Genomic DNA, 47926 nt, shown 5'->3' on the forward strand with positions numbered 1-47926 from the left:
TTTGGATGGCTCAATTTCAGACGCCGACTGGCTAAGGATTATGAGAAAACCGTAGAATCTTCTGAGGCCATGATACAAATCGCTTTTGCAACCATATTCCTAAATAGAATGCCAAATTAGTTTCCAAAACATAATCTAAGAGGTTTACCGTATTTTTACGGTACCATCCGGGTGTTATCTATGGGTAAATTTGAGGCATGAAAGAGGAAAATCTTCCGTACGAACCCTATAGAAAAGCCAGATTGGGAAAAGGTGTACCGGGTTCGGAAACATCCGAAGAAGATTTTCTGTCGCGCTTTCTTACCGAGATAAGTACCGCTGCCCTACCACCACCCGCACACCGACGCATCATAGTTATTGGAAAGCATAAGTACTATGATCTGTTTACAGCCCAGCTGATGGATACCCAGGTGGGGCCTTCGGGCGAGTTAAAATCTCCATTTTTAACGGTTAATCCCATTGACCTGATTTGGAAGACCAGAGAAGCAGAAGATATTCAGTTTTACGCCGCTATCGTCAAATTTCAGGCATTTTATGAAAAGTCTTTGGCCGACAGTGAAGGCTTAAAAGCCTTAATTCGTAACCCATTCAATTATCCCTGTTTTTTTCACGATAGCAGTATTACCGAAAAAGCCAGTCCTCGCTCCCTTAGCCCGGTCTCCCTGAGTACACCACCCATTGACTTTAAAGTCCGGATTAGTCTGGGCGAAAAACTGTACCATATCCAGGGTGACTTATATATCAATAAGGTCTATGTTTCTATCAACCAGATCAGCGTACGATTTGAGCAATTCCTGACGGTTAACGATAATTGGTACCTGTGCCCGGATACAAATCTTGTACAAGCAATTGCTTATTTCAAACGGCATGGTAATGTGATCCGGCTATCCTACGATGAATTTTTGAGGTTTCAGACGGAGGTACTTTCCGAAATGGAAACGCACGTACAGATCAACCATTCTTATCTGAAACCAGCCTCTAAGATCCAGCTGAAAAAGGCCGGATTTGACCAGGCACCCGAAAAGCTGATTTACCTGTCGGACCTGGGCGATTATGTACTTATTAATCCGGTTTTAAAATACGGTGATGTCGAGATTCCGGTCCTCTCCCGGCGTCAGATATACGCTCAGGACCACAAAGGAAGCCTTTCAACGGTAGAACGCAATAGCATCGCCGAAGATCAATTAGTAGGTTTACTCCTGAAACAACATCCTGATTTTCTGGAACAGCTAGAGAACCCCCTCCTGTACTTTTACCTGCACAAGTCCCGTTTTCTGGATGAAACCTGGTTTCTGGATGTTTTTGAGGAGTGGTCTGCGGAAAATATTACCGTGTTGGGCTTTCAGCAGCTAAAAGGAAACAACCTGAGCCCACATAAGGGGAAGCTCTCCATCCAGATAGCCAGTGGTCTGAATTGGTTCAACGCGCTGGTGGAGGTTAAGTACGGCCGCAAAAAGGCTTCCCTGAAACAACTACAGAAATCAGTCCGGAATAAAACTAAGTTCGTACAGCTGGATGACGGTACCCTCGGCATACTCCCCGAAGAATGGCTCCAAAAGCTGGAAGCTTATTTTTCGGCCGGTGAAGTAGAGGAAGCGGCAATCCGGATTCCAAAAAACAACTTTACCGTGCTGGACCAGCTCTTCGAAACCCGTATGCTGGACCAGGAAGTACGGGAAGAGGTACTGCGGTACCGTTCAAAATTAACGGATTGGAAAGCCATTGAACCGGCCCCCGTTCCGGCGGGACTACGGGGTACCCTGCGCCCTTACCAGCGACAGGGGCTAAGCTGGCTCAATTTCCTGGACGATTTTGGCTTTGGCGGATGTCTGGCTGATGATATGGGTTTGGGAAAGTCCATCCAAATCATTGCCTTTATTCTTCTGCTGAGGGAAAAGTCGGAAACAAATACGAATTTGCTGGTAGTACCTACATCCTTACTACACAACTGGGAAAATGAAATCAGTAAATTTGCCCCCACCCTTCGGGTATATACCCTCCACGGATCGGGTAGAGTCAGAAGCACGAAGGCATTTGGCGAATACGAAGTGGTACTTACTTCCTACGGTACCCTGATTTCGGATATCAGCTTTCTGAAATCCTTCGAATTTAATTACATTTTTCTGGATGAATCACAGAACATAAAGAATATCTCCTCCCAGCGGTATAAAGCGGCCCGCCTGCTAAAATCCCGAAACCGGATAGCCATTTCGGGTACTCCCATTGAAAACAATACCTTTGATTTGTACGCTCAGCTTTCGTTTGCCTGTCCGGGTTTACTGGGTACCCGACTGTACTTTAAAAATACCTTTGCCATTCCCATTGACCGTTTCAAGGAGAAAAGAAGCGCTCTGGCCCTGCAGGAGCGAATTGCCTCTTTTATACTAAGGCGAACAAAGCAGGAAGTAGCCGGAGAACTGCCCGAAAAAACGGAAATCGTTTTGTATTGTGAAATGGGGGCCGAGCAACGCAAAGTCTATGATCAGTACGAAAGGGAGTTCCGGGAGTACCTGACCCTAAACCCGGAAGAAGTATTGGCCCAAAACCCCATGCACGTGTTGAAAGGAATTACCCGGTTGCGCCAGATCTGCAACTCTCCGCTGCTTATTGGCGATGAAAAACTGTACGGAGATTCGTCCGTCAAAATTGAAATGCTGATGGATCAGATCAGGAGTGTGACCGGTAGGCATAAAATACTGGTCTTCTCCCAGTTCGTATCCATGCTGGACCTTATCCGGAAGGAAGTAGTGAAGGAAGGAATCGGGCACTGCTACCTGACCGGAAGTACCCGCAACCGGGAGGAGGTAATTCAGCAATTTCAGCAGGATGAAACGAAACGGGTATTCCTGATAAGTTTGAAAGCAGGAGGGACCGGTCTGAATTTAACGGCCGCGGATTATGTGTTTATCGTGGATCCCTGGTGGAACCCGGCCGTGGAAAACCAGGCCATTGACCGTAGCTACCGCATTGGTCAGAAGAAAAATGTCATTGCCGTCCGCCTGCTTTGCCCCGATACGGTGGAAGAAAAAATACTCCAGATGCAGCAAAACAAAACCAAGCTAACTTCGGACCTGATTTCCACCGGTGACACCTTTTTTAAGTCGCTGACAAAGTCAGATCTGTTGCATTTAACAAGCCCCTCCGGATCGGAACCTCTTTCATGAAATAAGACTCTCGACGATTATTCTTCAAATCATCACACCTTAACAGGAAATTCAAAAGTTGCTTTTTTCTATACTCTCTTTGTAAACCAGAGGGTACTGCCATTCAGCCCTTGGCTGTTACTTTTCTTAGGCCGGTTAATAGACTGGATCGAGGCTGACCTAGGGAAGAAATAGTATCTAACATATTGTTAAACAGATACTTACTATAAACGTATATCTAAATGGGTATTGTACCGGCTCAACGGAGATGGGTAGGGTAGAGGTGCGTATTCTCCCGGCTCATCCAACGGGAATAGTTGCTCGGCCTAAGGAAGTCCAGCACCCAGTTCAGAGAATGGCCGTAGACATATTTCTTTGATTTTGGTTAAACAATACCTGGCAAAAGATGGAGCCGGGGTTGGGTAAAATTTTTGTTAAACCACTAAATGAAGAGTTACTATGGAATCCACAGCCGAAAACAATCAGAATACACCACAGGATCCCCAACAAAAGCACCCGCAGCCTCCCTATCCGGAGCAGAAGCAGGAGGTACCAGGTACCGAGTCAGAGTTGCAGCCTAAAGCCGACCACGGAGAAAAAAGTTACCGCGGGTCGGGTAAGCTTACCGGCCGGAAAGCCATCATTACCGGTGGCGACTCGGGCATTGGCCGGGCCGTGGCCATTGCCTTTGCCCGCGAGGGAGCCGATGTACTTATTTCCTATCTGAATGAGCACGAAGATGCCCGCGAAACCGCTAAGTACATTGAGGAAGCCGGGCAGAAAGCCGTGCTGGTGCCGGGAGATGTAAGCGAGGAAGCACATTGCAAAACAATTATTCAGCGGGCGGTGGAAGAGTTCGGGCAGATTGATATTCTGGTGAACAATGCGGCCTTTCAAATGGCCCGGGAGTCACTGGAAGAAATCCCGAGTGAGGAGTGGGACTATACGTTCCGTACTAATATCTACGCCATGTTTCACCTGTGTAAAGCGGCCAAACCCCACATGAGGCCGGGAAGTACTATTATTAATACTACTTCGGTCAATGCTTACCGGCCCAAACCAATCCTGGTCGCCTACGCGGCAACCAAAGGCGCCATACAGAACTTTACCGCGAGTCTGGGGCAACTGCTGGCCGAAGACGGCATCCGGGTAAATTGCGTGGCACCCGGACCAATCTGGACTCCACTGATTCCATCCACTATGCCGGAGGAAGATGTACAGACGTTTGGTAAAAATACTCCCATGAAGCGGGCTGGTCAACCGGCCGAACTGGCAGCTGTTTATGTCCTGCTGGCATCGGAAGATTCCAGCTACATGACGGCCTCTACGGTGCAGGTAACGGGCGGTACCCCAACCATCTAAAGTACGTGGAGCCATTTGTACCAGGCGAATTGCCCCGTACTAAAGGCTCCACTGCTATTGGTTTTTCACAGCGGTACCTTTCTGTGCTAAACGGATTCGTCTTAGCTGGATTTTGGTACGGGAAGCAAGTTACGGTAGGTTTTAGTGAAGGTAGTTTAACCGCCAGCCGGTAGGGGAGGAGGGGGCAGAATCAAAGCCTTACCTGGTCAGGACAGACATCAGGTTAAGCCGGTAAGCCTCACTTACAGGTACCCGGTGCCCCTGGAGCGTCACCTGATGCCTTTCCACCTTTTCCAATTGTGTCAAAGAAACCAGATAGGAGCGGTGGACCCGGACAAATTTATCGGTTGGAAGCATGGCGATGGCCTCGCTAAACGTACTTCGGGATAGTATCTTTTTGTCCTTCAGCACAAAGTTAACGTAGTTACCCGTGGCTTCCAGGTACAGAATATCATTGTAGTTTACTTTTAGCTGTTCATAGCCGGTCTTTACAAAAATATGGTCAGCCGTTTCGGGCGCATTTCGCGACGCGTACAGTTCCAAAGCTTTATTGCAGCCCTTCATAAAGCGGGACAGCGAAAAAGGCTTCAGCAGGTAGTCCACCGCATCCAGTTCATAGCCGGTAACGGCATGGTCCGAATAGGCCGTTGTAAATATCAGGAGAGGCTTTTTGCTCAAACTGGTAAAAAACTCAATCCCCGAAATATCCGGCATCTTTATGTCCAGGAAGATCAGATCCACGCTTTCAACCTGCAGGTACTCGAGAGCCTTGAACGCATCCGTGAACTCCGCCCTCAGATCCAGAAAGGGTACCCTGGAGGCGTGAGATTTAACAATCTCCAGAGCAATGGGTTCATCATCAATAGCAATGGCCTTCATCATACGCGCTGCGGACCGGGTCGTTAAAGTTGAATCTTAAGATGCACAAAAAATTCCTTACCCGTCTCCCGAATCATCAGTTCGTGGCGCTGGGGGTACAGCAGTTGTAGCCGTTGCCTCACGTTGGCAAGGCCAATGCCGTTGCTGTTTCGTTCAGGATCTATTCCAGACTTGAGGTGCCTGCTGTTATGGACATCAAAGTACAGCGTTTTTTCCTGTACTTCCAGCGAAATGACAATATGGGACGGCTCCCGCAGACTAATCCCGTGTTTGAAGGCATTTTCTACGAAGGGAATCAGCAGCATGGGGGCTATTTGTACGGGTTCAAGGGGCGGCTCGATTTCGGTTTGAACCCGAATGCCCGGATTTGGATCTGTCCTTAGTTGCTGCAGACTTATGTAGTTGTCAAGGTATTCTATCTCCCGGGCCAGTGGAATTTTTTCCTGCATGTTTTCCTGGAGCATGAACCGCATCATATCACCTAGTTTCTCAATACCCTCGCTGGTCCGCTCAGCCTTTTCCTGAATAGCCGTACCATAAATGGTATTTAGGGCATTGAACAAAAAGTGGGGGTTGATCTGCGACCGGAGAAAATCAAAATTGGCATGGGTTTGTCCCAGCTCCTTTTGGAGTACAAATAGTTCTTGGTTTCCTTTGGTATACCGCTTGAAGAGTACCCAGGAGAGCGGAACGGTAATGAAAAGATGACAGGCGACGATAAAAAATGCCGTCCCGGAAGACGCCTCTGGATCATCGCCAATGAGGGTCAGGGTAATGAAAAGGGTGGGTATCAGCAGTACCAGGGCAGGAACAATCCGGAGCAGGTACGACAGAAAAGGCCTTGTTTTACCCAAAGAAGCCGGGATGAACCGAAAAAATGCTAAACAGTAGACGATAAGTCCTGAAGGGATCAGCGCGCCCCACGCCAGAATAAGAAACCCTTCTGCTTCCACAATAAGCAGCAGAAAGATGCTGATAAACCATACCACCATGGAACCAAGACTATCCTTGGTGACGGTGCGGTACTTGGGAGGAATGGTGTCTGTATCATTGAGCAGCAACAACCCCAGGTACTTGAGAAATGAGTATATCCCGACCATAAAGACAAAAAATAAAGCAATACCATAGCTGTCCCGGAAAACGATACTGTATACTTCCTCATCTGTGGAATAGGTGCCATACAGGTAGTACCGGGTGTAGGTGCCGGCAACGCCCAGAATAAAGCCGGTGACTATAAAAATCAGAAATACAAAGAAGGCCTGGTGAAGTACCTCTTCCCTTTGAAATATCCGGGGTACTATCCAGAAATTCAGCACGAAAAAGGACAGGTACAAGGTGGTATAGCTAATAATTTTCGGGAAGAAGTAGTGCTCGTAGTAGTCGAAAGGCAGGCCGGCCTCCTTAAAAAGAGGCTGAAGTGTATCCCGTGCCGTATCTGCGGTGAATACAGTAGCCAGGAGGGATACGTATACAAAAGTGGAAATCCAGAATTCAATTATCCTGATAGTATCAGGTCTCTTAAGGGCAGCTATCATAATCGGGTTACAATATTAGTACTCAAAGCAGGGGTTAGCTGCTTACTCCTTTACTTTTTTAGTTTGAAATTCCAGAAAAGCCAGTCCAAGAAAAAAAACGGCATAACCAACCGAGACCCAGATTAGGGTGGAAAGGCTGGGCGCATGCTTGGGAAATACCACCAGCATCGGGATAACGTTGGGAAAGTACTTGGCATAGGGCCAGTGGAGTTCCGCGACCATCAGAGCCGAAAGAATCCATAAGCCGATTCCTACCCCAATGGGCAACAGGAAGCTTTTAGAGCGGAGCCCCAGCCAGAACTGGAGTCCAAGGGAAGACAAGATGGACATATAACTTATAGCGTTTAATTTTAATAACTCCGGCCAGTTAGGGCTATGCTTAAAAAGATCAATAACAGGGTAGAATAGATATTTGGTTGTCAGCGAGGCGGCCATAAACAGATTGTAGGCCAGCATGAACAACAAGACTAACAGCTGAACAATCAATAGCTTGGAGAAAAAGATATAACTGGTGGGCTGGGGAGACGTGAGTACTTGTTTCCAGGTGTTGTTTTTGTACTCAATCTGGGGTAGGAGCGTAGTAATCAGGACAATATACATGGGCAGGAACATGATGTTCAGCGCCTGTTGTCCCTGCTGGAAGTACAGGTTCCAGGGGTCCGTTTTCAGTTCATTCAGGCCATCGCCGGGTTCGTAATCAAAGAACATAAAGAATGGTACCAGGAAGGCTGCGGTAAAGCACAGGTACCAGAGCGAGGTTCGACGGGTCTTGAGGAGTTCGGCCCGAAAGGAAATCAGCAGGTTCATGCGTGGCTGGGGGTTAGGGTAGGGGTGGTGGTTAGATCAATGAAAAGCTGCTCCAGGTCGTGAACTTTGGGTTGCAGCAGGTAAACGTCCAGGTCTTGCTGAAACAGCATACGGCCGATTTCGGCGGTTTCCCGGAGGTCCTTTATAGCAATGGAAAGGGTATCTCCCATCCGCATCGGCCGGTAGTGGTACAGGGCCCGAAAGGCAGCCTCATTGTCGGACGTGTGGACCAGGAGCCGGGAACTGTGCTGCTGCACCTTATAGAGTTCCTGGATGGGCCCCTGAAACTGCATCTTTCCCTGAAAGATAATCCCCAGGTGCGTCACCATCTTTTCCACTTCCGAAAGAATGTGGCTGGACACCAGAATCGTCAGACCTTCCTCCCGGTTCAGCTGCCGGATCAACTCCCGGAGTTCGATAATCCCGCTGGGGTCCAGGCCATTGGTGGGTTCGTCCAGGATAAGCAGATCCGGTCGGGGCATGAGGGCCAGAGCAACCGCCAGGCGCTGTTTCATACCCAGGGAAAACTGCTTAAAGGTTTTTCGCCCGGTTTGGGCCAGCCCAACTAATTTCAGTACTTCCTCCAGGCGCTCCCTTGACGTCCCGTACAAGGGTCGGTACACCTCCAGGTTTTCCCTGGCCGTCAGGTGACCATACAACGAAGGAGCCTCAATCAGGGAACCTATCCTTTTCAGGATGTTCTGCCGGTTTGTCTGCAACTCCTGGCCGAAGACCTCAATGCGGCCCCGCTGGGGTTTGAGCAGACCAAGCAGGAGCCGTAGGGTTGTGGTTTTGCCGGAACCATTAGGTCCCAGAAATCCATAAATATGGCCCTGATTCACTTTCAGATTTATATCCGCCAATGCCTTTGCTTCTTTTGAATAGCTATACTCTAAGGCGTGTGTTTCTATTACCGATGCGTTTCTCATGGCTGGTAAAGGTTTTGTATATAAGGAATAATAGTTTGATTGATCGGACTTTCTAACCTATTATGATTGAGAGGGGAAGTTTTTCTAATCCATGGCAAGAAGTGTACTAGCCTGCCTGGAAGCGGGACGTAATTTTGAAAAATTTTCATGGCTAATGATGCAAATGGTATAACTGATCTTTCGGGGAGCAAGATTAAGCAGCAGCTGGCTGGCGAGAAAAAACCTGGGATGAATACCGAGAAAAATGGGACGAATGACCCGTAATCCATCCGGATTAAGATATATAGCTTACCTTGCATAGTGCCGCTGGTCGCAGATCTAAACCGTTCATAAAAATATATTTTACAAAATTTGGATACTAAACAGCGTTTAGTACATTTGTCCTGTTAACAAAATAGTACCATGGGAATTGCCGAAAGAAAAGAGCGGGAGAAAGAAGAGATGCGGGAGTTAATCCTACGGGCTGCCAGTAAGATATTTTTGGAAGATGGGTATGAAAAAACCAGTATCCGGAAAATAGCGGATGCTATTGAGTACAGTCCGGCTACGATCTATCTGTATTATAGGGATAAAAATGAGTTGCTGCACGGCCTGCACGTGGAAGCCTTCCAGAAAATGATGCAGGAGTTTGCTCAGATAGTTCCTATCAGCGATCCGTTTGCCCGACTGGTCGAAATGGGACACCAGTACATCAAGTTTGGTACGCAGAATCCAGAGCTGTACAATCTGATGTTCCTGATGGATGCACCCATGGAATCTCTGGCTTGTCGCAACGAAATATGGGACGATGGGTTACGGACCTTTGATGCCCTACAGGCCGTAGTGGCCGACTGTATCAAGGCAGGGTACTTCAAGGAAACCAATGTGGAGAATATATCCCTCACCATCTGGAGTTATATGCACGGATTGGTAACGATTTACCTGAAGGGGCGAATGAAGATGTTTGAAGACAACCGCGAATTGGAAAGGGTACAGCAATCATTCACCCTTTTTGTTAAAATGATAAAAACTAGCTTATAACCGCCCACAGTACCGGAACAAACACTATTAGCCATGGATAAACTACTAAAAACGGAAGAAGCGGCCCAGTGGGCCCTGTCTATTTTTCTGTTCAGCCAACTCCCCTACGCCTGGTGGTGGTACCCGGCCCTGATCCTGCTGCCCGACCTAAGTATGGCCGGCTACGCCTTCAATACCCGCGTTGGAGCCATTCTGTATAACTTTTTTCATCATAAAGCCTTAGGCATCGCTGTGGGGGTACTTGGATTTGGCACCGGCAACGCTTTACTAATGCTAACGGGTATCATCCTTTTCGGGCACTCCGCCATGGATCGCATGCTGGGCTACGGCCTTAAGTACCCCGATCACTTTAAAAATACGCATATGGGCCGCCTGGGTACCTGATCTATATTTTTTGCCTTTCTACTAAACACTGTTCACTATATAAACTACTATTATGTTTAAAAAATACTTCATTCTGCTGTGTTTGCTCCCGGTTGGAGCAGTCAGCGCCCAAAGCTCCCAGGTACTGGAGGCCTACATGCAGGAAGGATTGCAGAATAACCTGTCACTGCGGCAGGAGACGCTCGAAATCGCCAAAGCCACCGAAAATATTCGTCAGGCCAAAGCGCTGTTCTACCCCCGTGTCACTTTTGCGCCGACCTACTCGCTGGCGGCGGGCGGCCGTCGGCTGCAGTTCCCGGTAGGGGATTTGCTGAACCCGGTTTACGCTACGCTCAATGCCCTTACCGACAGCCGCAATTTTCCCCAGATTGAAAACGTGGATGAGCAACTGGCTCCCAACAACTTCCACGATACTAAGGTATCGGTGCAGTATTCGATTTATAATCCGGAAATCCAGTACAACTACCTCATTCAGCAGAATCTGCTCTCGGCGCAGGAGGCCCGCCGGAAAGTGGTTGAAAACGAGCTGCGTCACGCCATTGAAACGGCTTACTACCAGTACCTGCAGACGCTCGACGCCCTGCGCATTTTCGAAAACAGCCGGATGGTACTTCTTGAGCTGGTGCGACTGAACCAGAAGCTGGTGAGCAATCAGGTTCAGACGAAAGAAGTGGTGTTTGCGGCGGAGTACGAGCTAAGTAAGCTGGAACAGCAACGCGCCGAAGCCCGTAAGAACCACGAAGTTGCCAAAGCTTACTTCAACTTCCTGCTGAACCGGGACCTGCGGGTAGACATACAAGTAGACGAAGCCCTGAACCAGCAGGTACTTCAGACCGTCGAAACCCTGCAAACCCTGTCAGAAGGGGCGGTAACCCGGCGTCAGGAGCTGAAACAGTTAGGAAGTTCCATTGAAGCCGCTCAGAATGCGGTACGTCTGAACGAAAATGCCGCCGTTCGTCCCACCGTATTTGTGGGAGGCAACGCCGGATTTCAGGGCTTCGGTTATGAGTTCAAGGGCCAGGGCTACGCGCTGGGACAGGTAGGACTGCAGTGGGACCTGTTCAAAGGCTACGAACGGAAGTCCAAAATCCAGCAGGCCCGCATTCAGACGGACCTGCTCCGTACCAGGCAACAGGAGGTAGCCAGGCAGATTGAAATGCAGGTAACCCAGGCGTACTATGATCTGCAGACCACCCACGAAAGTCTGCGTGCCGCTACCAGCGCCCGGCACAGTGCCGAGCAGTACTTCAGGGTAATAGACAGCCGCTACCGAAACGGAAACGTCCTGCTCATCGAGTACGTAAAAGTCCAGAACGACGTCCTGACCGCCCAGCTCCAGCAGTCGCTTAGCCGCTACGACCTGCTCATCAAAAAAGCGATGCTGGACAAGGTAACGGCCGTGCCCTAATGGGAGAATTTTACAAAGAACTCAGTCAATCACTCTAAATAGTACTACTTATGAAAACTACCCTATACCTGTCCCTGCTGGCGCTTTTGTTGATTATTACCAGCTGCGGCAACGGAGACGCCCCCAAAGAAACCGCCCTGCCCGAAGAAGGTACCATACCCGTACAACTGGCCACGGTGGAAACCGCCGTCCGGACGGAACCCATTTTCGTATCCGGTACGCTGGCCTCGGAAGAAGAAGCCCGTTTGTCTTTCAAGATTGGCGGCATCGTGAGCCGTATCTACGTCAGGGAAGGACAAGCCGTCAGAAAAGGCCAGTTGCTGGCCGTGCTGGACCTGACCGAAATTAACGCGCAGGTTAGCCAGGCGCAGTACGCCACCGAAAAAGCAGAGCGGGACATGAAGCGGGTCCAGAACATGCTGCGCGATACGGCCGCTACGCTCGAACAGATGCAGAACTCCGTAACTGGCTACGACCTGGCGCAGCAAAACCTTAAAATTGCCAGGTTCAATCAGGCCTACGCTCAGATTATCTCCCCGCTGGACGGTACCGTTACCCGGAAACTCATGAACGAAGGCGAACTGGCCTCCGCCGGAGCGTCGGCGCTGCTGGTCTCTTCCAACCGCCGCAACGACTGGGTAGTGCGGGTAGGGGTATCGGACCGGGACTGGGCCCGCCTGAATACCGGCGACCGCGCAACGGTGCGCCTGGACGCCTACCCCGACGATGCCTTCAAAGGTACCGTCACCAAACTTGCTCAGGCTGCCGACCCGCTGAATAAACTCTACGAAATAGAAGTACGCATTGACCCCGCCGGCAAGCGCTTCGCCACCGGCCTTTTCGCCAAAGTAGAACTGACCTCTTCCCAGAGCCGCAGCTACGCGGTAGTACCCGTTGAGGCCCTGGTAGAAGGCAACGGCCGGGAAGGGTACGTGTACGTCAATCAAAAAGGTAAAGCCCAACGGGTTCCCGTCACTATTGGGTACCTGGAAGGCGACAAGGTACTGATCACCAACGGCCTGGAAGGTATCCGGGAAGTCATCACCGCCGGCAGCGCTTTCCTGACGGCGAACAGCAGTGTATTAATTAAGAATTAATAATGAAAAATGTATAATTGAAAATGTAATACGCTAACCAATATGACGATGAAAAGCGAAGTACCCAAGCCTAACATTGTTTTAGAAAAGTCATTTGCATTTTCAATTCGCATTGTAAAGGTTAATCAGTACCTCTACAAAAACCACAAGGAGATTCTCCCGCTGATTACCCAACTGCTGAAAAGTGGTACCTCTATCGGCGCAAACGTGGAGGAAGCGGTGAGTGGCTACTCTAAAAAAGATTTTTCTTCCAAGATGGGAATCTCCCTGAAAGAAGCCAGGGAAACCCGCTACTGGATACGGCTGCTCAACGAAACCGGGTACCTGGATAAGCGTCAGTACCAAAGCCTGCTGCAGGACGTAGAGGAACTGATCAGGTTACTAACATCCATTCTGAAAACATCCAGAGCAGAGTAATTATACATTATTCATTCTCTATTATTAATTAAAACAACTATGCACATTGCTGATTTTTCCGTTAAGAACTGGCAGTTTATGCTGGTGATGTTTATTGGGGTGGTGGCCCTGGGGCTCAACTCCCTCTTTAACATGCCGCGGGGCGAGGACCCCGAATTTGTGGCCCCAAACTTTGCCGTAGTCTACGTGTACCCCGGTACCGATGCCCTCGATATGGAGGAACTGGTGGTGGATAAGGTAGAAGAGCGCTTCAGCGCTTTGGATAATATAAAAAGTATCAAAACCAGCATTGACGACGGTCTGGCGGTGGTGGTGGTCGAATACGAATACAAAGAAGACCCCGAGGAGAAGTACCAGGAGATGGTGCGGGAGGTAGGCGCGCTGCAAAAAGAGCTGCCGCAGGATATTTTCCGGACCGAAATCCGTCGTTTTTCGCCCACGGATGTGAACATTGTCCAGGTAGCGCTCATTTCCGAAACCGCTTCCGACAAAGATTTGGGCGACCAGGCCGACCGGCTCAAAAAAGAGTTGACCAAGGTAAAGAGTCTGAAAAACGTGGAAGACTGGGGGTACCCGGCCAATCAGGTGCGGGTGTCGCTGAACGTGGAGAAAATGGCGCAGGAAGGGGTACCTGTAAATAGAGTACTGGGTGCGCTGCAGGCCGAGAATACCACCATTCCCGGGGGGAGCATTCAGGCCGGAGCCCGCAAGTTCAACATCAAAACTGCCGGTGACTACGGCTCACTGGACGAAATCCGGAATACCATCGTGGGCGGTACCTCGCAGAAGATCATCTACCTGCGCGACGTGGCCGATGTGGCTTTTAACTACGAAGAATCCACCCATATTACCCGCCTGAACGGGCACCGGTGCGTGCTGGTAACGGCTGCCCAGAAAGAAGGACAAAATATTGAGCAGGTAGGGGCGGCCCTCAACCCGGTCATAGATCAGTTCTCTCAGACGCTCCCGGCAAACGTGAAACTCGTGAAGAATTTTGACCAGTCCGAAAGCGTCAGCAAGCGGCTGGGCCGGTTTGCCAAAGACTTCGGCATCGCTATCTTCCTGGTGTCGTTGACGCTGTTGCCGCTGGGCTTCCGGGCGGCGCTGGTGGTGATGATTTCCATTCCGCTCTCGCTGGCGATTGGTCTGGCTACCATTGACTACCTGGGTTTTAGTATCAATCAGTTGAGCATTGTGGGGCTTATCGTGGCATTGGGAATTCTGGTGGATGATTCCATTGTGGTCGTTGAAAATATCGAGCGCTGGATGCGGGATGGTACGCCCCGCCGCGAGGCCGCCGTAAAGGCAACCAAACAGATCACGCTGGCCGTCATTGGTTGTACCGTGACGCTGATCCTGGCGTTTCTGCCGCTCAACTTCCTGCCCGAAGCTTCCGGCGACTTCATCCGCAGCCTCCCTATCGCGGTCACCATGACCATTCTGGCTTCCATGGTAGTGTCCCTGACGATAGTACCCTTCCTGAGTAGCCGTCTGTTGAAGGCCGACCATAATCCCGAAGGCAACCTGTTCCTGCGGGCCCTAAAGAAAGTTATCAGCGGCTCCTACAGCCGTTTGCTGCATTGGTCGTTGCGGCACCCGGTACCTACGTTGCTGGTCGCCTTCGGACTGTTTGCCGCTTCCCTGGGACTAACCAAAGTAATCGGCTTCGCGCTTTTCCCCAAATCCGAAAAGCCCATGTTCCTGATTACGGTCGAAACACCCGACGGTACCGCCCTGACCGAAACCGACCGCATAGCGCGGTACATAGAAGCCGAGCTTAAAAAAGTACCGGAAGTAAAGTTCACCACCACCAACGTCGGTAAAGGCAACCCGCGTATATATTACAACGTTATTCAGAAATCAGAGGCTTCCAACTTCGCGGAATTCTTTGTGCAGCTGCAGGAGGTGAGTCCGGTCGAGAAAGGCCAAGTGATAGACCGGCTTCGGGAGCGTTTTTCACAGGTAACTAACGCCAGGGTAGAGGTCAAAGATTTTGAGCAGGGCCCGGATACCGAAGCGCCGGTGGCCATCCGGATTTTCGGGGAAGATCTGGATAAAATGCGCGCCGTGGCCGCCGACGTGGAGGCCACCCTGCGCAGTACACCCGGTACCATTTACGTTAAGAACCCGCTCGCTAATCGTAAAACGGACCTGCGGGTAAAGGTGAATAAAGAGAAGGCAGGTATGCTGGGTATCCCCAGCGCCGACATCAACCGGACCATCCGTCTGGCGGTGGCGGGTCTTAACGTGGGTACCTTTACCGATACCAACGGCGACGACTACACCATCAGCGTCACACTGCCCAAAGGTAAAGTACCCGATCAGGAGGCGCTGAGTAAGCTGTACGTCAATACTATGAGCGGCGCTTCGGTGCCCCTGCGGCAGATTGCCGACCTTCAGTTTGAGAGCGCGACCAACCAGATTCGCCACTACGACAAAGACCGCTACGTGACGATCACCGCCTTCGTCAGGAGTGAATACCTGGTGGATGATGTGTACGGTCAGGTACTTAAAAAGCTGGACGAGTACCAGTTTCCCAACGGATTCAGCTACGTGGCCGCCGGTGAAATCGAAGCCCGGTCCAAGTCGTTCGGTGGACTGGGTACCATTATCCTGATTACGGCCTTTGGTTTTCTGGGCGTCCTGATTCTAGAATTTGGTACTTTTAAAAGCTCGCTCATTGTACTGTCGGTCATTCCGCTGGGCATTATCGGGGCTTTAACCGCCCTGTACCTGGTAGGGTACCCGCTTTCGTTCGTAGCTATCATCGGCCTGATAGCCCTGATTGGAATTGAAGTCAAGAACTCCATTCTGCTGGTGGACTTCACGAACCAGCTCCGGGAAGAGGGGGTACCTTTGATTGAAGCCATTCAGCAGGCGGGTGAGATTCGTTTTGTACCCATAGTACTTACTTCTTTGACGGCCATTGGAGGGCTTATTCCGCTGGCCATCGAGGGCAATCCGCTCTACTCACCGCTGGCGTGGGTACTTATCGGCGGACTTATCAGCTCCACGGTACTTTCCCGCATTGTAACGCCGGTACTCTACAAGCTGCTACCGCCGAGGGTGGAAAGCAAGGCAGGGGTACCTCCGGTGGAGGAGTTCGAAGTGGTATAAGTCGTATAACCATTGAGGGCTGCCTTTTCAGGTAGCCCTCAATGATTATACTCTTTCGTCAAAAAAGAGATTTAATATAATTGGCGCCGGACTTCCTCCCGGTTGGCTAGCCCTACCCTTTCCATGGGTTCATGGTCAGCAGATCTGCCGGTTAAAGCTGACCAGAAGGAGGAGAAAACCCCGGGTTGAGGAGGTACGTAACAAAAGTGACCTTCGGGTTTTGCCAATTCCTCGTAGTATAAGGGTACTTTTAAATACGCATTTTCACAGGTAGCAATCAGGCTGTTGAGGCCGATGGCCACTACTTTCCAGCATTTCACTTCTTCACCAATACTGTGTCGGTAATAGAAACAATCGCCGGGGGTAAGCTGGTGTGGTAATTTCATCCTGTTCATGGCTTGTAATGGTAGTAGTTTGTTTTATTTTTATTAGGTCTGAACGTTAGTTAAAAGTTAGTTTTCAAGGTGTTACTAATTATATGTATAAAATAGTGTACCAGCGCTGTTGAAATTGGAGGATTCCTTTAAAAATTTTAAATAAATTTGTTTCCTGTTGCTTTTTTTGTTTGTTACTTTTAGGTTACCTATGCTTTGAACGTCAACTAAAATCGGTTCAAAAAATCCTCTACATTCTACCATTCTATTGAAAACATTCTCAACATTATCAAATGCCTTTTTACAGGGTGGAGGAGAAATCGGTGCCTTAATCAGGCAATATAACTGGTCAGAGTCTTACGTGGGCAGCCACCTAAAAAAGCCGCAATCCTTCTTTCAGACCCTAAGCATTGTTCTTCATTCCCGGTCGCCCATGTTTCTGTGCTGGGGACCCGAATACATACTTTTTTACAATGATGCCTATCGGCCTTTTCTGGAAAGGTACGGTATTCATCCGGTAGCCCTGGGCCGCCCGGCCGGGCAGGTTTGGCCCGAAGTATGGTCGGCTATTAAACCGCTGGTTGATCAGGTACTGAGTAGCGGGGAAGGGACAAGCAACGACCACAAACTACTGCCGGTCTACAAAAACGGGCAAAGGGAGGAAAGGGTCTGGAATTTTAGCTACAACCCGGTCTACGATGAATCAGGCCGGCCGGCGGGTGTTTTGGGTACCTGTAATGAAACCCGGGTTGAAATTCAGCATTTGGGGCATGAATACGAAAGGTATAAACGAATCCTGGACAGTCTGACGGCTACCATGGCCATACTGGACCGGCAGGGCAACATCATTACCTACAATGAAGCCTGGAATACTTTCGGTAAGGAAAATGGCGCTGCCGGGGGCGAAATTGAGGAAAACTACCTGGAAATTTGCAGAACCACCCATGAAACAGAAGGACTCCAGATTGCCGAAGGTATTGAGAAAGTACTTAGTGGAGAACTGGACATTTTTAACCTCGATTACCCCCGAGGTACTTCAAAGGAGGAGCGTTGGTTCCGGGCCCGAATATCTCCATTAAATATTGGAGAAACCATTACAGAGGTAGTTATTTCTTACCAGGACATCTCCGAAAGAAAAAGAGTAGAGCAACTATCGCAGAAGGCTCTGCACGAAAAACAGAAAATCCTGGATGCCTCTCTGGATGTCATTTGTTCATTTGACGTAGATGCCCGATTTATCCAGGTAAGTAAAGCTTGCCGGGAGGTTTGGGGGTACGAACCCGAGGAATTACTGGGGATAGGGTACCTGGACCTGGTTCACCCGGATGACCACGCCAAAACCATTGCTATCGCCTCCCGAATAGGTGCCGGGGAGGAAATCCGTAATTTTGAAAACCGCTACCTACGTAAAGACGGGAGCATAGTCCCCATGGTCTGGTCGGCCCGCCAGGACATGGAGGAGGATGTTATGTACTGTATTGCCCGCGACGCCACCGAAAAAAAGGAAGCGGAACGGCAATCTGTTGCCTATACCACAAAAATCAGAAAGATACTTGAGAGTATCACCGATGGATTTTTTACACTCAATCAGGAGTGGGAGGTTATTTCCTGGAACAGAGAGGCGGAGCGTCTGCTGGGTTTTTCAAAAGAAGAAATCATTGGAAAAAATTTCTGGCAGGTTTACGAAGAGGCCCAGTTTCTGCAATTTTATACCGAATACCACCGCGCCGTAACCGACCAGGTGTCGGTTCATTTTGTGGAGTACTTACCCTCCCGCGATGCCTGGTTTGACGTAAGCGGGTATCCGACCGAAGACGGTTTATTGGTCTTTTTTAAGGATATAACCCTGCGAAAGCGGGTAGATGAACAAATAAGGATTGCCAAGGAGCGCTATGACCTGATGGCTAAAGCGACCCATGATGCCATCTGGGACTGGGATTTAAGTACCAATGAGATTCGCTGGGGTGACGGGTACCGTACCTTGTTTGGCTACGACGTAAAGGATGAAATAACCACCAGTGATTCCTGGTCGGGTCACATTCATCCGGATGATATTTCCTACGTGACAAAAGGGATCGACCGGACCCTTTTCTCACCGGAAGCCGTACAGTGGAAAGATGTATACCGGTTTATTAAAGCGGATGGTACCTACGCGACTGTACTGGACCGGGGTTTTGTGATCAGGTACCACGATGGTACCCCCCTGCGTATGATCGGGGCCATGCAGGATATTACCGTTCAGAAGGTCCGGGAGCAGGAAATGGAGCAATTGATCCGGGAACTGACCCAAACCAATTTCGACCTGCGGCAGTTTTCATTTATTACTTCGCATAACTTCCGGGCACCCTTGTGTAACTTGTTGGGCTTGCTGGACCTGATGGAAGATATTCCGATTACTGAACCGGCCCTGCAGGAAATCATGAAAGGATTTAAATCGTCAACAGTGGCACTAAATGAGACAATTAATGATTTGAATAATATTTTGATGATTAAGGAACGCCCCTCCAAAGAAAAAGAAAACATCAGGATAGGGGAGGTTTTTGAGAAAATTTACAATCAGATACTGATTCCAATCAATGAAGCGGAGGCCGAAATAGAATTTGACGACCAGGAAGTATCAATGGTCTATTTTAACCGGCCGTGTCTGGAAAGCATCTTCATGAACCTGTTGACCAATGCGATAAAATACCGTTCATTTGCCCGAAAACTAAAAGTACAAATCCACACGCAGGTAGTTGGAGATTCGGTGCTTTTACTGTTCCAGGATAACGGTATCGGACTCGATGTACAGCGTTACCAGTCCAGGCTTTTTGGCCTGTACCAGCGCTTTCACGACCGGCCCGACAGCAAGGGCCTGGGCTTGTACCTTATTAAATCGCAGATTATTACCCTGGGTGGAGAGATTGAGATCAACAGCCAGGTAGACCTGGGTACAACTTTTAAAATAACCTTTACAAATAGTTAACGAAAAAATAAGAACGCTTAGAAAGGAAAATGATTCACCAGGTTTTCTGTATCGATGACGATACGACCGCTTTACTGATCTACAAAATGGCCATTGAAAAGGCCGCGTTTGCCAGCGAAGTACTTACGGCCGCCAACGGACAACAGGCGCTGGAATACTATGCGCAATTAGCCGCCCTTCCACCGGAAGAACAAACCCGGTACCCGCGCTTGATTTTCCTTGATTTAGAAATGCCCGTGATGAGCGGCTGGGAATTTCTCCAGGATTTTTTCGAAAAATACTACGCTGCTTTTCCGGAAACCCGAGTAGTCGTTTTTTCTTCCACCATCAATCCGGATGAAATGCAGAAGGTCCGTCAGTTCTCTTTCGTTCTCGATTTTATTCCTAAGCCCCTAACCCGGGAAATCTTAAAAAAACTGTCCGAAAGACTATAAAAAAGCTCCTGTACTACCTGGTGAATATTCGTTCCTACTCTTTTTATTTGAAACAGTACCTCCGGGTTTTACCTTGGCTGCCTTCTTCACAAGTACCCGGTTATCAGCAGGGAGAAGCATAGTAGAAATAGCTTCTTTATTGACAATATTATTTCGGATAATGCTGATAAAATTGTAAAAAACCTTACTGATAAAAGCCGGAATTTGAAGTTCCGGCGCCAGGCGGCTATACCGGTAAACCTCCCCGAACCTCCTTCATTTTAGGGCTAGATTTTGGTACTAATATCCAATTGGTTTAATAAAATAAGTACCTGCTTCGTGAAAGGTTGCTTTTGTCTCAGTTACCAGCGCGTAGCCTCAAACTTCCAGTCGGGCTGTACCTTCTGCATTTCAATTTCATCGTTTCGCTCGGTCAGGCCGCAGGTCAGGTAGTTCTGGTGGAGCCGGGCCAGCGCCTCCCGGTCCAGTTCCACGCCCAGACCGGGCTCCTGCGGTACCAGCACCGCCCCTTCCTCAAAGGTGAATCGTCCTCCTTTTATAATCTCGTCCGACTGCCAGGGATAGTGCGTATCCAGGGCGTAAGGTACCTGGGGAAGGGCGGCTCCCAGGTGCACCATCGCCGCCAGAGAAATTCCCAGATGGCTATTGGAGTGCATCGACAGCTCCCGGCCAAAGGTACTGCATATTCCCGCCAGGGTCATGGAAGCCTGCAAGCCGCCCCAGAAATGATGATCACTCAGGATAATATCCTCTGAGCCCAGCTCAATACTCCGCGGAATTTCCTCGAATGAAGTGGTACACATATTGGTGGCCAGCGGAATTTTAAGGGCTTTGCGAACCATTGCCATGTTTTCCTGCCCGCGCACGGGATCTTCCAGGTACTCGAGGATAGGCTCCATTTCCTTACCGTACTGGATGGCCGTTTCTACTTTCCATAAGGCATTGGGATCCAGCCGGAGGGGTACTTCGGGACCAAAAGCGTCCCACAGGGCAAGCATGGCATCTACCTCCTGCCGCGGCTCGAAAGCCCCTCCTTTCAGCTTGATGGATTGAAAGCCAAACTCAGCACACATGGCCCGGGCCTGGGCAACGATTTCGGCTGGGTTTAGAGCGCTGGCCTGCCGGGCGGCGGCCCAGCCCTGCGCCCCGGGATCTGTTTTGTTACCTAATTCTCCGCCGGCTCCTTCAAACTTATAGAACAGGTAGGCGGCAAAAGGTACCCGGTCCCGCAGTTTTCCGCCCAGCAAATCCACCACCGGTCGGCCGGTCACTTTACCGATTATATCCAGACAGGCCACCTCGATGGCACTGAATATGTGAACCAACTTTCGCTGATCCCAGGGTTTATTTCCTCTTTGGGCAGTACTATCGGTGCCGAATCGTTCGGTCAGGGCCCTCTTTAGTTCGCCTAATTGGTACACACCCCTGCCTACCAGTAAGTCACGACAGGCCTCCAGCGCCTGATCAACCCCTTTATTACCAGGTATTTCACTTATACCCGATATATTATCTTCTGTGACCAATTCCACAATGGTACGAAGCGCATAAGGGGCGTGTACCCCGGCGGCGTTCAGTAACGGCGGATCAACTACCGCAATGGGAGTGATATGGATTTCTTTAATGCGGGGACCGGATTTGTAAGACATACTACTGAAAAAAGATTGGTGGCAGGATAAGGAAATCCGTAGAATAGAAGCAGGAAAGTACCTGCTTCTATTCTACGGACTGTTGAATTAAAAACTACTAAATTCTATGATCAGGTACTGGTCAGGCTATTTCTTCCGAGGCGGCCTGAATCAACCCTTTGATGTACCCGTAGCAAAATGAAAAGGCCTGTAAACCTGCCTCGGGATGATCGTGGTGGGGAACGTGGTCCGGCATGACCATACCCGAAAATCCTACGTCCCGCAGTGCCCTGACTACCTGCAGAAAATTCATATCTCCGTTGTCGGGATACACTTCCTGAAAGTTATTCCAGCCGCCTTTGATATTCCGGAGGTGAACGTTAAAAATCTGATTACGGTCGCCTACCCACTTGATGATTGGAAGGATCTCGGTTTTGGGATCTTTCAGTCCTTCGGCGATGGAACCGATACAGAAATTAAACCCGTGGTATTCGCTGTCGTACAGTTGGGCGAATCGCTTGATACCCGCAAAAACATCCGGACTGTTCCAGCGGGTAATGCCCCGGTACCCGACGGGTGTTGGGGGATCGGCAATGTGATTGGCCAGTTTTACCTTGTACTCCTTGGCAACCGGTAATGTCCGGTCCAGCAGGTAGGTAATCCGTTCAAACATATCATCAATGGAAACGTCTCCGGCAACGGTTTTGGGATCGTTGCGTTTGATGGCTTCCCCGTAGTTCCAGGTACTGTAGTGGGCATTTCCTCTTTTGGGATCGGTGGTCCGGCCCGTACGAAGTACCGGTAGAATGGTGGTATTGTAGTTAAGTACCTTGATACCCGTTTTGCCCGCTACCTCTATCATTTGCTGCAGGATTTCGATCTCCCGGTCCCGCTCAGGGCTTTTGCCCAGCATGATATTCGGGTACGCTACCTTATCAATACCCGCGGAGGTAAGGGGCCAGTGATAAGCATCCAGACTGATTCCGTACTTCTCGCAGTCTTCTCGTTTTTTTAAGGCATCTTCCATATCCCAGCCCTTGCCCGGAATCACTTTTGGTGCCCCGCCGTCTATATTGTAAACGCCGTGGCGGGCTTTGAACTCCAGGTTCTCTATGGTAGTTCCTCCCGACTGGCAGCCTACCTTCATAAGTACCTTTTTGGCGGGTGGCAGAGCCGGTTCCGCCTGGGCCTTTACGGAAGCGGCAACCGCTGCTCCCACCGATCCGGCCGAAATGGTTTTGATAAATCTGCTTCTTTTCATTGTTTACTTTTTTGCAAGCTCCCTTCCCCATTAGGGAGCTTTGGTCCAACTGATAGTACCCGCCTCTGGGGAAAGGACTTTATTATTCAATTAAAAGAAAAAGTGCGCTATGATCCAGTTCGCCGTGTCCCTGCGTAACCGCCGTATTCATCTGCTCGGCCACCAGGCTGGTACCTTTGAGTGGTACCTTGTACTGCTGCCCGGTTTGCAAAGCGATATTCATATCTTTTTGATGCAGTTTTATTTTAAAACCGGGTTTGAAGTTTTTGTCAATGATTCGTTTGCCGTGCAGGTCCAGAATCCGGCTCTGGGCAAATCCTCCCAAGAGTACCTCCCTCATTTTTTCCAGATCCACGCCCGCTTTCCGGGCCAGGGCGAAGGCTTCACCAACCGCCTGGATGGTCATTCCTACGATCATCTGGTTACAGGCTTTGGTGGTTTGGCCCGCACCGGGTGCCCCAATATGGACAATATTTTTACCCATGGCCCGGAACAAAGGCAGGGCCCGTTCGAAGGCCTCCGCACTACCGCCGACCATGATTGACAAGGTAGCCGCTTCGGCCCCTACCTGTCCACCCGACACGGGGGCATCCAGGGCCTCTACCTGGGTTTGCTGCAACTTCCTGTGCAGGTTAACCGCCGTGGCCGGTGCAATGGTAGACATATCTATAAATAAGGAGCCGGGCTGAATACCCTCCAGTACACCGTCGGGGCCGGTCACCACTTCTTCCACTTCGGGTGAATCGGGCAGCATGGTAATGACAATCCCGCTAGTCTGAGCCAGTTCCCGGCTGGTCGGAAACAAAAGGGCCCCGGCCCCGGCCAGTTCGTCTGCTGCTTTACTACTCGAAAGTACTGATACCGTATAGCCCGCTTTCAGCAGATGCAAAGCCATGGGCTTCCCCATGATCCCCAGGCCGATAAAACCTACATTTTCCATTTTACTACTATAAATTATACAAAAAAGTAAAGACCTTATTTTAAACTAAAGGAAAAAGGCTGGCGGCAATCACAATGACAATCAGACCTACGATTCCCATAATGGTCAGCAGTGGTGAGAACGTTTTCAAAGCTTCCTGTTCCGTGAGATTGCTCATTTTACACACAATCCAGAACCCGCTGTCGTTCATCCAGGGAATCAGTTTGGAGCCGCAGGCAATGGCCAGTCCCAGGTATAGCTGATGGTACTCGAGGTGACCAATATTACTCATGCCCGACAGGATGCCTGAGGCAGTGATCATGGCTACGGTGGCCGATCCCTGCGCCGTACGGACTACCGCCGTGATCAAAAAAGCCAAAGGGATCAGGGCCATCTGGTACCCCTGAGTCAGTTCGGCGATCCGCTCACTGATACCCGTTTGCTGAAGCATTCCCCCGAAAGCTCCCCCGGCGGCCGTAATCAGGATTATTATACCGGCGCTCATCAGGGCGGCCTGCATGGAGGTACTTACCGCCTCCCGGTCTCCTTTTTTCTGGAGTACCAGCAGCAGCAAAGCGGCCATAGCTCCCAGAATGAGGGCAATATTTTTTTCGCCAAGAAAACGGATAAAACCAACGGATTTTTGCGTGAAAACCGGCTGTGCTGCCAGTGAACCAGAGTCAAAGAAGGAATCAAGGCTGGCATCCGCACTGATAAATACCAGCGGAATAAGGATTGGCAGCAGCGAAAACCACAGGGAAGGCAGGTCCTGGTCCTGGCGGGCATTCAGGTTTTGAATATCCTCCAGTCGGGCGTCAATCGAGTCCCGGAGCGGTACCGGCCATTTCCGGTTTGCCCAGACCGCAAAAGGGTACCCGGCTGCCACCGTTACCAGACCCACCAAAGTACCACCGACCATCATCATACCGATGGGTATCTGCATTTCGCTGATCAGAAACAGAGGACCGGGTGTAGGTGGTACCAGCGAATTGGCCATGGCAGCTCCCGCTGTGATGCACAGGACCAGCAGCAGGTAGTTTTTGCCCAGGCGCAGGGTCATGGCTTTGGCCAGAGGTACCATCAGGTAAAATACAGTGTCAAAAAATACCGGTATACCCAAAAAGAAACTACCAAACAGGAAGGATAAAGGTGCCCGTGATATTCCCGTTACGTTGAGCAGCGAACGGACAATTCGTTCGGCGGCTCCGCTCTCCAGCATACTTTTACCGATGATTGATGCCATGGCTATCAAGATCCCGATTTTACCGGTCGTACTGCCAAACTCGGTGGCAATACGCTCGCCGATGCTTTTTTTAGAGAGAGCCAGAGCCGCCGCCGGAGCGGAGCCTCTCGCTAATGCAAATTGTTCAATAGCCGAGGCGGGTGTCATCAGAGCCACTACAAAAGCACCCAGCAAAAGCGCCAGAAACGGGTGTAATTTCAGACCAATGATTCCACCAACAACTATAAGAACGCCAATGAAAAGTATAAATATAGGATCGGTCATTAACGATAGGAAAAGGGTTGAAAATAAGGTAATAAGTAGCTGTTAGCTATTAGTTTATTAGCCATTAACTATTTATTTTTCTAAAAATCAGATCATTACAATTTGGTTTAATATTCGCATAATGCAAACTGATTTCGATGTAGTACTTATTTCGAATTAATGATCTAAGAGCTAACTCTTTACACTTCTGAATGAATTCAGCCGCTGGGCCATCATCCGCGCTCCTTCCGCCACAAAGGTGGCGTCGGCTCCGCAGGCAAGTAGCCGGATACCCATTTCGTGGTACTTCTGATAATCTTCCGGGTTGAAAAAGAGAATACCGGTAGCTTTTCCTGCCTTTTGGGCGGCATTCACCGTTTTTTCCAGGGCTTCCAGGAACAGCGGATGATCAAACTGTCCGAAAATCCCCAGTTCCATGGTCAGGTCGGCCGGACCGATAAACAGTACATCTACCCCTTCGATGGCGGCCACTTCATCCAGATGATGAAGTACTTCGGCCGTTTCAATCTGCACTACCCCCAGTATCGTGTCTCTAGAGCTTTCGTAGTAGCTTTGAAAACGCTGGGCAAATTGCGTGGCCCGCACCATTTTGGCCACGCCCCGGTTTCCGTGTGGCGGATAGTGCAGGCCGCTGACTACCTTCCTGGCTTCGGCGGGGGTACTTATTTTGGGACACATAATCCCCTCGGCACCCATGTCCAGCACGCGGTGAATACGCTGTCCTTCGGCACTTTCTACCCGAACTACCACGCCAACGGGAGTGTGCTCCAAGGCCTGTAGTTGGGAAAGAGCTTCTTTTTCACCACCTGCCCCATGTTCCAGGTCAATAAGTACCCAATCAAAGCCGGCTAATCCTACAATTTCGGCCGTTAACGGACTTCCCAGATTCAGCCAGCATCCGTGGAGGGTTTCGCCCTGCTGCAGGCGCTTTTTTAAGTTTTTCATCTAAATGAAAGCCCTTTTTTACCCTGTTTTACTTCTTATCCCACCACACTCTGGTATCGAGCAGGTTGGGTCCCTGACGGCTGATTGCCTGATCTACATTAGCTTTATTTACGTTCAATTCTGCATCGGTGTAGGTTAAACGTCGGATAAAAGGCTCGGTTTTCAGGTCGCTTCCCGGATAGGAATTAGGTGACAACACGGGATATCCACTTCTCCGGAAGTTGGCCCAGGTCTCCGGCCCAATCATAAAAGAAGCCACCCAGTACTGCGTATTAATTTCTTCCAGCTCTTTTCCGGGCGTTAACGGATGGGTCTGGATGTAAGCGTTGATAGCATCGCCTGAAACAGCAGTATTGGCTCCGTAGGTGGCCATCTGCATCATATGGGCACGGATGCCGTTTGTATAAAAAGTAGAGGCATTACCCGGTACCCACCCCCTGAACGCAGCCTCGGCCATCAATAACTGGGTTTGGGCATAGGTGACCAGAAAACTGGGGGCCGTCAGTCCGCCAATACGGGTACGGTCGAGCTGACTGTAATCCCACAGGCTGGCCAGTTTTTTCTCCGCCACCGCTTTCCCGATTGTTGTATTGTCAAAACCAAGGGGCGCTCCAATCTGAACCTCCGGGTTGCGGTTGGCCCGGGCCTCCACCTGCTGGGCACCGCTGGTGGCACCTACGTAGCGTACGGCAATAGAGGCCAGCCGGGGATCATTGTTCTTGCTTAAATAGTCCACGAAATCTTCTGCCAGATAAAAGAAGGCGGATTGCCCTCCGTTCAGCTGAGACCCCACGGGATTCGTAAAGCTGGCCGTATGTCTGATCACGGCATTGTCGCCGTTGGATTGCATCAGCCCACCCGCTACGGCTTTCGCTGCGTATTCAGCGGCTTTGGCAGCATTGACTTTGGACAAACGCATGGCAGCCCGCAACAATAGTGAGTACCCCAGGCGTTTCCATTTCGTAACATCCCCGTCGTACAATATATCGCTGGTGGCTTTGGGTTTGGTCGCGTCCAGGGCGGCCGAAGCAGTTTCCAGTTCTTTCAGAATATCCATGTAAACGGACTCCTGCGTATCATATACGGGTTTTACGATGCCTTCCAGGTAGGTTTTGCCCGCCTGGGTATAGGGAATATCTCCGTAGGTATCGGTCAGGACCATGAATGAGTAGGCCGTCCAGATCCGGGTCATGTTATACAGGTTGGAACGGGCCGGTACATCTTTTGTCTTTGCCAGGACATCAACCAGCACCTTGATAACCGATTGGTAGTAGGTGTTCCAGTTTCCGGCCGAAACGCCCCGGTTGTCCTGGTTAAAGTTGGCAGCCGACCCTTGTCCGCTGAACGGGGTGATCATTTGCTTTACGATGGTTGTTTCGTAGCTGAGGTTGCCATAACCCGGTGTACTGTTTAAAATGGCCGTGTTGTGCAGGTACCCCGGATCAGCGTTTGTTAAGGCGATAGGGTTCATGTTCATTTCGTCAAAGCCTTTATCACAGGAGGTCAGGCAGAAGCAGGAAATGAGCACTGCAATGATATAGTTAGATTTCTTTTTCATTTTAAGTCCGAATTAGTGGTTTGATAAAAGAGCCACATTAAAATTTAACGTTCAGGTTGAATCCAACGCTGCGTGTAATAGGCAAACCCGTGGCTTCAAGCCCGATGAGGTTATCGGAAGGTAAGCCGAACTGCTCAGGGTGGATATTAGGTACCCACTTCTTCAGGACGGCTACGTTGTTGGCCACGGCGTTCAGTCTGAGTCCTTTGATAAATGGCATGGAAGCGGGCAGGAAGCGTGTGAAATCATAGCCCAGTGAAATTTGTCGCAGCTGCCACAGTCCGGCGTTGTACACAAAGGGTTCAGCAATATTCTGCGAACGTACCGTTTCGTAGTAAGCCTGAACAACCGATTTCGTCTGATTGACTTCGCCTTTAAGGTTTACCCCTTCGCCGATTATAAAGTTTTCTTCCCGTCCGGCCAGGGTAGCTTTATGCAATCCGTGGCGCCAGGCGTTGAAGTTGGTACCGGAGATCATTTTGTGCCCTAACTTGAAATCAACCAGGAAGGAGAAGCTGACACCCTTGTAATTAAAGGAGTTGGTGATACCTCCTACCCATACCGGTATAGCGCTGCCGAAGGCGATCTGGGTGGGGGTACGAAGCGGACGTCCGTTACCGGCGTCAAATACCTGTCGTCCCTGCTCGTCCCGGAGGTACCCGAATCCGAAAAGCTGGCCCATGGGCTGACCCACTACCTGCCGAAGCTCACCCGAAAAATCTCCGGTACCCACCGTGATCATATTATCACTGACGTCATCGCCCAGATTAAGTACCTTGGTTTTGTTATAGGCTGCGTTGAAAATGGCCGACCAGGTGAAGTCCTGCCTTTTAACCGCATTGATACTGACCAGCATTTCCAGACCCCGGTTCTGACTTTGTCCCACGTTAATCAGTTGATTAAGGTACCCACCGGCATTTGACGTTTGTGCCCGAAGGATCTGATCGCTGGAAAGCTTATTGTAGTACGTCAGATCAAGCCCCAGTACATTATTGAACAGCTTCAGTTCCAGACCTACTTCCTTTTCTGACACCCGCATGGGCCGCAGGTTGTCGTTAGGTACTGTGGAGGTATTGATAGTAGCAAGCGGTTGGGCTACGCCACCAGGGGAAGGAAATTGCTGGGGATTAATGCTATAATACAGGTTATTGGAGTAGGGAGAAACATCCGTGTCGCTGCCTACCTCGGCATAGGCCGCCCTGATTTTACCAAAATTGATCCAGTTGGGTAAAGAGGTAGCAAAGGCCTGTGAAAACACAAAACTACCCGTTATGGAAGGATACAGGATGCTCCGGTTCGCCGGTGACAGGGTAGAAAACCAGTCGTTTCGCACGGTTCCGTTCAGGAACAAGAAGCCTTTGTAAGAAACCTCAGCTGATCCGTACAGGGAGTTGACCTGTCTTTCCGAAAAATCATAAATGGGATCCCGCTGGCGTCCGTTGCCAATGGTATACAGATCCCGGGTATAGAAGTCCTGGACCAGTACGTTATGCCGGCTGATCCGGCGGTACATCTGGTTGCCTCCCACGTTTACATTTACTCCAAAAACTCCAAAGTTCTGGCTGGCCCCCAGCAGAAAGTCTCCGTTGATTTCGCGTACAGTACGGGAATCCTGCACGTACTGGCCGTTCACAAAACCCGCCGGAGCGGCCGGTTGGCGTTGTGTACCCGTGGGAAGGTTGTAATCCTGCTCACGGGCGTAGAAATCCTGACCTACCCTACCCTGTAGAAATAACCAGGGAGTGAAATTATAGCGGGCGGTAAGATTACCGAAAACCCGGTCGTTGTGGATATTTTCAAATCTTTTTAAGGCAAAATAAGGATTGGTCCGGTTGGTAAATCGTGACCAGACCACCTCGTTTCCGTTTTGATCAGCCGCATATTTTTCCAGCAAGTCCAGAGGCAAGGAGTTAGCCATATTGAATATAATAACCGGGCTGTAGTCCTGCTCGGCTATGTTCGGTGGATTTTTGCGGTACTCATTGGAGTAGTTGACATTTCCCGAAACCGTCAGTTTTTTAGCCAGGGTCTGGGTAAAACCCAGGTTTATTGTTTTACGGTCGTAGCCAGACCCTCGAAGGATGGTACGATTATCCAGGTTGGAAGCCGAGATACTGAATCCTCCGTTTTCACCCCCGGAGGCAAGCGTTATTGTATTCGTCCAGGTAGAACCATTCTGATAAAACTGCCGGATCTGATTGCGCTGGGGTACGTAGGGTACCTCTACTCCATCAAAGAGAATTTGCGTCATACCCGGCTGGAATTTTTCACCAAAACTCCATTGCCCCGATGTAGGGAAGGGAGCTTTGGGACGAATTCCGTTTTCGCCCTGACCGTACTCGTACTGGTAGTCGGTGTAATCGAGTGGTGTATCGCTCGTAAAGTTAGTGTTGTAGGTAAGCGATATTCCCTGGCCCGTACCGCGGTTCTTAGTGGTGATCATGATTACCCCATCCTTGGCCCGGGAGCCGTACAGGGCCGAGGCTGCTGCCCCTTTCAGCACCGTCATGCTTTCAATGTCGTCGGGATTGATACTGCTCAATCCGTCACCGCCGTCGGAGGTGCGGTTGCTGCCCCGTTCGGACACATCTCCTCTGGCTGCATTGTTGGTATTGTCAATGGGAATACCGTTTACTACTATCAAAGGTGAGTTGTTACCCCCAAAAGAGGATTGCCCCCGGATCCGGATTTTACTGGTACCAGCGGGACCAGACCCCATAGACGTAATGTTTACCCCCGCCATTTTTCCCTGCAGGGCATTCATAAAATTAGCCGTGCGGTTGATCGTAACCTCCTCGGCTCCTACGGTTGAGGTGGCATAACCGATACTCTTGGCTTCTTTTTTGATACCCAGTGCGGTTACTACTACCTCTTCCAGCGACTTATCTTCCAGTGCCAGTGACAGGCTAATGTTGGTTTGGTTGCCAACGGTAATTTCTTTAGTTTGATAGCCTACGTAGCTGAACACCAGAATAGAACTGGCATTAGGTACTTCCAGCTCAAATTGGCCGTCGGCATTGGTGGTGGTACCCCGTTGGGTTCCCTTAACCAGCACGCTTACCCCCGGTAGCCCACCGCCTTTTTCATCGTTTACTTTTCCCCGTACTATTTGGGCAACTACCTCCACCCTTTCTCTCAGCCGTACAACCGGGCCTTCCGCTTTTTCTGCTTTCTCCGCATTTTCGGTCGCAGGCGTGGACATTACGGCTTCCTGAAATCGTGGCTCTATTTCCGCCGTTTTTGTTGACTTACCAATTTTAAGAATGACATACGAGTTATTCTTTACCTTTTTGTAGCTAAGTCCGGCTGGTTTCAAGATCTTTTCCAGGTTGTTTTCCAGGCTGGTGTTCGGGTTCAACAGATCGGCCGAAACACTGATTCCCTCTACCAGACTACCCTCAAAAAGGATGTCGACGTGGTAGAGGTTTTTTAACTCATTCAACACCCCTTTCAGCTTTTTGCTGGCCGGGGCGGTCGCTTTTTCGGGTTGTTGGGGCAAGCGGGTAGCTTTGGCGTAGTCCTGAGACCAGCCGGGCAGGCCATTGAAAGACAGTACCAGGATCAGCAAACCTGCCCAGTACGGATGTTGTAAGAGTTTTTTCATAAGGGTTAGGGGTTTAAGTTTTTATAAGTTTTCGGTCAGGACAATGGTATTATCCTTTCTGACGATTTTCAGGGAAAAGATTTCCGCAACTATGGCTAGTAGTTCTTCGGCGTTATCTGCCCTGAATGAACCTTCCAGCGTTCTTTTGGCGAGGGAGTCGTCTTGTATTACCAGCCTGATCCCATAGTTTTCTTCGAAGATCCGGGCAAACTCCTGTAGGCTGGTGTCATCAAATACATAGCGTTCATCTTTCCAGGCGGTATAAGTTTCGGGATTGGATATAACTTCATGTTTCAGCTGGTTGCGTTGATCCAGCGTCACCAGATCACCGGGTTTCAACATTACCTGTTTCTGATCCTTTCCTTCCCGGTAGCGCAGTTCCACTTTGCCTTTATTCAGGACAACTTTCGCTCGTTGCTGACGGGTATATACCGTGAATTCGGTACCCCACACCACTACTTCAAACTCTTTATCCGCTTTTACGATAAATTTCTGATTAGTAGCAGTATGGGATACCGCAAAATCTGCTTCACCCTTTAATAGTACCTCCCGGGTCTGAGTCCCAAAACCAAAACGAGGTACCTGTAAAGAAGAGTTGGCATTGAGTGTTACAACGGTGCTGTCGTCTAGTACCAGGGCCTGGGTTTCACCAAAAGCGGTGCGGTATGTCTTGTAAAGAATTTTATCCAGGAAAACCCAACTACCTATCAGCAAACCCAGTACTACCGACGCGGCCATCATCCATCCCCCCAGTTTGTAGCTGGGTAGTACTTTTCTGGTAGCAGGTGTTAGAATTAAATCAGGATTCTGATCATGGTTATCGGCAAAGGCATGAAAGCGGCTAAGGGCTTCCGGTAATTCGATAAGGTACTGTGGCTGCTGGTATTCATATTCGACCAGCCATTTATAAAATAACTCCTCATTAGCCGGACTTTTGACCCATTCATCTATCATCTGCTTTTGTAAGGCAGATGACTTGCCAGCTAAGTAATTGAAGATAAAGTCTTTGGATATTTCTGCGCTCATTGGTGCTTTTATTTATTGTTAGGCACTCAGAGTAGTAAGTACGATCAGGATCATGAGCAGCCATTTTTCTTTCAGGAGGCTTCGAATGTGCTGGTTGGCCCGCGTCAATTGTACGTCCACGGTCTTAACCGAAAGCTGCAGCTCACCGGCAATTTCCTGGTATCTTTTACCCTCAAACTTTCGCATCAGGTAAATTTTACGTCTTTCCAGGGGTAGTTTATTGATCGCCTCCTCCACATCATGGTAAAGTTCTTCGTACTGGCTGATGTGATCGGGTTGGTTTTCTTCGAGAGCTGGGGTATAACGGGCCTCAGCCAGGTCAGCCTTCCGGCTCATATCCCAACGCAGGTAGTTATACGCCCGGTTGCGCAGGGTGCGGAACAGGTACAACCGATACGACGAAGTGATTTCCAAAAACGTCCTGTTAGCATAAAACTGAAAGAATATCTCCGACACCAGGTCTTCGGCTGTTTCCCGGGAGCCCACAAATTTTACGGCATGGGTGCACAGGGGTTGATAGTACCTTTTATAAAGCATTTCCACGCCAAGCCTGAAATCTTCGGCCAGGGTTTTCCGGATAAATAATTCGTCATCTTCTGCTACCTGAGTAGGATGCTCAGGTGCAGCTGAATGGGGCTGCACAATGGTAACACTGAACGGCCTTAGTCTTTCAGTAGTAGGATCTTTGGTATAAACATGCTCCATTTGCTATGAGAAGGAAATGTTTTTAAGTGGGAGTAACACTTTTGCTAAGGCCTGTTTGGTAAAGACAAGTTTACCTCTACTTTCTCCTTACACGGATAGGAAAATATTTTTAATTTTTTAGATTTATCTAATTAAACCTTCTATAAACTCTGTTTTAGCCGTTCCTGGTTTTTGAAAACATAACGTAGAGTGAAGACATTGCCCGGAGCTATGGCAGATGACATGTACATTAAGGTTAAGATGTAAACCATGGAAGCACAACTGAACCTGACACGCAGCCGAGCGACCGCCGGAAAATCAGGCTCTTAGGTACAGATTGGGTGCCCGGAAAGGTGTGTGGCAAAGGGTGCCGGATATTATCGTTACCACCACTCGCCCAACCTACCCGGGAGGTAGTACTTCAACTTCCTGACTCAACTCCGAAGGTACTTATGGGCGGGCTGGTGGCTTCAGAACCTAGTAAGTGTCAACCGCCAGCTTGTAGGTCGGGTCCTCAATGATATTGACATCCACGACCTTTTCAGCATTCTTAATCAACCTGAGGCAATCCGGACTCAGGTGCTTCAAATGCAGCTTTTTACCGACTTTCTGGTAACGCTCCGTGATGCGGTTCAGCGCCTCAATACCCGACATATCTGCCACCCGGCTTTCCTGAAAATCGATAATAATCTCATCGGGATCGCCCAGTACATCAAATTTTTCATTGAAGGCAGTAACGGAACCAAAGAAGAGCGGCCCCATGATCTGGTAGTGTTTTACTCCTTTTTCATCCATAAACTTGCGGGCCCGGATACGCTTGGCCTGCTCCCAGGCAAAGACCAGCGCTGAAATAATTACTCCTACCAGAACCGCCAGCGCCAGGTTATGCAGCAGAACTGTGATGACTGCCACCAGGATACCCGCGAGTACATCCGCGGCGGGCATTTTGCCAATCATTTTAAAGCTGGCCCACTCAAATGTACCAATGGACACCATAATCATAACACCCGTCAGGGCGGCCATTGGTAGTTGCTCAATCAGCCCCGATCCAAACATGATAAACACCAGCAGCATTACCGCGGCCACAATACCCGACAACCGGGCGCGTGAACCGGACGATACGTTGATCAGGCTCTGGCCAATCATGGCACAACCTCCCATCCCCGAAAAGAAACCCGTAACCACATTGGCGGCCCCCTGCGCCACACATTCTTTGTTGCCCTGACCTCTGGTTTCGGTTATCTCATCAATCAGGTTCAGGGTGAGCAGGCTTTCAATGAGTCCCACGCCGGCCATAATCAGCGCATAAGGAAATATGATTTCCAGCATTTCAAGGCTAAGTGGTACGGCTGGCAGGTGAAAAGGCGGGAAACCACCCTGTATAGATGCGATATCGCCTACGGTTTTGGTTTCTATACCCAGGCCAATCACAATGGAAGCGACTACCAGAATGGCTACCAGGGACGAAGGAACGGTCCGTGTCAATTTTGGCAAACCCCAAATTATGAGCATCGTCAGCAGAACCAGCCCCAGCATTAGCAGTAAAGGTGCGCCGGTCAGCCATTGTAGGGTACCTGTTGAGTCAGGCGCTTTGAACTGGTCGAGCTGAGAGAGGAATATAATGATGGCCAGTCCGTTTACAAAGCCAAACATGACCGGGTGGGGTACCAGCCGGATAAACTTACCCAACCTCAGCAAGCCCGCCAGGATTTGAATTAGGCCCGCCAGCACGACAGTAGCGAAAATGTACTCAACACCGTGGGTTTTGGCCAGGGCAGTAATAACGACCGCAACGGCACCGGTAGCCCCGGATATCATACCCGGGCGACCCCCAAATATGGAGGTTATAAGACCAATGGTAAAGGCCGCATAAAGGCCCGTTAAAGGTGATAAACCGGCGATCATGGCGAAAGCAACCGCTTCGGGAATAAGTGCCAGTGCCACAGTGAGTCCCGCCAGCACTTCGGTCCGGTAGTCCACGTTTTGGGACAGGTCAAATAATTTGAAATACTGATTCATAAAATTAGAAATGAATAAAAAAGATAGGTGCGGAAAGCGCACAGATCATTCGGGCAGGAAAACCCAGGTTGAGAAAATGTATTGGATTACGGGCGGTCAGTCACCGCAGAAACGGGATCAAAATGCGGATACTCAGGGGGGAGTAAGCGGGATATGTAGGAAGTTTATTTTCATTTATTGTTTGCAAAAATAGTACTTTTTTAAGGTAGATCAAGGTTTTTAGGAAAAATCGAGAAAGGAAAATAGAATATTTGCGCCTTAATACAAATTAATCGGCAAATATTGATGTGTTCTGAATGTTGATTCCTGAATCGAGGTAAGAAAGGTACTGTTCGATCCCCAAATTGACTTTGTTCCAGAAAACCAGAATCAATTTTGGAGCGACAAAAGAAGCGGCTTTTGGGTCAGCGAAAAGCCAGAAATGCCCGGATCAGGCTGTTTGCTTACACTTATCTGCTGCTGATTTTAAAGGTTGTGGTAAGGGGAAAATTGTGAAAATGAAGTCAATAGGTGCAAGATGGATGCGCGACAAGAAGTAGGTTAAGGTTAATTCAGACCGTGTTAAAAAAATCAACCATTTCGGACCGTTGAGCAGTTTGTTGAAATTGAATTTTGGTTTTATCTGATTACGCCCGGGTGTTTCGTCCCTAATCCTTGATTTACTCCCTACTGTTTTTCTTTGGAAAAAGGTGGTGGCGTAGCTTTCCGACATTCAGGATTTGCCGTTGGTTTCGGGTAGAATTCAGCTATTTTTATTTTTTAGCTCATAAAGGATCTTTACGCTTAACAATTAATTATGAATCGTAACTGGAGGGGCTCTCTACCGGCTTTTATTGCAGTATTGGCTTTGCAAAGTCTGTATGCTTCCGGTCAGGTCCAAAATCAGAATAACCCTAATCAATCAAAACCCAATATTATCTTCATCCTGACGGATGACCAGCGTTGGGATGCCCTGGGGTACGCCGGGAATAAACTGGCCTATACTCCTGAAATGGATAAACTGGCGGCGGCAGGCGTATATTTTAGCCACGCTATGGTAACAACCCCAATCTGCACGGCCAGCCGGGCCAGTTTGCTCAGCGGGTTGCATGAGCGTACCCATCGCTTTACTTTCCAGACCGGCCCGATGCGGGAAGAGTACATGAGCCAGTCCTACCCCAAAGTACTTAAGGAAAACGGGTACTACACGGGCTTCTTCGGAAAGTTTGGTGTAAAGTATGAAAAGAAAGAGCGACTATTTGACCAGTATGAGGACTATGATCGTAGCGGTAAATACAAAGACCACCGGGGGTATTTTTACAAAACGCTCCATGGGGATACGGTACACCTTACCCGCTATACTGGTGAAAAAGCACTGGATTTCATCAAATCAGCCCCGACCGATAAGCCCTTCTGTCTGTCTCTGAGCTTTAGCGCTCCGCACGCCCACGACCCCGCCCCGGACCAGTACTTCTGGGAGAAAAGTGAAGACCATTTGTACCAAGACCAAACAATGCCGCCTCCGGAACTGGCCGATGATACCTATTTTTCGGCCTTACCCGAACCCGTACGCAAAGGTTTCAACCGGACCCGCTGGCATTGGCGCTACGACACGCCCGAAAAGTACCAGCACAGCATCAAGGGCTACTACCGCATGATAGCGGGGGTAGACCGGGAAATTGCCAAGATACGGGCCGAATTAAAGCGGAAAAACCTGGACAAAAATACTATCATTATTCTCATGGGCGACAACGGGTACTTCCTGGGCGAGCGCCAACTGGCCGGTAAATGGCTGATGTACGATAACTCCATCCGGGTACCTCTGATTATTTTTGATCCCCGCCAAAAGCAACACCGGGACGTGAAGGAAATGGCACTGAATATTGATGTACCCGCCACCATCCTCGACTATGCCCAGGTTTCCCGGCCCCAAACCTGGCACGGACGGAGTCTGGTTCCGCTGGCTACCGGCAAGAGTAAAGCAATGGGCCGGGATACGGTTCTTATAGAACACTTGTGGGAAACCGAGAACATCCCACCCAGCGAAGGGGTTAGGACCAACGAATGGAAGTACCTCAGGTACGTAAATAATAAATCGACTGAAGAGTTGTATAACCTCGCCAGCGACCCCAAAGAAATTAATAATCTTGCTCAGCACGAAAGGTACGGGGCTGTACTTACTAAACTTCGAACTGAACTTAACCAACTGACTCACCGTTTCTCTGACGCCTATGGTAAAGCTCCCGAGGCGTTAGTGATAAGTAAGAGCCGGGGAGCGCAGGGTGAAAATATGCAATACAACTGGACGCTGGCCCCCCGGTTTGGAAAGCAGACGGCTTACCAGATTCTGGTTTCGTCCAGTAAGCAAAAAAGTGACAACAACCTGGGCGATGTTTGGGACAGTGGTTGTGTCAAGAGCGAGCGGCCCCTGGGGAAGGTTCCTAACGGTGAGCCTGCGCTGGTACCTACGGCCAAATACTATTGGAAAGTCCGGGTATGGGACCAGGAGAATAGGCTAAGTGATTATTCCGAAGGAGTACAATTTGCATCCCAATAATCCGACAGGTACCCGGCGCCATGTCTGGGGCCAGCCTTTGTTTACGCTCATTAGGCAGGTACTTAGGATTAAACCGGAATATGAGTCCCTGTATACTTTACAAAGTTGAGTTTTTTAAACACCTTATTTATGCAAATGCGCCCCTTATTCCTGACCATCCTGCTTTTTGTTACAGCGCTATCAGGATATTATACCCAATCTTCTGACCGGCAACCGTCGTTGCGGCAACCGTCGTTGGGACAACCGTTGCCCCGCCAACCGTTGCCCCGCCAACCGTTGGACCGGCCCAACATTTTGTGGATCGTCAGTGAAGATAACAGTCCGCTGCTGGGCTGTTACGGCGACACCTTTGCTACTACGCCCAATATTGATAAAATGGCTACACAGGGGGTGCGGTACACCAATGCCTTTGCAACGGCACCGGTCTGCGCCCCCTCGCGCTCTACGCTCATCACGGGTATGTACCCGCCTTCACTGGGCACCGAAAACATGCGGAGTACCTATCCAAGCCCGGCTTTTGTGAAGTTTTATTCACAGTACCTCAAAGACGCGGGATACTACACCACCAACAACGCTAAAAAGGATTACAATACTACCGATCAACTTGCCGCCTGGGATGAGTCAAGCGGTAAGGCAACTTACAAAAACCGGAAAGCCGGTCAGCCTTTCTTTGCCATTTTTAACCTTACTGTGTCCCACGAAAGCTCGATTCATAAATCAACCCCTACTGAGCAGCTGCGCCACAAGCCTTCCCGGGTAACGTTGCCGCCCTACCACCCCGATACCCCCGAAATGCGCCACGACTGGGCGCAGTACTACGACAAAATAGAGGATATGGACACCCAGGTAGGTGCCTTGCTGGACGAGCTTGAAAAATCCGGAGAGGCCGAAAACACCATTGTTTTCTACTACAGCGACCACGGCGGGGTACTGGGTCGCAGTAAGCGGTTCATGTACGAGTCGGGCCTGCGCGTGCCGATGGTTATTCGTTTTCCGCCAAAATACGCCCATCTGGCACCGGCGCAGCCAGGAACCACCACCGACCGCATCGTTACTTTCCTGGATTTTGCTCCCACTGTGCTGAGTCTGGCCGGGGTACCTGTTCCCACCCACATGCAGGGGAAGGCGTTTTTGGGTAAGCAGCAGGGACCCGCCCGTGACTACGCCCACGCCTTCCGGGGCCGCATGGACGAGCGGATTGACCTGGTACGCAGCGTACGGGACAAGAAGTACCGGTACATCCGCAACTACATGCCCCATAAGATTTATGGGCAGTACCTTGAGTACCTGTGGCAGGCTCCTTCGATGGGTTCCTGGGAGGCAGCCTATAAAGCGGGCAAACTCAATGACGTGCAGAAGAAGTTCTGGGAAACCAAACCCGTAGAAGAGCTTTTTGACGTAGAGGCTGACCCCCACAATATCCACAACCTGGCCGGGGACCCGAAGTACGCTACCGTGCTGGAAAAACTGCGGAAGGTCAATCATGACTACCTTGTTCAGATAAAGGATGTGGGATTCATACCCGAAGCCAGCGTACAGGAAATTGCCCGGACAACTCCGCTGTTTGACTACGCCCGCAGCGGAAAATACGACGTAAAAAAAGTAATCGAAACGGCCGAAATGGCTTCGCTGGGTGATCCCAAAAATTTGAAAGAATTAACCAGAAAGCTGGCGGATACCGATCCGGTGATTCGTTACTGGGCCGTTACCGGTTGTACTATTTTGGGTAATAAAGCCGCGAGCGTGAAGACTCAGCTCCTGGCCCTGCTCAACGATCCGGAACTCTCGGTACGGATTGCCGCCGCCGAGGCAGTGGCCGGACTGGGTGAAAAAGAAAAAGCGGTGGATACCTTAATTGGTACTTTGAAAATTGGCAATCAAATGGCGCGGGTACAGGCCCTGAATGTCCTGGATCAGCTGGGTCCGGATGCCCGTAAGGCGTACCCGGCCGTGAAGGCCGTAATAGTGGGTGAAAAGGTAGACGGTAGCTACGATATCCGGGCCGCCGAACGCATAATAGCCAAGACCGAAAACTAAGCGGGTCGCTTTAAGTAGGGGAGGAGGTACCTGGTACTCTCTTCCTTTGGCGGAGCTTTCAACGGGTGGCAGAATGTTTTTTGAAAACTACCGTGCAGCCAACTTTCCTTTTTAGGTATACTTACGTTAAGAAATCTTCGAAGTTATCCGGGGAAATAACCTGGGTACTGGCATCCGGATAAGCTTCGGTAAAAGTCCTGGGAAAACGGGCCTTTGCCTTGGAGTTCCATTTGAATTCGTAGGCGTGAAGCTGGCCGTCGTACTCTTCCAGGTAGTCAATTTCCTGCTGGGCGTGGGTACGCCAGAAGTAGCGTTTGCCGTGGGCCTCCGCGTAATGATTTCTTTTCATGCGCTCACTGATCAGAAAGTTTTCCCACAGCGCCCCCGTATCATTGCGCAGGGACAGCGGGTTGAAATTGTCTATGATGGCATTTCGGATGCCGTTGTCATAGAAGTAAACTTTCCGGCTGCTGCTTATCTCGCTCCTGAGGTTGCGGCTGAAGGGCGAGAGCCTGAACACCACAAAAGCCTGCTCCAGTAATCCAATGTACTGCTCAATGGTGGCCCGGTCAATCCGGAGTAAGTTGGAGAGTTCATTATAGGAAACTTCTGAACCTACCTGCAGGGCCAGCGCGACCAGTAGCTTTGAGAGCATTTCGGGTTTGCGAATACCGTGGTAGTTTAGAAGGTCCTTGTAAAGGTAGCTGCTGGCAATTTGCCGGAGAACGGCCTGCTCGTCGCCCAGGCTATTTATTACTTCCGGGTACATTCCATAAATCAGCCGGAGTTCAAATTGTTGTTTAGCCGCCAGGTACCCCGTGTGGCCAACCAATTCATTCCAGCTGATAGGATAAAGATGATGTTCCCACTTCCGGCCCGTAAGCGGTTCGTTGACGCTGCTGCTTAGTTCCAGGGCCGATGACCCGCTTACCACCACCCGTACCCCTTTGATGCGGTCATGAATGATTTTCAGGAGTAGTCCGACGTTGGGTACCCGTTGCGCTTCGTCAATAAAAACGGTCTGATGGGAGCCGATCAACTGCCTTAATCGCATTTCACCGCTATTTTCCAGGATGGCCTGGGTATCAAAATCATCCCCGTTCAAAAACAGGTAATCACCTTCCGCCCGGCACATGTCCTCCAGAAGTGTGGTTTTGCCAACCTGGCGCGGGCCCAGTACTATAATAATTTTCCCGGAGTTCCACCTTTTCTGTAGCGTTTCTCTTAACTGCCTTTCTATCATATTTTCTAAAAATATAGATTATATTCTACAAATTTATATAAAAAGGTAGATTAGCGCGTGTTCCACGTAGGAAATATATGAAAATTAGGGGTAGTGGATTTATCCAAAAAAGTGCAGGGTGGTAAAACTCGTAGGAAAGGATAAGCCCTTTTAGATTTATTCTTTTATTTTAATGGTTCCGGTTAGTCCTTTGCCGTCTTCCTGAAACACCTTTTACAAAAGCTTATAACCAGTAAAGGTACCAAGGAATCAAAAAATGAATAAGAATAGAAAACCCGCTCTACTGGCAGTATAGCGGGTTTTCTGTTTCTAGGTACGACCTACCTTCCAAAAAGGTGGTGTAGTGGCTAACAACATGCTTAACAGAGGTTGCCTGCTACTTTTTACTCACGACCTTCGCACGTCTGGCCTTAATTTCCTGAATCTTTTCGGGGCTCACACCGTAGACCTTTCCATTGGAAGCATCTTCCATCAGCTTGTCTACATACACCTGGCTTAGCTCTTCATTGTCTTTGTACTTCTTCCTGAGCTGATCCAACTGCGCATGAAGCTCTTTCCTGACCTTAACGTAGGCCGGGTCGTTATATACATTTTTCAGCTCCTGCGGGTCCTTCTTCCGGTCAATCAGCTCCCATTGGTCTTCTACGTAGTAGTAGTGGATCAACTTGTAGTCCTTGGTCACTATAGCGTAGTGCCGGTTCACCATGTGCTCGGCGGGGTACTCGTAGTAATGATAGTATACCCCTTTCCTGGTCCATTTTTTAGTATCACCTTTCAGCAAAGGTACCAGGCTTTCGCCCTGCATATCAGCCGGGGCCTTTACACCGGCCGCATCCAGGAAAGTCTGGGCAAAATCCAGGTTTTGTACCAGTTCATCCGAGCGGCTACCGGGCTTTACCTTCCCCGGCCAGGCGACCAGCAAAGGTGTTTTAAAGGATTGGTCGTAAACAAACCGCTTGTCAAACCAGCCGTGCTCACCCAGATAAAAGCCCTGGTCGGAAGTGTAGACGATAATGGTATTTTCCATCATATTATTGGCTTCCAGGTAATCCAGCAATCTTCCGACGTTTTCATCTACGGCCTTGATGGTACCCAGGTAGTCCTGCATATAGCGCTGGTACTTCCACTTCATCTTGTCCTGGGCCGTCATGCCAGGGTACGCCTTTTTGAAACTTTCATTGATTTTGGCATAGGCTTTTCTGAAATTTTCGGCCTGCGATGGATTAAAGCGACTCATCTCGTAGACATAACGGCGTTTGTCCATCCCAATCTCCGGAATTTTCAGTTCGTCCATCAGCTCAGGAAGTACCTTATTGTCGCCCGCCCAGGACATGTGGTGGAGGATACTCATCTCGGCCTCAGCGGCCGGGGAGGTCCGGCCGGAATAATCATCAAAGAGGGTGGCGGGCTCGGGGAAGGTTTTAGAAGTATATTCCTCCAGATGACGCTCCGCCATCAGCCACGACCGGTGCGGGGCTTTATGCAGGTACATCAGCATAAAAGGCTGGTCCTGCTTCCGCTCTTTCTGGAGCCAGTCCAGGGTCATATCTGTAATGATATCCGTTACGTACCCCTCTACCTTAATGTTGCCCTCGTTTTTAGTAATGAAGTCAGGATTGTAGTATGACCCCTGATCCGGCAGGATCTTAAACTGATCGAACCCTTTGGGATTGTTGCCAAAGTGAAGTTTGCCAAACATGGCCGTCTGGTAGCCTGCCTTCTGGAGTAGCTGGGGAAAGGTGATATTGGTCGTATCAAAAGGAAAATGGTTGTCCACTTTGCCATTGATATGCGAATGTTTGCCCGTCAGGATCGTGGCCCGGGAAGGAGCGCAGATGGAATTGGTGACACTGGCCTGGGTAAAGAGCATCCCTTTTTTGGCAATACGGTCAATGTTAGGCGTTTCAATCAGACGGTTGTCATAGGCTGAAATGGCCTGGTAAGCATGATCATCCGACATGATGAAGATGATGTTGGGTGGGACCGACCCCCGGCGGTCCTTTGTTACTTTATATTGCCCGAACGCAATATTCATCTGAAAGAGCAAAACTACTCCGGCCCATAAAGAAATTTTTAACATGGCAGCAGGTATGTTATCCGTTATAATAGTAAATTGTGTACAATTTACACATAGCCCGCCTTTAAAAAAAATAAAATCCTACAACGCTTAATACAAGGTACCTGACCAGAAAGTACCTTGCTATCTCATGGTAACTGGGCCAGGCACTTTTTCATCATTTTCCCGATGAAGTTGGTCGCAATCCTGGGGTTCAGGCGGTACAGCATATCCAGCATAGTAGCATTGCCGACCGTTATCCGGAACTTGTTCTGCTCTATCCCCGAATAGTGTTGTCTGCGGCCTTAGAGGCGGGCAGGGGCCTGGCCTCCTGCGGGGTATGGGTTTCCAAGTTTAGGTTTGCCCAGGCCCCCTGGAACGTATGGAAAAGAAGTTTACAGGAGCGGCTAACAAAGTTCCTTACCTGTACTGCTTTCAGTAGGCTACAATTTCCTGCGAATTCCAGAATGAATAGGAAAACCGAAATCTGATCAAAAGTACCCAATTGAAAAATAATTGCCTTTTCCAATCAAAGGGACCGGACGATACCATACTTTAGCTATTGGATTGGCTTTGTAAGAATAATTTTAGTTGGTACTTCAGGCGCTAATGTAAATAGGAGAGAAGCGTACCTTTACAGGCGGGCAGGCAATCGTACTCTTTTAGGTATTGTAATTACATCTGTTCCTTGCTTCCTGAGTAATTGATCTTTTAAATTAACGACTTTGATATTTTTTTACAAAATGAACAAATTAAAACTGCTCTTTCTGCTGGTAGTCCCGCTGGGCTTATTCTGCTGCTTTACCCATAAGCCACTTAGCTGGGTGGCTATCGGGGATTCAATTACATATTTAAATGAGCATCAGGATGAAACAGGCAACCGGATTACCCGGGGATACATGACAAGGGTGGTTGAGAAGCTTCCCTATCTCCACTACGTAAACCAGGGCCATAATGGTTGGACAGCAGGCCGCATTGCCCAGTCGTTTGATCAATTGGGCATAGAAAAAGCGGATATTTATACTATTTTTTTAGGAACAAATGATTGGTGGGCCGGCCGACCGTTGGGAAATCTGGCTGACTATACATCCAATACAGGAAATGCCACCGTTTATGGCTCTTTTCGGATTATTATTAATAAGCTCCGAAGCTTGAACCCACAGGCACATATTATCCTGATAACCCCAATGCAGCGAACCGATTTTGTGTACCTGTTCAATTATAAAAACAATGCTATTGGCTCCTACCAGGCCAGGCATGGACAGCAACTTGAGGCTTTTGCCCAGGCGATTGACTCTATTGGTCGGTTGGAACAAATTCCCGTTCTTGATTTATATCATCTAAGGGGTTTACGGCTAGAGAAGCTGGTAAAGTTTAAACGCCTTAAAAATCCGGAAACGGGTGCATACCAAAACTTTACTTATCCAGCCTATACCCGAGTACCTTTTGATCCGGCAACGGATGAATATCCCTATCCAGTAGATGCGGTGGCTCAAACGTATGATGGGCTGCACCCTTCGGACAAGGGGTACGCGCTAATCAGTCAAAAGCTTATCAAAGTACTCAGAAAGTATTAAATAGTATTAAAATAAACTGACAATTACTACCTGTTGGTTATGTCTTTCCATAACTGGAAAAGCGGAAATCTAAAAATCTATATCTTTAATTGACGAAGGTAGTTATCCTGTCTCCAAGCTACTCTACCTTTAGATGGACACTTTTTCCCAGATAAACCCCCTGTGGCAGGTCCACGATGAAAAGTGTACTTTTCTGCTGCTCATCGACGAGGGTACGGAAGTTTTCTCCCCTGGCTTTATAAACGCCATTCAGGGTCACCAGCATCCGGCTTAACTTTCTGGAAGGATCAGCCAGAGTCAGTTCAATTAACCTTCCTTTTTGCATTTTCACCATTACCATACCGGGACTATCCAGCCGTACAGTTACGTCTTTTTCAAGTTCCACAGCACCGGCTTTGTAGAAAGCCAGTTGGGAAATTCCTAATTGACCCTGTTTTACGGCCTGCAAGGCAGAAGTGTTGGAAAGAATTTCTATTGATCGATTGTTCCGGCTGGTTTGGTTCAGCTGCTGCTCCGTTACGTTTGGTACTACAATGTACTGATAGGCAGCTCCGCCCGGTTTGCTGCCGTGGTTGAACCACAAGGTAAATACCTCTTCGCTTACCAGCTCGTTGCTGATATTTTTCTGGTCTGTAATTGCCGACCAGCGGCCCGTCTCAACCTGATTGGATAAGTTAACGGTGGTTGGTTCGGGAAATATATAACCTACTTTATCGTGGTGTACCCATTTTACTTTCTCAAGCTTCCGGTTACCTTTTTCAACGATTTGTCTGGTGTCGTTCAGCCCCATGTACACGTCGCTCCGCATCAGCGCCTGGTTTAGTGTGGTGGCCACCGGCATATTTGACTTTGATTTGATATCGGTGCCGAGACAAACGTACTCTTCGTCAAAGAAAAACCACGATTTTTTCGCTTCCAGAGGGTCATGCGGACTTTTAAAATCAAAGACTACTGCCCCGTACATTCCGTCAGTCACAGCGCCCACAAAATCGGTCAGCCCCTCCTTCTGAATATCATCAGGACCGGGGAGCTGTGGCTTCTGCACGATTGTAGTTCCGGAAATCTTCTGCCAGTCGTACACGGGCCAGATGTTGTGGTACTCATCACCTTTCAGCAAGAGATAATTAGTACCATCGGCCCGGTGGTGCGTTGTTTTACCCGGTCCGTTATAGGGCTCTTCCATATTCCGGTTGCGGGTCGAAAACATGCGTACAGTAGTATAGTATCCGGGGCGCTGGAATACAAAATGTTCGGTCTGCCAGAAAAATTTAGCGAAAGAAGCAGAGGGCTTGGCTTCGCCCTTTCGTAACCGGATTATTTCTTCCAGTTCGCCCTTCCGGTAATCCGTACTTATCAGCAACCTTTCTATTTCCAGGGTACTATACGGCTGCGGCTGAGCGGCAGCCCGGTGGGAAATGCTGCGGTTTTTTACACTGATATCCTCATAAACCCCATAAACCATTTGTTTATAGATCCCGTCAAGATAGTAATCGACCAGTTGGTTTATTTTTTCTCTGGAGAAAGCATATCGTGTACCTGCCACGTAGTAGGACCATTCTCCGAACGCATTGGCGTACTTTCCGTATCCGTAAGAGGAGGTATTATTCACCCGGTCCACCCGGTGGTGAAAACTATAATCATGCTGCATGCCCCGCTCACCCGTCGAAAATTTCAGTTCATTTTCAATTATTTTGATAATGGTATCAAATTCCTGGTGGTTGCCCTGGAACAGAAGGTTTTTGGCTAAAATACCTGCGATCACAATCCGATCACCGCTGGGGCGGGCACCCGAGGCATTCATGTTGGCCCGGCCAATCATAGGCTGGGCTTTGGCCACGAGGTCTTTGGGTAGTTCATCCCCAATTACCAGCATTAGGTTTCCCAGGTTGGTCGGGGTAGTAATCTGATTGTCATGCCAGTTGTCCCCCACAAAATCGTTTTTAACCCAATAAGTCAATCCCTTCTCAATAAGCGCTTTAAGCGGTTTGCTTTGGTAGAAACGGGAGGCCTTATTTTTGAAAGCCTTGGCCATTAATACCAGATCGCGCGTATGCCCCCCGTGGGGGAAACTTGCTGTGCGGCTAAGGTCTTCGTAGTTAATGCCTTTGAAACTGCCATCGTCATTCATTTTGGCCATCAGGGCCTCCACCATAGTGTCGTTGACTTTGGCCGACATCAGGTCGGTAATAATTCGCTCTTTTATTACTTTTATGTCATTTTTTTGCGCCAGGCAAAACGATGTCAGCAGGGAGAAGCCAAGTGCCATTGTGACGAAGCGCAGTTGTGACATCTTCGGTAAGTAAGTTTGCATTGCTTTGGTTTATTTGTCCAATAAGAGCCTAAGTATCCTACTGTTAATTTCTACTGAATGAAGGACCAGACAAACAAATCATTCTATCCATTCCGGCTCAGAATAGGTAGCCGATACCGGTAAAAAAACTACCAAAATGTTATGCATGTAAATACTACTGAACTGGTTTGTCAAAGTCAGATCATTTCATAGGTATATGATCATCATTGAATTATTTTTTCCTAAGCTCCACCTGCCCTTAATCAAAATCTGGTTTGTATAAAATAGGAAAGGGTTTAGCCTGGTACCTTAACCAGAAAAGGAGATAAGCAATACAAGATGGTAGAGCAGGGGTAAGTTTTCGATCTGATTATTCATAAATTGCCCCATTTTTGATTGGCCACCCAAAGCTCCTAACTGTTCTATTTTCGATACATTCATTTTATGAGTGAGCGCTACTTTACAAAAGATCTGCTGCATCGGTGAATAAGAGTAATTAGTTAAATAGAAATTTTAAAGGCCAGCGCAGACTTCCACGGCATCACTGTACACTTTGCCGTTGTGGATTCGCAGGGGGGCGGATAAAATCCGGCTACCCTGTCAGCAGTAGCGATTCATGCCCCTGATGGCATGTTCGACGCTTATCTTTTCCGAGGACTTTGCTTTGTTCTGCTGCTTTTCTGACTCGCTGAGTAGGCACTGGCCCAGTTTCTTTTTGGGTATGATAACTTTCGGACACTCATAGTCTTTTTCAAAGCCCTGGTGGCCCAGGTCCAGGCGAACGATATAATGTTTAAACCAGTTCAATTCTGGCGGGAACTCATGCCTGAGCAGGCGGTTTCGAACTGCCGAAGAGAGCAAGGATGGTTGTTTTATCAAAGGCTCCCAGGTAGAACCCAACGTTCATCAGCCGCTTAGGCAGAAGCTAAAAAAATAGTTGTCAAAACCCTTGCAGAAAGGGTAGCTCCTATACTACTTTTGCCCTCCTAACAACGGGAAAAGCAGCCCCGGCAGACGGCCGGGCAAAGGCCACAAAGAAGGCCCAGGTAGTGAAGCTAAAAGTTCTTCCTAATCAGGAACTAAACCAGACCGCGCCGGCGTTAAGACTAAGCGCCCGATCAGGTAAAGCGACCTTTCTTAGGTCCCACTTCCCCCCAAAGAGAGAGCA

The 47926-nt window shown here is 49.3% G+C and carries 33 protein-coding genes; 14 read left to right on the forward strand and 19 right to left on the reverse strand.

The features are described 5' to 3' along the window. The 3 genes from VGN67_RS24490 to VGN67_RS04885 form a co-directional block, all read left to right on the forward strand. Positions 1 to 120 (forward strand): transposase (locus VGN67_RS24490; RefSeq protein WP_414717289.1); only part of this gene is annotated, 120 nt, incomplete at its 5' end. Positions 121 to 197: 77 nt separating this feature from the next. Further along, entirely contained in the window at positions 198 to 3164 is a 2967-nt protein-coding gene (locus VGN67_RS04880; RefSeq protein ID WP_327485654.1) for a DEAD/DEAH box helicase, read from the forward strand. A 438-nt stretch (positions 3165 to 3602) separates the two neighbouring features. Further along, positions 3603 to 4505 carry an SDR family oxidoreductase gene (locus VGN67_RS04885; protein ID WP_327485655.1) on the forward strand — a complete coding sequence of 301 codons (903 nt, stop codon included), beginning with the start codon at positions 3603 to 3605 and terminating at the stop codon, positions 4503 to 4505. A gap of 198 nt (positions 4506 to 4703) precedes the next feature. Here the strand turns inward: VGN67_RS04885 and VGN67_RS04890 are convergent, their stop codons facing one another. From VGN67_RS04890 to VGN67_RS04905, 4 genes are read right to left on the reverse strand one after another with little or no spacing between them, the layout of a single operon-like run. Then, complete coding sequence (locus VGN67_RS04890; RefSeq protein WP_327485684.1) at positions 4704 to 5384, reverse strand: LytTR family DNA-binding domain-containing protein; 681 nt, start codon at positions 5382 to 5384, stop codon at positions 4704 to 4706. A gap of 23 nt (positions 5385 to 5407) precedes the next feature. After that, positions 5408 to 6919, reverse strand: coding sequence for a sensor histidine kinase (locus tag VGN67_RS04895; protein ID WP_327485656.1), 1512 nt, complete (start codon positions 6917 to 6919; stop codon positions 5408 to 5410). Between the two features lie 42 nt (positions 6920 to 6961). Further along, entirely contained in the window at positions 6962 to 7726 is a 765-nt protein-coding gene (locus VGN67_RS04900) for an ABC transporter permease (protein WP_327485657.1), read from the reverse strand. Next, complete coding sequence (locus tag VGN67_RS04905) at positions 7723 to 8655, reverse strand: ATP-binding cassette domain-containing protein (protein WP_327485658.1); 933 nt, start codon at positions 8653 to 8655, stop codon at positions 7723 to 7725. The genes VGN67_RS04900 and VGN67_RS04905 overlap by 4 nt, the downstream gene beginning before the upstream one ends. Before the next feature lie 402 nt (positions 8656 to 9057). Here VGN67_RS04905 and VGN67_RS04910 point away from each other — a divergent pair, with 402 nt between their 5' ends. Genes VGN67_RS04910 through VGN67_RS04935 form a run of 6 tightly spaced genes read left to right on the forward strand, consistent with a single transcriptional unit; the run spans position 9058 to position 16098 of the window. After that, positions 9058 to 9675 (forward strand): TetR/AcrR family transcriptional regulator, encoded by a 618-nt coding sequence (locus VGN67_RS04910; protein ID WP_327485659.1) that lies wholly within the window; start codon positions 9058 to 9060, stop codon positions 9673 to 9675. 33 nt (positions 9676 to 9708) lie between these two features. Further along, positions 9709 to 10059 carry a DUF4260 domain-containing protein gene (locus VGN67_RS04915; protein ID WP_327485660.1) on the forward strand — a complete coding sequence of 117 codons (351 nt, stop codon included), beginning with the start codon at positions 9709 to 9711 and terminating at the stop codon, positions 10057 to 10059. Between the two features lie 52 nt (positions 10060 to 10111). Further along, a complete protein-coding gene (locus VGN67_RS04920; protein ID WP_327485661.1) occupies positions 10112 to 11467 on the forward strand; it encodes a TolC family protein in 1356 nt (451 codons plus the stop codon). Between the two features lie 50 nt (positions 11468 to 11517). Then, the gene (locus VGN67_RS04925; protein ID WP_327485662.1) at positions 11518 to 12564 is read left to right on the forward strand and encodes an efflux RND transporter periplasmic adaptor subunit; all 1047 of its coding nucleotides are present in this window, start codon (positions 11518 to 11520) and stop codon (positions 12562 to 12564) included. Between the two features lie 48 nt (positions 12565 to 12612). Further along, positions 12613 to 12981, forward strand: a complete 369-nt coding sequence (locus tag VGN67_RS04930; RefSeq protein ID WP_327485663.1) for a four helix bundle protein — start codon at positions 12613 to 12615, stop codon at positions 12979 to 12981. A 39-nt stretch (positions 12982 to 13020) separates the two neighbouring features. Further along, on the forward strand, positions 13021 to 16098 hold the full coding sequence (locus VGN67_RS04935; RefSeq protein ID WP_327485664.1) for an efflux RND transporter permease subunit: 3078 nt from the start codon (positions 13021 to 13023) through the stop codon (positions 16096 to 16098). Positions 16099 to 16169: 71 nt separating this feature from the next. Here the strand turns inward: VGN67_RS04935 and VGN67_RS04940 are convergent, their stop codons facing one another. After that, the gene (locus tag VGN67_RS04940; protein ID WP_327485665.1) at positions 16170 to 16484 is read right to left on the reverse strand and encodes a hypothetical protein; all 315 of its coding nucleotides are present in this window, start codon (positions 16482 to 16484) and stop codon (positions 16170 to 16172) included. 349 nt (positions 16485 to 16833) lie between these two features. On the opposite strand from VGN67_RS04940, the gene VGN67_RS04945 reads away from it, so the two are divergent. Further along, a complete protein-coding gene (locus VGN67_RS04945; protein ID WP_327485666.1) occupies positions 16834 to 19437 on the forward strand; it encodes a PAS domain S-box protein in 2604 nt (867 codons plus the stop codon). Positions 19438 to 19466: 29 nt separating this feature from the next. Continuing rightward, complete coding sequence (locus tag VGN67_RS04950) at positions 19467 to 19871, forward strand: response regulator (RefSeq protein ID WP_327485667.1); 405 nt, start codon at positions 19467 to 19469, stop codon at positions 19869 to 19871. 341 nt (positions 19872 to 20212) lie between these two features. Here VGN67_RS04950 and VGN67_RS04955 read toward each other — a convergent pair whose 3' ends face one another. From VGN67_RS04955 to VGN67_RS05000, 10 genes are all read right to left on the reverse strand, one after another. Further along, positions 20213 to 21517 (reverse strand): enolase C-terminal domain-like protein, encoded by a 1305-nt coding sequence (locus VGN67_RS04955; protein ID WP_327485668.1) that lies wholly within the window; start codon positions 21515 to 21517, stop codon positions 20213 to 20215. A gap of 121 nt (positions 21518 to 21638) precedes the next feature. Continuing rightward, positions 21639 to 22757 (reverse strand): mannonate dehydratase, encoded by a 1119-nt coding sequence (locus VGN67_RS04960; RefSeq protein WP_327485669.1) that lies wholly within the window; start codon positions 22755 to 22757, stop codon positions 21639 to 21641. Between the two features lie 82 nt (positions 22758 to 22839). After that, positions 22840 to 23697, reverse strand: a complete 858-nt coding sequence (locus tag VGN67_RS04965; protein ID WP_327485670.1) for a 2-hydroxy-3-oxopropionate reductase — start codon at positions 23695 to 23697, stop codon at positions 22840 to 22842. Between the two features lie 40 nt (positions 23698 to 23737). Next, positions 23738 to 25183 (reverse strand): GntP family permease, encoded by a 1446-nt coding sequence (locus VGN67_RS04970; RefSeq protein WP_327485671.1) that lies wholly within the window; start codon positions 25181 to 25183, stop codon positions 23738 to 23740. Positions 25184 to 25354: 171 nt separating this feature from the next. Continuing rightward, entirely contained in the window at positions 25355 to 26128 is a 774-nt protein-coding gene (locus VGN67_RS04975) for an HpcH/HpaI aldolase family protein (RefSeq protein ID WP_327485672.1), read from the reverse strand. Positions 26129 to 26156: 28 nt separating this feature from the next. Next, the gene (locus VGN67_RS04980) at positions 26157 to 27686 is read right to left on the reverse strand and encodes a SusD/RagB family nutrient-binding outer membrane lipoprotein (RefSeq protein ID WP_327485673.1); all 1530 of its coding nucleotides are present in this window, start codon (positions 27684 to 27686) and stop codon (positions 26157 to 26159) included. Between the two features lie 37 nt (positions 27687 to 27723). Next, complete coding sequence (locus tag VGN67_RS04985; protein WP_327485674.1) at positions 27724 to 31290, reverse strand: SusC/RagA family TonB-linked outer membrane protein; 3567 nt, start codon at positions 31288 to 31290, stop codon at positions 27724 to 27726. Between the two features lie 21 nt (positions 31291 to 31311). Continuing rightward, on the reverse strand, positions 31312 to 32316 hold the full coding sequence (locus VGN67_RS04990; protein ID WP_327485675.1) for a FecR family protein: 1005 nt from the start codon (positions 32314 to 32316) through the stop codon (positions 31312 to 31314). An 18-nt stretch (positions 32317 to 32334) separates the two neighbouring features. Next, complete coding sequence (locus VGN67_RS04995; protein WP_327485676.1) at positions 32335 to 33021, reverse strand: RNA polymerase sigma-70 factor; 687 nt, start codon at positions 33019 to 33021, stop codon at positions 32335 to 32337. A 456-nt stretch (positions 33022 to 33477) separates the two neighbouring features. Further along, entirely contained in the window at positions 33478 to 35019 is a 1542-nt protein-coding gene (locus tag VGN67_RS05000) for a SulP family inorganic anion transporter (RefSeq protein ID WP_327485677.1), read from the reverse strand. Between the two features lie 796 nt (positions 35020 to 35815). Here VGN67_RS05000 and VGN67_RS05005 point away from each other — a divergent pair. Next, positions 35816 to 37555 carry a sulfatase gene (locus VGN67_RS05005; protein ID WP_327485678.1) on the forward strand — a complete coding sequence of 580 codons (1740 nt, stop codon included), beginning with the start codon at positions 35816 to 35818 and terminating at the stop codon, positions 37553 to 37555. 135 nt (positions 37556 to 37690) lie between these two features. Then, positions 37691 to 39592, forward strand: a complete 1902-nt coding sequence (locus tag VGN67_RS05010; RefSeq protein ID WP_327485679.1) for a sulfatase-like hydrolase/transferase — start codon at positions 37691 to 37693, stop codon at positions 39590 to 39592. 121 nt (positions 39593 to 39713) lie between these two features. Here the strand turns inward: VGN67_RS05010 and VGN67_RS05015 are convergent, their stop codons facing one another. Both VGN67_RS05015 and VGN67_RS05020 read right to left on the reverse strand, forming a co-directional pair. Continuing rightward, on the reverse strand, positions 39714 to 40835 hold the full coding sequence (locus VGN67_RS05015; RefSeq protein ID WP_327485680.1) for an ATP-binding protein: 1122 nt from the start codon (positions 40833 to 40835) through the stop codon (positions 39714 to 39716). Between the two features lie 376 nt (positions 40836 to 41211). Then, complete coding sequence (locus VGN67_RS05020; RefSeq protein WP_327485685.1) at positions 41212 to 42870, reverse strand: sulfatase; 1659 nt, start codon at positions 42868 to 42870, stop codon at positions 41212 to 41214. Positions 42871 to 43634: 764 nt separating this feature from the next. Here VGN67_RS05020 and VGN67_RS05025 point away from each other — a divergent pair. Next, complete coding sequence (locus tag VGN67_RS05025; RefSeq protein WP_327485681.1) at positions 43635 to 44468, forward strand: SGNH/GDSL hydrolase family protein; 834 nt, start codon at positions 43635 to 43637, stop codon at positions 44466 to 44468. A 118-nt stretch (positions 44469 to 44586) separates the two neighbouring features. On the opposite strand, the gene VGN67_RS05030 is transcribed toward VGN67_RS05025, so the two are convergent. After that, on the reverse strand, positions 44587 to 46779 hold the full coding sequence (locus VGN67_RS05030) for a polysaccharide lyase family 8 super-sandwich domain-containing protein (protein WP_327485682.1): 2193 nt from the start codon (positions 46777 to 46779) through the stop codon (positions 44587 to 44589). 579 nt (positions 46780 to 47358) lie between these two features. After that, positions 47359 to 47637: a hypothetical protein gene (locus tag VGN67_RS05035; protein WP_327485683.1), complete on the reverse strand. Its 279-nt coding sequence runs from the start codon at positions 47635 to 47637 to the stop codon at positions 47359 to 47361. Positions 47638 to 47926: the final 289 nt, after the last annotated feature.

This window comes from Telluribacter sp. (genome assembly GCF_035998675.1).
Lineage (GTDB): Bacteria > Bacteroidota > Bacteroidia > Cytophagales > Spirosomataceae > Telluribacter.

Excerpts from the sequence above, each read along its gene's own strand:
- VGN67_RS04910 (WP_327485659.1), top strand. The coding sequence starts at position 9,058 with ATGGGAATTGCCGAAAGAAAAGAGCGGGAGAAAGAAGAGATGCGGGAG.
- VGN67_RS04970 (WP_327485671.1), bottom strand. The coding sequence starts at position 25,183 with ATGACCGATCCTATATTTATACTTTTCATTGGCGTTCTTATAGTTGTT.
- VGN67_RS05010 (WP_327485679.1), top strand. The coding sequence starts at position 37,691 with ATGCGCCCCTTATTCCTGACCATCCTGCTTTTTGTTACAGCGCTATCA.
- VGN67_RS04890 (WP_327485684.1), bottom strand. The coding sequence starts at position 5,384 with ATGAAGGCCATTGCTATTGATGATGAACCCATTGCTCTGGAGATTGTT.
- VGN67_RS04895 (WP_327485656.1), bottom strand. The coding sequence starts at position 6,919 with ATGATAGCTGCCCTTAAGAGACCTGATACTATCAGGATAATTGAATTC.
- VGN67_RS04940 (WP_327485665.1), bottom strand. The coding sequence starts at position 16,484 with ATGAAATTACCACACCAGCTTACCCCCGGCGATTGTTTCTATTACCGA.
- VGN67_RS05025 (WP_327485681.1), top strand. The coding sequence starts at position 43,635 with ATGAACAAATTAAAACTGCTCTTTCTGCTGGTAGTCCCGCTGGGCTTA.
- VGN67_RS04955 (WP_327485668.1), bottom strand. The coding sequence starts at position 21,517 with ATGTCTTACAAATCCGGTCCCCGCATTAAAGAAATCCATATCACTCCC.
- VGN67_RS04935 (WP_327485664.1), top strand. The coding sequence starts at position 13,021 with ATGCACATTGCTGATTTTTCCGTTAAGAACTGGCAGTTTATGCTGGTG.
- VGN67_RS05005 (WP_327485678.1), top strand. The coding sequence starts at position 35,816 with ATGAATCGTAACTGGAGGGGCTCTCTACCGGCTTTTATTGCAGTATTG.
- VGN67_RS04925 (WP_327485662.1), top strand. The coding sequence starts at position 11,518 with ATGAAAACTACCCTATACCTGTCCCTGCTGGCGCTTTTGTTGATTATT.
- VGN67_RS04900 (WP_327485657.1), bottom strand. The coding sequence starts at position 7,726 with ATGAACCTGCTGATTTCCTTTCGGGCCGAACTCCTCAAGACCCGTCGA.
- VGN67_RS04880 (WP_327485654.1), top strand. The coding sequence starts at position 198 with ATGAAAGAGGAAAATCTTCCGTACGAACCCTATAGAAAAGCCAGATTG.
- VGN67_RS05030 (WP_327485682.1), bottom strand. The coding sequence starts at position 46,779 with ATGCAAACTTACTTACCGAAGATGTCACAACTGCGCTTCGTCACAATG.
- VGN67_RS04915 (WP_327485660.1), top strand. The coding sequence starts at position 9,709 with ATGGATAAACTACTAAAAACGGAAGAAGCGGCCCAGTGGGCCCTGTCT.
- VGN67_RS04975 (WP_327485672.1), bottom strand. The coding sequence starts at position 26,128 with ATGAAAAACTTAAAAAAGCGCCTGCAGCAGGGCGAAACCCTCCACGGA.
- VGN67_RS05020 (WP_327485685.1), bottom strand. The coding sequence starts at position 42,870 with ATGAATATTGCGTTCGGGCAATATAAAGTAACAAAGGACCGCCGGGGG.
- VGN67_RS04930 (WP_327485663.1), top strand. The coding sequence starts at position 12,613 with ATGAAAAGCGAAGTACCCAAGCCTAACATTGTTTTAGAAAAGTCATTT.
- VGN67_RS04995 (WP_327485676.1), bottom strand. The coding sequence starts at position 33,021 with ATGGAGCATGTTTATACCAAAGATCCTACTACTGAAAGACTAAGGCCG.
- VGN67_RS04985 (WP_327485674.1), bottom strand. The coding sequence starts at position 31,290 with ATGAAAAAACTCTTACAACATCCGTACTGGGCAGGTTTGCTGATCCTG.
- VGN67_RS05015 (WP_327485680.1), bottom strand. The coding sequence starts at position 40,835 with ATGATAGAAAGGCAGTTAAGAGAAACGCTACAGAAAAGGTGGAACTCC.
- VGN67_RS04920 (WP_327485661.1), top strand. The coding sequence starts at position 10,112 with ATGTTTAAAAAATACTTCATTCTGCTGTGTTTGCTCCCGGTTGGAGCA.
- VGN67_RS04905 (WP_327485658.1), bottom strand. The coding sequence starts at position 8,655 with ATGAGAAACGCATCGGTAATAGAAACACACGCCTTAGAGTATAGCTAT.
- VGN67_RS04885 (WP_327485655.1), top strand. The coding sequence starts at position 3,603 with ATGGAATCCACAGCCGAAAACAATCAGAATACACCACAGGATCCCCAA.
- VGN67_RS04980 (WP_327485673.1), bottom strand. The coding sequence starts at position 27,686 with ATGAAAAAGAAATCTAACTATATCATTGCAGTGCTCATTTCCTGCTTC.
- VGN67_RS05000 (WP_327485677.1), bottom strand. The coding sequence starts at position 35,019 with ATGAATCAGTATTTCAAATTATTTGACCTGTCCCAAAACGTGGACTAC.
- VGN67_RS04960 (WP_327485669.1), bottom strand. The coding sequence starts at position 22,757 with ATGAAAAGAAGCAGATTTATCAAAACCATTTCGGCCGGATCGGTGGGA.
- VGN67_RS04950 (WP_327485667.1), top strand. The coding sequence starts at position 19,467 with ATGATTCACCAGGTTTTCTGTATCGATGACGATACGACCGCTTTACTG.
- VGN67_RS04965 (WP_327485670.1), bottom strand. The coding sequence starts at position 23,697 with ATGGAAAATGTAGGTTTTATCGGCCTGGGGATCATGGGGAAGCCCATG.
- VGN67_RS04990 (WP_327485675.1), bottom strand. The coding sequence starts at position 32,316 with ATGAGCGCAGAAATATCCAAAGACTTTATCTTCAATTACTTAGCTGGC.